Source organism: Corynebacterium sp. EPI-003-04-2554_SCH2473622, from assembly GCF_001665955.1.
GTDB classification, from domain to species: Bacteria; Actinomycetota; Actinomycetes; order Mycobacteriales; family Mycobacteriaceae; genus Corynebacterium; species Corynebacterium pseudodiphtheriticum.
The window spans coordinates 57,672-115,342 of the sequence record NZ_LZMN01000035.1 but is presented as its reverse complement, the minus strand read 5'-3'; the positions used below and the strand labels follow the sequence as shown (position 1 = coordinate 115,342).

Here is a 57,671-nt window from a genome sequence, read left to right as displayed (position 1 = left end):
CGGTAACAAAATGGCGATCGGCTCGGCTATTACGACCTATAGCCTCTCGAAATACCACGTTAAACCTGAGAAATTTCCTCGCGCACAGCCGCAAAGCCTTGGTTTATACCAGCTGCGAGGTTCCCTGAGCCTTGCGCTAAGTCTGGTTTGCCTCCACCTTTTCCACCAACATAGCCTCCAAACAGAGATACCAATTTGCCAGCTGCGATTCCCTTGTCGACTGCAGCCGAGCTTACGGCAGCAACGAACGGCACTTTACCGTCATTATCTGCAGCCAGAACGACCACAGCTGGGCGGTCTTTAATGCGATTACGGATATCCGCAGCGACCGAACGCAACTGCCCCCCATTAACATCAGATGGCAATTGCGCACAGACAACAGCAATTCCGTTCACATCCACTGCATCGTTTGCGTATTCCGTGGCCTGTGCTGCCATTTGTTGTTGTCGGAGAGCCGCTACCTGTTTTTCGGCATCTTTCAACTTGCGGGTTAGTGCTTCGATTCGTTCCGGGACTTCATTGGGTTTAGCTTTCAACGACTGCGCTACACCATGGGCCAATGCAGCTTCCTTCGAGAAATATCGGAAAGCATCCAATCCAGAGTAGGCCTCAATTCGGCGTGCGCCGGATCCCACGGATGATTCGCCAAGAACTGAAACCGGACCAATCTGCGAAGAATGGCTAACGTGTGTACCGCCACATAGCTCTGTCGAAAACGGGCCAGCAATCTCGACTACCCGAACTCGTTCGCCATAGTTCTCACCGAATAGCGCGAGTGCTCCCATTTCCTTAGCCTGATCAAGCGTAGTTTCCATGGTGTTAACCTGATAATCTGCGTCGACGACTTGGTTGGTGATCGTCGCAATCTGATCCATCTGCTCAGCGCTCAGCTGCTCGGTGTAGTTGAAGTCGAATCGCAAATACCCCGGCCGATTCATCGACCCCGCCTGCACTGCAGTTGGGCCAAGAACGTCTCGCAAAGCACCGTGGATAAGGTGAGTTGCTGTGTGCGCCTGCCGTGCGCCGTGACGCCATTGCTGGTCGTATTCTGCCGTCGCTGCCTGACCGATTTCAATAGAACCGCCTAGCAGCTGACCACGGTGCACCCACAGTTTTTTGGCAATCTTTTGCACATCGGTGACTTCGACGGTGGCGTCCCCCGCGGTAATCGTACCTCGATCTGCCAGTTGGCCTCCGGATTCCGCGTACATCGGGGTTACATCCAGAATAACTTCCACATTCTCGCCGCTGTGGGCAGTTGTGACCGATTGACCGTCGCGAACCAAACCGATGATCGTGGAATTCGTCGCTTGCTCTGAATAGCCCGCAAATTCAGTGGGTTGGTTATCCACCCATTCGCGGTAGACGGATTCGTCAGCATGGGTATTTTTCTTCGCCTTATTATCAGCTTTCGCCCGCGCTTTTTGCTCGGCCATGGCGGTGTGAAAACCGTCCATGTCCACGTCTAAGCCAGCCTCTGCCGCCATTTCCATCGTCAAGTCAATGGGAAAGCCGTAAGTATCGTGCAGCAAAAAGGCGTCTGAGCCAGTGAGTACCTTTTCGCCACGTTGATTAAGCTGTTGTGCGGTCTCATCAAAGCGGCTTGTTCCCGATTCCAGCGTTTTCAAAAAAGCTCGTTCTTCTGCTGAAGATACAGCCAGAATTCGTTCGCGGCTTTCTTGAATTTCTGGGTAGGACGGTTCCATCGTATCCATCACGGTCGACATAAAAGTCTTGATGGTTTCAGCACGGGCACCAAGCAGACGAGCAGAACGAATAATCCGGCGTAGAAGGCGTCGCAAAATATAGCCACGGCCTTCATTCGACGGTGTTACGCCGTCGAGAATTAGCATCATCGCGGTGCGCGAGTGATCAGCAATAACCCGGAACCGTACGTCATCGCCTTGCTTAGCACCATAATCGGCACCAGTGAGCTTCTCCGCTGCAGAAATCACTGGGCGTAACAGATCAGTTTCGTACACATTATCTACGCCCTGAAGCAGACAAGCCAGTCGTTCGATGCCTAAGCCAGTATCGATGTTTTTCGCTGGCAACTCCCCCAGAATTTCGAAATCGCCCTTACCGGAGCCAGTCGATTCACCACGTTCATATTGCATGAATACGAGGTTCCAAATCTCCATATACCGGTGTTCATCGGCTGCGGGGCCGCCTTCAATACCGTACTCTGGTCCGCGGTCATAATAGATCTCGGAGCATGGTCCGCACGGACCTGGTACGCCCATGTGCCAATAGTTGTCTTCAACACCCATTCGCTGGATGCGTTCAGCTGGAATTCCGACAACATTTTGCCAGATTTCGGCGGCCTCATCATCGGTCTCATAGACAGTAACCCAAAGGCGATCCGGGGCAAGCCCTAAACCACCATCAGCCAGCGAGTTGGTCAGCAGAGACCAGGCATTGGTAATGGCGCCTTCTTTGAAATACTGACCAAACGAGAAGTTACCAGCCATTTGGAAGAAAGTATTGTGCCTCGTCGTAATACCTACTTCATCAATATCAAGAGTACGGACGCACTTCTGAATCGAGGTCGCAGTCCCATTCGGGTACGGAGGGTTCTGTTGCCCCAAGAAAAACGGCTTGAATGGAACCATACCCGCGTTCACGAATAGCAAATTCGGATCGTCTAAAACCAATGAAGCGCTCGGCACAACCTCATGTCCACGACGCGCGAAATGCTGAATAAATCGGTCTCTAATCTCATGAGTTTTCACTGCGAAGTCCTTTTCTCTTTGTCAAAATCGTTTTCAGAAGCGAGTCTACTAACTCGCTTCTCGTTCTTATTTCTTACCTCGTACCAACCTACGCAGTCTGCCCAGGTATTCCGAAATACGGCTCTCATTACCGTGGTCAGTAGGCTGGTAATAAACTGCGTCGCCTAACCCATCCGGGATATATTGTTGCTTGACAACACCGCGCGGATCATCATGCGGATAGACATAGTCTTGCGCGTTCCCGAGGCGTTTTGCCCCTTGATAGTGTCCATCACGCAAATGAGCTGGCACCATTCCAGTTTTCCCCGCGCGAACATCCCCCAGTGCTGCAGTAATCGCTTGATATACACTCGCTGACTTCGGTGCAGTTGCAAGGTGAATAACTGCCTGTGCGAGAGTTAATTTTCCTTCAGGCATCCCGATAAGTTGCACCGCTTGGGCTGCTGCAACTGCAACCTGCAGCGACTGCGGATCGGCCATACCAATATCTTCGCTTGCCAAAATCACTAACCTGCGTGCGATGAACCGGGGATCCTCCCCTGCCTCAATCATGCGTGCAAGGTAATGCAGCCCGGCGTCGACATCGGAACCACGGATTGATTTGATCAAGGCACTGGATACGTCATAATGCTGATCACCATCACGGTCATACCGGACCAAAGCCTTGTCGACGCTTTGTGCCACCATGTCTGCGGTAATTTCGGGAGTATCCTGTTCATCGTTCCGATAAACAGCAGTTTGAGTCGCATCTCCATCTACAGCTGATTCTTCAGCCAAAGCAGATTCTGCAGCGGCTTCTAGGTATGTCAAGGCGCGACGAGCGTCCCCTCCTGCCATGCGCACGATGTCCTTGACGGCCGCATCTGAAATCTCCACGCGACGCGCGAGTCCACGATTATCAGAAACTGCCCGACGGACGAGTTCAGCAACAGCAGAATTATCCAGTGGTTGCAGAGTCAGTAACAAAGAACGAGATAACAGAGGAGACACAACCGAAAACGAGGGATTCTCCGTTGTCGCAGCTACCAAAAGCACGGTTTGGTTTTCTACCGCAGCTAAAAGAGCATCCTGCTGTGTTTTCGAGAATCGGTGGACCTCGTCTAGAAATAGCACGGTCTTCTTGCCAAGCTGCGCATCACGACGTGCCACGGTAATGACTTCGCGGACTTGCTTAACCCCCGAATCTAATGCGGACAAACCCACAAAATTATGATTCATTTGCGCAGCTATAAGTGAAGCTATTGTAGTTTTTCCCGTTCCAGGTGGACCATAGAGTATGACTGAACTACGGCCGAAACCTTCCACTAACCTGCGCAGCGGTTTGCCTTCATCTAGGAGGTGCCCCTGCCCCAAAACCTCGTCCAATGCCCTTGGACGCATGCGAGCTGCCAACGGTGCATCGTCCCCAGTTTGGAAGAGCTGTGTTCCGCGAAGGTTTTGCACATCCTCGCTTGGATCGTTTGTATCGGATCCAAGACGGGCAGAACCAAACAATGAATCCTGACTCATTACTTCCAACCAGGCTTTTCGACGCGCTGAGCAATGCTGCGGGCGAACTCTGCAATCTGAATACTAAAAGCTGCACCTCCATACGTGCCATACCTCGACATAGCTTCGAAAGTTTCAAAGATATCGCGGCGCGCGAGTATTTCGTCTTCAGTGAAACTGTCGGCTGCACCAACCCGTAATAGTCTCGCCGCATGTTCGAGATCTGCAGTAATATCGTCGCCTTTTTCTAACATCCCGACGACCCCACTCAAGTTCCCGGCAGCCATCGTCGCGAGTGTCGACAAGCCCCAACCAACAAGCGCAGCTAACACTCTGCCGTGGAGATACTCTGGCTCAGCGAGTTTAGGAAATACACCTTTGATCTCGCGTTTCCAAGCTGAGATGAAGGTCTCAACTTCATCGTCAGTAATAGGATGGGTGAAAACGAACTGTGGAAAGCCCGCAATGACGCAAGCGATGTCAAAAGACACGTCCCGAAATCCAGCCCATTCATAATCCAAAAAATGAGTTCTGTCTGAGACAATAATATTGTCCGGTGACAAATCAAATGGCGTAAATGCTCGGGCCGATCCCCCTAGTACCCGCTTGCGCGCAATCTGCGCGGCGTCGCGAAAAGCTTGTGGTAAAACAAATCCAGAGTGCTCTAAGATCTGCTCACCTAATAGAATCGACTTTTCTAAGGCCGCATCCCGAACGCCTTGGTTTTCACTAAATTGCGGGTGGTGTTTAAGCATGCGCGAAGTCAGAATATCGAATTCCTTTTCGCGCTCTGCAGTACCAGCATGCATGCGCCCAAGCGAACTACCAAGGTTACGTAAAATATGACCCCGTGTGTCCTGCTTAGCGGTTTCTAACAGCTCAGCAAAGGTATCGCCGTCCCCGGAATCTGTCATCACCACTAACCGCTCATCCATATCATAAGCCAAGAGGACCGGGCCAGGACGGACATTCTCTGGAAGAGCCGTTGTGAATTGGTAGGCCACCACTTCGCGCATCAAAGCAGCGTCGTAAAGTACCTCGCCGGTCATTGGAACAAATTTCAATACCACCGTGCGGTGCTGCAAAAATGGTTGGCTGGCAACCTGTGCACGCAACACCGTGGATTCTCCAGATCCTGCAAGCACTTCAACATTTTCAAGGCGTTGGGAACCGCCAAATCGGTGCGATAGCAAATCTTGGGCGATACGTACTAATTGTTCCTTGCTAGGCACTCTACTTACTCCATAATGTGGTAATACCGCGCTGCTCATAGTTTTTTGCAGGCTCTCCGCAACTGGAGAGTGAAATAGCTATCAGCCGCGCGGTGGGAAGAAACCGAAAACAGGCACCGAAAAAGACTAAGCCTTCGGATTTTCTGCCTGCGGTTTTCCGGCCTTCGGCTTATAATCCACTCCGGTTTCCTTACGTTGTGCAGCAGAAATTGGTGCTGGTGCATCAGTCAATGGGTCTACACCGCCACCGGACTTCGGGAACGCAATGACATCACGAATGGAGTCAAATCCGCCGAGCAACGAAACAATACGGTCCCATCCAAAGGCGATTCCACCGTGTGGAGGTGCACCGTAGCTCATAGCTTCCAATAGGAAGCCAAACTTCTCTTGGGCATCTTCCTCGCTGATGCCCATAATCTTGAATACCCGTTCCTGCAGATCTTTGTTGTGGATACGGATCGAACCGCCACCGATCTCATTGCCATTGCAGACCAGATCATAAGCGTAGGCAGTAGCCTCACCTGGATTCTCATCAAAAGAGTCGATCCATTCTGGCTTTGGGGAGGTGAAAGCATGATGCACCGCGGTCCATTTCGAGTCGCCCAATGCGACATCGCCGTCAGCTACAGCGGCTTCCGCTGGTTCAAACAATGGGGCATCAACAACCCAAACGAACGACCAGTCGCCATCTTTAATAAGGCCTAGTTTCTGTGCAATCTCATTGCGAGCAGCGCCCAGCAGTGCACGAGAAGACCTGGTATCGCCAGCAGCAAAGAAGATGCAGTCTCCAGGATTCGCTCCAACGTGTGCTGCGATTCCCTCACGTTCTGTCTCGGTGATGTTTTTAGCGACAGGCCCGGATAGCGTGCCGTCTTCACCAACCAAGATATAAGCAAGCCCCTTAGCGCCTCGCTGTTTAGCCCACTCCTGCCAAGCATCTAGCTGTCGCCGTGGCTGGTTGGCTCCTCCGCGCATTACTACTGCGCCGACATATTCGTTCTGAAAGACGCGGAAAGTTGTGTCCTTAAAAAAGTCGGCGCATTCGGTGATCTCAATATCGAAGCGTAGATCTGGCTTATCTGAGCCGTATTTACGCATGGCATCAGCGTAGGTGATGCGTGGAATTGGGCGCGTAATCTCATGTCCGATTAGGTTCCAAAGCTCAGCAGCAATCTCTTCACCCAGGGAAATAACGTCTTCCTGGTCTACGAATGACATTTCGACATCAAGCTGAGTGAACTCTGGCTGCCGATCCGCACGGAAATCTTCATCTCGATAGCAACGCGCGATCTGGTAGTACCGTTCCATGCCTGCAACCATCAACAACTGCTTGAAAAGCTGCGGGGACTGCGGTAGTGCATACCAGGACCCTGGTTTCAGACGTGCTGGCACAACGAAATCCCGTGCGCCTTCAGGCGTGGAACGAGTCAAAGTTGGGGTTTCAATCTCCAAAAAATCATGCTTGTCCAACACGCGGCGGGCAGCCTGATTAGCACGTGAACGCAGTTTCAACGCTTCTGCTTGCTTCTGACGGCGGAGGTCCAGATAGCGGTGACGCAAGCGTGCTTCTTCGCCTACGTCGTTAGACGAAGCATCTTCGACCTGGAATGGCAACGCTTCAGAGGCTGACAAGACCTTGAGCTCAGTGACGTTAACTTCAATCTCACCGGATGACAGGTTTGGGTTTTCCGATCCAGCTGGACGTGGCTCTACTTCTCCGGTGATCGCGATGCAGTATTCCGAACGCAGCGCATGGGCTTGTTCGGCGACCTGTGAATCACGAAATACAGCTTGCACGTATCCAGAATGATCTCGCAGGTCGATAAAGATGACGCCGCCGTGGTCACGGCGACGAGCAACCCATCCGGCAAGGGTTACTGAGTTTCCTGCAAGGTCTTTGCCAAGCTGTCCTGCTGAATGTGTGCGCAGCACGATTATCGAAAATCCTTCCATAGGGTCGAATGGTTCTCACGCATTGCTTGTCTCACCGCACCGCAAACGCGTAAGCGGTAACATTAGCGCAACAAGGGGCGCTGAACCATATTTAGACTGTCCCAATCCTACATTGTTTGATTATTACTCTTCACATGCCGGGGTTAATCTGTCGACGAACGAATTTTTCCATGGAGACAGCCTTGTACGCATATTCACGATTTATATTTCGATCACACAAAATTACGGGAATCTGGCACCTAGATAGTTCGGCTCAAAGGCACGTAGACTAGACCCCTCAAGCTTCGAAAATTGTTAAACAATTTTTCTTACTCGGTTAGTCCAGCGAAAAGCAAGAGTGCACACCCATAAAAGAATCGAGGGCATCTCTATGACCATAAGTGTGACTGATATTTTCTCCATCGGCATCGGACCATCCTCGTCTCATACGGTTGGCCCCATGCGTGCAGCAAAATCATTCATCAATTCTTTAACGGCCATTCCTCACCGAGTCCAAGCCGAACTCCGTGGTTCCTTAGCCGCTACTGGACGTGGCCATGCCACTGACCGTGCAGTTATTCTTGGCCTCGTCGGCTGGGATCCGCTTGATGTACCACTCGACGCCGAACCCCGAGCAGACCAACCCATTCCAACTAAAGGGTCAGCCACCGGCCCTGATAGGGAAATCCACTACGAACTACGGTTCATTAATGAGCCCCTTCCACAACACCCCAACGCCGTGGTATTTAGCGCATGGGACGCCGAAGGAGAATGTCTTGCCAACGGAATCGAATACTTTTCTGTCGGCGGAGGGTTTATCCTCACGCGAGAAGAGCTAGATAAAGAACTCGAAACAGACAACGAAGTACCTGCCGGTATGGCTGCAGCTGATGGGCAGTCAGAAGTACCATACCCATTTAGGACAGGCGCGGAACTACTGCGCATGTGCGAAGAATCGGGCCGGGAAATTTGGGAACTTGTCGAAGCCAATGAAAAGGCTTTACATAAAGACAACGGTGGCCTGGATTCCGTCAATAACCACTTGACCACTGTGTGGGATGTTATGCGTTCATGCGTAACCGAAGGCATCGCTACCCAAGGACATTTACCTGGCGGATTGCATGTACCGCGCCGTGCACACCGAGTCTATGAGCAGCTTCTCGACGCTGTCGATGACACGTCGCACGGTTTTTCCGCTATGGAATGGGTCAATCTCTACGCGTTAGCAGTAAACGAACAAAATGCTGCAGGCGGTCGTGTGATAACTGCACCCACCAACGGTGCCTGCGGAATCATTCCTGCAGTTTTGCACTACGCCCGCGATTTCCAAGCCAATTTCACCAGGGAATCCGCCCGACGCTATCTGCTAACCGCTGGCGCTATCGGCATGATCATCAAGCAAAATGCCTCAATATCGGGTGCAGAAGTTGGTTGTCAAGGCGAAGTGGGCTCTGCTTCAGCCATGGCCGCTGCAGGAATGGCACAACTACTGGGTTGCACGCCGGCACAAATTGAAAATGCCGCGGAAATAGCACTCGAACACAACCTCGGGTTAACGTGCGACCCAGTCGGTGGATTAGTGCAGATTCCGTGCATTGAGCGCAACGCGATTGGCGGAGTGAAAGCAATCAACGCTGCACGTCTAGCCAAGATCGGCGAAGGCACCCACCATGTCACACTGGACAATGCGATCAATACAATGGCTGAAACTGGCCGCGATATGCTCTCTAAATACAAAGAAACATCCATTGGCGGCCTAGCAAAAACCTTAGGCTTTACAGTCAGTCAGGTCGAGTGCTAACGCAGTTTCTCGAGTAGCCACTTCCCTAGTTGTTCGGCTGGGACTTCGGTTTGTTGGTGCGCAGCAAGGTCTTTAACCGCCACCACGCCCTCGGCTAACTCTGCCTCGCCAAGCACCAAGGCATAGGCCGCGCCGGAACGGTTAGCAGCTTTCATGGCCCCTTTCATTCCCTTGCCCCCGTAGGCCATATCCGCAGAAATACCCTCTTGCCTTAAAGAGTTAAGCAACAGTGGCATGCGAGCACCGGCAACTTCGCCCAACGGAACACCAAAAACCTCAACTCTCTGTTCAGTTCCTTTCAGCGTGATACCTTCGGCCTCCAATGCCAGGATCGCGCGGTCAACTCCCAGACCGAAGCCTATACCTGACAGTTCCTGTCCGCCGAGTTGAGCCATCAGCCCGTCGTAACGGCCGCCACCACCAATGCCCGATTGTGCACCCAAACCATCGTGGACGAATTCGAAGCAAGTCTTCGTGTAATAATCCAAACCACGAACCATACGAGGGTTAATCGTGTATTCGATTCCCATCTCATCCAGATAGTTCGTTACCGCATCGAAGTGAGCACGGCACTCGTCGTTAAGGTGATCCAGCATTAGGGGCGCGTCGGCAAGCTGACTTTGCACCGTTTCACGCTTATCATCCAGTACCCGTAAAGGATTGATTTCAGCACGCTTACGAGTCTCCTCATCTAAATCTAGCTGAAACAAGAAATCCTGCAGCTTCTGACGGTATTGCGGACGACAATTGTGGTCACCCAAACTAGTGATTTCCAAACGGTAACCACGGAGACCAAGCGCTTTATATGCCCGATCTGCAATCGCTATTACTTCAGCGTCCAGTGCAGGATCATCTGCACCAATCGCCTCAACGCCAACTTGTTGGAGCTGCCGATAGCGACCTGCTTGTGGCCGTTCATAGCGAAAGAACGGCCCATTGTATACCAATTTCGCTGGCAGAGGACCACGATCGAGACCATGCTGGATGACAGCACGCACCACCCCCGCAGTACCTTCCGGACGTAAAGTCACAGAACGATCACCACGGTCTGCGAAAGTATACATCTCTTTCGATACCACGTCGGTTGATTCACCTACGCCTCGGGCGAAAAGCTGTGTATCTTCAAAAATCGGGAGCTCAATATGCTCGAATCCTGCTAAACGAGCATGATGCACTAACGTGTCACGCACTTTCACAAACGTCGCTGACTGTGGCGGAACATAATCTGGCACACCCTTCGGGGCTGCTGCTTTGAATTTCGAAGTACTCACAGGCAACCAGTTTAGCCCCTATACTCCGCTAAGAATGGATTGGTAGCCTTCTCGTATTTCATTACGGTTGTAGGACCGTGACCAGGCAAGACGGCTAGCTCATCAGGCAAAACTGCGACAACCTCACGCAAAGAAGAAATCATTGCCTGCTGATCTGAAAAAGGCAGATCAGTCCGACCGATAGCTCCCCGAAACAGCACGTCACCAGAGAAAATAACATCTTCGTTTTGCAACATCACACAGCCAGGTGAATGTCCTGGTGCGTGGACCACACGAAAATGATGTCCCAGCAATTCGAGCGATATTGGTTCGTTGCGCGAACCTGGGGTTCCGATAATACGCAAGTCTTTAATCGGGACCATGTTAGCTACGTCGAATAGCGCCTGCATCTGGGAAGGCAGATCGGTCATATCATTCAACCAGAATTCATCAGCAGCATGAATATAAACCGGAATATCGAATTTCGCGGCTAAATCACCGGCGGATCGCGTGTGGTCAAAATGCCCATGGGTCAGAAAAACCGCCTCGAGCTGCAACGATTCAGTTGCTTGCACGACGCGGTCTACAGCATGCATTCCGGGATCAACCACGATCGCACGCCCATTATCTGAAACAATATAACAGTTGGTTTTATACGGCCCTGCAGCAAATCCAGAAATCTCCATGGGCAGATTTTAACGGATTATTGCCGGGCCACCGCACTGTCGTATACAGAGCTATTTCTGTAACGCTTCCAAAGCGGCGTCGTAATTAGGTTCAGAGGTAATTTCCTCTACAAGCTCCACGTGGGTGATGGTGTGCTCCGCATCAGCGACGATCACGGTGCGAGCGAGCAATCCCTTCAGCGGGGATCCCTCGAGTGTGACGCCATAATCCTTGCCAAAGCTGGAGCGGAAGACCGAGCCCGTTTTAACGTTATCGATGCCTTCTGCATCGGTAAACCGACCGTGTGCCATTGGCAAATCCGCGGAAATTCCCAAAACGGCAGCGTCCTCGAGACTGGCAGCTTCTTCATTGAAACGACGCACAGAAGTTGCACAAACACCCGTGTCCAAGGACGGGAAAATATTGAGAACTAGCTTCTTGCCAGAGAAATCCGCCAAAGAAAATTCCTGCAGGTCGGAGCCAACAACGGTAAAGTCAGGCAGCTTGTCACCGACCTTTGGCAGCTCTCCGACGGTAGCAGTTTCTTCATCGTGAAATTTAGTAGTAGCCATGCCCACAATAGTAATCATGGCTAGGAAATCCCGCCACCATTTGGGTGGCCACTGTATTCATTTCTGACTTATCGGCAGCAAGTCGCAGGTGGTCTGTCATGAAATCCTCAGTGCTATTGAAGATATTGCAAAGACTTATGCTCCCCAACTGTCAGCCATATTCGTTAAACTCTTCGCAGATGCCTAGGCTCAGGACAGTAACCGCTAGTAGAAAGTCCAACAGTGGAAAAGAAACAACAAAACAACCAACAACGAGGCGCAGAATCGCTTGACGAACTCGACAAAGCGCTCAAGTCTCGCGAACGTAAAGAAAAATCCCGCCCTTTGGGAATAGCAGCGATCGCAGCACTCGCAATCGTCGTTTTAGTGGGAGGCATTTGGTTATTGGCAACCCGGGACGGTGACGAGGCGGATCTTACTGCAGAAGAAGAAAGCACAACCCCAGACGCTCCAGATGTAGAGCCCCTCGCATTGGAGCGCTCCGAAAAACTTCCCCAAACCGTGACTTGCACCTATGAGAAGCGCGACGCCGAAAATGGGGCTTCCGACGCAGGCATTCCGGATACGGATGAAGTTTCTGCACGGGGGCACGTAAATGTCACGTTGGAAACCTCGCAGGGCGAAATCGGCATGGAGCTTGACCGCGAAGTAGCGCCATGCACGGTGAATGCAATCGAACATTTGACAAACGCGGGGTACTACGATGACACCGTCTGCCACCGCCTGACTACTTCTGGAATCCACGTCTTGCAATGCGGCGATCCAACAGGCCAAGGTTCCGGCGGTCCGGGATTCCAGTTCGCCAACGAATACCCAACTGATGAATTTGGAGATGAAGCCGCGTCAACTCAAGTTGTATACCCCCGTGGATCCATTGCCATGGCTAACGCAGGCGCCGGCACCAATGGTTCACAGTTCTTCCTGAACTATAAAGATTCCCCGCTACAAGCCAATTACACCTACTTCGGACAAATCAACGACGAGGGACTGAAGACATTGGACGCAATTGCGCAAGCCGGCACCGAGGACGGCTCCGGTGACGGTACACCATCTGAAGAAGTCCGAATCAAGAAAGCTGTTGTACAGGAGTCTTAAACAATCTGACATCTCCTAGTGAAAACACTTGCAAGCAGAGAGGAACCTGCGTTATGCTGAGCAAAGTCCAGACACATCTAGTTCTAAGGAATTCAGGCAATATGAAGTTTTCCCCTCGCAAGGCAGTTTTGGCCGGCGCAACTGCCCTCGCACTGTCCACTACTGCCCTGACTGCCGCTCCAGCTATCGCTGTTGAGGGACAGCCTGCTCAGAACAAAACTGCAACATTTAGCTCTAACATCTCTGAGACCTTCGCCGGCTCTTCAAATGATGCAGACACCAAAGAATCCGGAACTGGCGCCAAGGAGACCGGCAACGGCTCTTCAACCGGCGAAGGTGGATTCAACTTTGATAGCTTCAACAAAATCTTGAAGGCCATCTCCGGTGTCGTTGGCGTTGCCAGCACGATCTTCGCTTTCTTGAAGAGCTTGAAGGTAATCTAACCAGAGGCTAACGAGGCATAAGCCCGTTAACAATTCTCGACTTAACGCGTTATTCCGGGCGTTCCCGGATAAAATAAGTCGCAGATCATGGTTGATCTATAACAAAGGGGACTCGTTGAGCAGTTGCACTGCTTAACGAGTCCCCTTTGTCTTGCGATGGTGAATCGATTACGGCCGACGAGAGAAAATCATCGGCCTAATTACTAGGCTGTCACCCGGTAAACGTCGAATACGCCCTCAGTGTTTCGCAGAGTATTCATCAAGGCTCCCAGCTGTTTGCTGCCCGAAACAGTAAAGGTAAACCGGACCGTCGCCACATGGTCTTCCGAACTTTGCGAATTCATCGAAAGCACTGACAACGAAGATTTCTGAAAAATCCCGGTCAGGTCATACAAAAGCCCCTGCCGATCTAGCGCCTCCAACTGCAAGGTGGCACTAAAGGCCCCCTCAGTATCAACGTTATTCGCCCAACTGACTTCAAGCACACGTTCTGGCTCATCGCGCAATTTAGTCGCGTTAGTACAATCAGCACGGTGCACCGATACGCCCCCACCGCGCGTGATAAAACCAAAAATTTCATCGCCGGGAACAGGCTGACAACACTTAGCAATTTTTGCCAGCACATCCGGATTGCCCTCGACCAAAATCCCGCTACGATTGTGATCTTGATGGGCTGCCTGCTGTTTGGATTGCAATAGTTCGCTCAATGGCGTGCGGTCTGCCAGTGCATCCACGGCATCTTCTTGGTCGCCGAACATTGCCATAAGTTGGTTCGCGACGTGCTGTGCCGACACATGACCAGCGCCAATTGCAGTATAAAGGGCATCGATGTCTGGGTAATGCAGCTGAGTAGCTACCTGCTTCATGGAGCTAGTCGTAAAAAGACGATGCATTGGAAGCCCGCCACGTTGGATCTCTGCCGCCAACGCATCCCTACCGGCCTCTAGATGCACCTCACGCATCTCTTTCGCAAACCACTGCCGGATATTTGCTCGAGCCCTCGGCGAAACTACAAAGTTCTGCCAGTCACGAGATGGCCCCGCATTGGGATCTTTTGAGGTAAAAATTTCCACGCGGTCGCCCGATTTTAACGCAGATTCCAAAGCCACCAGTTTTCCGTTAACTTTGGCACCGATGCAACGATGACCGACCTCAGTATGCACCGTATATGCAAAATCAACTGGAGTTGACCCAGCGGGAAGAGTTATAACGTCGCCCTTCGGCGTAAAGGCAAAAATCTGGCTGGAGGTAAGGTCATAACGTAAAGAATCCAAAAATTCGTTTGGATCAGCCGCTTCTTTCTGCCAGTCCAACAGTTGACGCATCCACGCCATTTGATCTACTTCGGCATCTTTGCCGCTGTTTTTTCCTTTAAGCTCTTTGTAACGCCAGTGTGCAGCTACCCCATACTCGGCGTTATGATGCATTTCATGCGTCCGTATTTGCACTTCTAATGGCTTACCTGCACCAGAAATTACCGTAGTGTGCAAAGACTGATAAACCCCGAACCTCGGCTGGGCAATATAATCTTTGAATCTGCCCGGCAAAGCAGAATACAAACCATGAACCACGCCAATCGCCGCGTAGCAACTATTGACGTCGTTGACCAAAATACGAATACCAACCAGATCAAAGATCTCGGCAAATTCGCGACCTCGAACGATCATTTTTTGGTAGACCGACCAGTAATGCTTCGGGCGGCCACGTACTTCGGCTTCGATACCATTGGCCTTCAGCGTCGAAGAAACTTCGTTAGTAATTTCTTTCAATACACGATCGCGCTGGGGAGCTCGATCTGCAATCATTCGGACGATTTCGTCATATTTCTTCGGGTAAAGAATGGCAAAAGCCAGATCTTCTAGTTCCCATTTTACCGAGGCCATACCCAGTCGGTGCGCCAGTGGAGCGATGATTTCTAGGGTTTCACGCGCTTTCTTTGCCTGTTTCTCAGGGGGCAAAAAGCGCATGGTGCGCATATTATGCAGGCGGTCGGAGACTTTAATTACCAGCACACGCGGATCTTTAGACATTGCGACAATCATCTTCCTGATCGTCTCCGCTTCTGCACCACTTCCGAAAGCTAGTTTATCCAGTTTTGTGACGCCATCGACCAGCCGCGTAACCTCAGTTCCAAAATCACGTGTCAGGTCCTCCAACGAATAATCGGTGTCCTCAACCGTATCGTGCAGCAATGCAGCCACCACGGTTGTGGTATCCATGCCAATCTCGGCGGCGATGGTCGCCACAGCTAGCGGATGCGTGATATAAGGATCACCTGAATTACGGGTTACCCCCTCATGCAATCGTTCAGCCGTCTCGTAGGCTCGATTGATAACATCAGCGTCAGCTTTTGGATGAAATTCGCGGTGAATCGACATCAATGGTTCCAGTACAGGTTTGATCTTCACCTTGCCTGAAGTCAATGATCTCGCGAGGCGCGCGGACATGCTGCGCACACTCGGTGACGGCCGTTTCGCTGCTTTGTTGTCAGTCATAGATGGCCTTTCCGGAAATTAGCGTCCTCTGTTGGGATAGATAACTACTAGGTTATCGCCGCCAAGCTGTTCCCGCCCACCCAAACCGGGTATTTCTAAAATCACAACGTTAGCCACTACGTTCGCTCCGCACGTAGCAAGCAGTTTGGCTGCAGCGCCAAGGGTACCCCCTGTCGCTAAGATATCGTCGACAAGTGCAACGTTTTTGTCAGAAAGCTCAATTCCGTTCGCAGGAACTTCCAAAGCAGCCTCGCCATATTCCAGGCTGTATTCTTGGCTGTGCACTGGTGGAGGAAGCTTCCCTTGCTTGCGTATCGCAAGAATTCCTAGTCCCAATTTATATGCAACTGCAGACCCCAACAAGAAACCACGTGCATCCAGACCACCAATGATTTCCGCACCTGCAGCTTGGCACTGTTCTGCGACCGCGTCGACTAGTTGTGCAAAAGATTCGGGGTCCGCGAGCACGGGAGTCAAGTCTTCAAACACGATTCCGGGCTGCGGAAAATCGTGGACCCGACGAATCTTTTTCTCCAGAACGTTCTGGGCTCCGACGAGAGTGTTGGTTCTAGTAAATTCAGTCACAGTCTGTATTCCAATGTTGGCGGTTTAGTAGTCCTCGTTACCAAGCCTGTGTTCAGGGCTAAGCAACAACACGTTTGACGTTAGCGAAGAATGAAACTGGAAGGTGGTTATTCCCAATCTCGCCAGTTGCTTTGCGAGTAATCTAACGCGATATCCACCAGCGATCCATATTCCAGCCTATCGCCGATTCACCAGTATAAGGCACAGCATTAACGACATCTCGGTTGATAACAAATACTCGAGGTTGCGCTGCCAGTGGAATCGTATGCATCTGCTCCCACATTCTTTTCTCCGCATCACGTAGAGCATTAACATCGTCGGTATGTACCGTCGCTCCCACATCGAGATTTGGCGGATAAATCGCACCTAGGTAGGCATCAATCTTCTGTCCGGAGATATTTTCTGCTGCATCTGCAGTATCTTCAGCGTTTTCGGCACTCGAAGCCCCCTCATCGATCACCGAGTTTCCTAGTACTTCCACACCTTCGGGGTTGTCCCCCCGGGCGGAAGTCGCGTCGGTAAAAGGTCCGTCGCTACGATGCAAATCCTCTGCGGTCGTCTCGGGAACTGATACGTCCACAACCTCGATACCGGCTGGCCTACATAATTCGGCTATTTTTTCCACCATTTTCGCGAGCCGTTGATCTTGTCCACGATAGCCTATGCGAATTGTCTCGCCGGCTAATTCTCGAGCCACCTCCATATTTACCGCACGATGCGGATCAGAAATATCCCGCAAATGTTGGCGGGCAGGATCCTCATGTTCAACGCTCTGCCATAAAACAGCACCGACATCCACTCCAGATGCCGCAGAAGATGCGGCTGCAACTGCTTCCTGGTCAATACACGCAGCAAATGCACGACGCTTCGGTGCTTCGGCAAAGATGCCATTATCCGAAAGCAACAACGCGTCGGTGAGCTCGCCGACTTCCGGGAAGACATCGAACTTATTGCCTGCAGCATTACGGTCCAACCAATCCGGTTCAACCTCGCTGACATCGACGATATCCAAGGAATCGCGTTCTAGTAATGCGGCCGTATCAGCTCTTGCGGGCCAGACCGCAAGACTTCCTAGCTGAGCATTATCCCCGTAATAAGTCTCATTCCGAGTCAAGATTGCTGCGCCGTCATCAGTGACGTGATCAATAAGAAACGGCCCAAAAGAAACTTGCAATAACGGGTCGAAATTCGCGAGGTCAAAACCTTCTGACCAAATTTTGGCAGGCTCCAATAATGCTTGCGCATCACGATTCTGCAACGCATTATGTAACGCAGCCAAAGGCATCCCCGCCCGCGACGCAATCGCGTGCGCGGGCAGCACCGTGCCCGGAGAGAATAGTTCACGCCACCGCAGTCCGGTCCCTTCAGCTAACTTGACGACGAAGCGTGAAGAATTCGGCTGGCATTCAAACTCCTCGATGTGCTGCATCAATGGTAGTTGCGAATCGAATAATTCCGTCATCACGCCAGCAGTATAAGTGAGCAAGAAATCGGAGCACGTCACAGGCGCACCATCCGAGAATTGAGCGTTCTCAGCAATGGTGTAAATGACCTGTGGCTTTAGACCCGGCAAAAAACGCGTGCTAATCAGATCACTATTTTGAATAAACTGCCCATGTGGTCCCGGAACATGGACTCCTGGGTACAGGCGAGCAGACAACTGTTGCGCAGCTGTTGAACTACCGGTGATCGAACCTGCGTTCGTGGTCGTCAACGGTGATGACGATTGGTAATTAAGATCCTGTGTTCCGTCGTCAACAGTTGTGATCCACCCTGGGCGGTCCACGGCCTCCGGTGCTGGCTCATCTGCACACGCTGTTAACGTTGCCCCCAGCGCCAACGAAACCGCTAATGCCCCGAAGCGACTTACTCCACGGCGGGGACATAACGTTTCCGAATTTCGAGAATACGTCATAGGGTGGTCGTTCCTCATCATTATCAAGTCTCGCGTTTGCTTACGAGACCTACTCCGGGCGCCAGGTGCTACCACCGCTATTACGAAGGCGACCATCGTCATCTGGCTTTGGGGCAGCGACCGGGGCTACCTCAGGCGGAGCAAAGGTACGATGCTCAATGTTATCCCCGTCGGTATCAGGGTCCATACTGTGATCCTGATGTTTTTCTGCAGCACGATAGTCGGCAACTTCTTGGTTGTGTTTCTTAATTTTCTTGCTCCGATTCACCAGCGATACCAACAACGGTGTTGCTAGGAAAATCGACGAGAAAATTCCCTCGATCACACCAATAAGCTGTACCAAGGCCAAATCGCGCAGCGTTCCAATTCCCATCAACCATACGGCGACCACGAATAGCGCAATAATCGGCAATGCAGAGATCACCGAGGTGGAAATCGAACGCATCACTGTCTGATTAATTGCTCTATTAGCTTCTTCGCTGTACGTTGCTCGCCGAGAAGCAGTAACACCCTCAGTATTTTCGTTCACTTTATCGAAAACGATGACCGTGTCATAGATGGAGAATGTCAACACGGTGAGCAAGCCAATGATGACTGCAGGTGATACTTCGAAACCGAACAACGAATAAATACCGGCAATCACGATGCCGTCCACGACCAATGCCCCCATAGCAGCAACGGCCATATACTTTTGCAGGCGGAACGCGACATAAATCGTGGCAAACACTAGGAAAACCACCATCGACAGCAGCATGCGATGGGTGATCGTATCGCCCCAAGATTCAGAAACCGTAGAATCACCAATCGCATCCGGAGACGGAGCGCCAGTGTGGTCAAGCGGCTCGTGTTTTTCATAGATAGCCAGGCGCGCTTCGTCGATTTGGGCTTGTGAGAGGTGTTCGGAAGTAATCTCGAGAGTTTCGGAATCACCGGATCCAACGATTTGTGTAACCTCTGGTTCGATCCCTGTTGCTTCAACAAAAGTTGCCTCAACCTCTTCCGCAACAAGATCACCGGCCGGCATGGTCATCCTAGTGCCGCCCTGGAAATCAATCGACATTGAAAAACCGCGGAACAGCATTGACCCCAAACTAATGAGGATCAAAGCGACGGTAATAATGTAGAAAATCTTGGTACGCCCGATGAAATCGACGCCGCCGTCACCAGTAGTCAAGCGGTTAACAAGAGATTGTTTAGCCATGGGTTTTCTCCTCGCCCGCTTCTTCAGATTCCGTACGCCGCTCTTCGACGAGGTCATAGACCTTTCCTAGTCCATTAACTTGTGGTTTAGCCCAGAACGGCTTCCGTGCCGCCATGATCATCAATGGTGCCGTCACCAAGAACGACACGACGATATCAAATACAGTTGTGATGCCCAGCGTAAATGCAAAGCCTTTGACGTCGCCTACTGCGAGGAAATAAACCACGACGGAACCAATGAGCGTTACAACGTTTCCTGTGACAATTGTGCGCTTTGCACGATCCCATGCTCGTGGAGCTGCAGATCGGAACGTTCTCCCTTGCAGTAGTTCATCTTTAATGCGCTCATAAAGCACCACGAAAGAATCGGCTGCTGTCGCGATACCGATAATCAGACCCGCGATTCCCGAAAGATCTAGCGAATAACCAATCCAGCGCCCCAAAAGTACAATTGCGGCATACGTAATCAAGCCAGCTGCTGCGAGGGACACCAGAGAAATTAGCGCAAGCAGTCGGTAATAATAGAAAACAAAAACTGCGATTAGAGCAAGACCGACTAGCCCGGCAATCAATCCTGCCTTCAGTGCAGCTTGTCCCAGCGACGGTGGCACTGTTTCCGCAGTACCACCTGGCGTACCGTCTTCACCAACGAAGGAAAGTGGCAGCGCACCATAACGCAAGTTGTTGGCTAATTCTTGAGCTTCCTCCTGGCTGAACTGGCCAGTAATTGACGTGGTAGAGCCATAGGGAGTTACGCCCTGGATCACTGGCGCCGAGATCACGTTCGAGTCCAAAGTGATCGCGATCTGTTGTTGTAGGTATTCTTGCGTCAAATCAGCCCAGGTTTGTGCGCCTGATGGCCCCGAGCCTGTTTTGAACGCAAAAGAAATTTCCATCTGACCGCTGTGCTGATTGAAACCACCATTGATTGGACTATTAGTGTCAATCTCGTTACCCGTTAGCCGGGGTCCGTCTGAGTCAGTTATGCCATTCAGCAAAGGAGCAGGTTGCAGCAAGTATGGATGGCCTTGATCATAGTCACAGGTAACTAGTGGACGTGCGGGATCATCAGCACCAGACAACGGGTCAACATCTGCATCACAGGTCATCAGTGCGCTAGCGGCTGCTTGCGTCGTAGGATCTTCTGATTGCCGATCTTCAATCAGCATCTCGGTAGTCTTTTCCCTACGTTCTGCTTGTTCTAAGGAGTTCGCAGGCTCCGGTTTGGGTTTCGTAGTAATTTTAGGTTTTTCCGCTAGGTTCACACCCGCAGTTGCTTCACTTTGGCCTTCTTGTTCTTCGAAAGCCGCATAGATACGGTCGATGGTTCCTTCTGCATGCGTCTTGTCTATTAAATCGTATTCCACCCACCGATTTGCCATATCTCCAAGAATTTCAGCCAATTTTGCTGGGTTTGGAGATGGCTGTTGGGCAACCGGACGGAACAACAACTGAGAAGTCTGACCAACAGCCCGGGCCTGTGCCGTGTCTTCGCCCGGCACAGTGATAACGAGCGTGTTCCCGTCAGCGACCACCTGGGCTCCAGAGACTCCCATGCCGTTGACGCGTTGTTCCAAAATCGCGCGCGCTTGGTCTAGCTGATCCTGAGTTGGTTCATCACCTTGTGGCACCAGCGTCACGCGGGTGCCACCCTGTAAGTCAATGCCTAAGCGAGGCGCCGCTTGGCGATCCCCAGTAAATAAAATGAGGGAAAACAACGCCACGGTGACGAGGATAAACCAGGCTAAAGCCTTAACAGGCCAGCTACGGGAATTTCCCACGTGTTTGGCCTTATTTGTTAATTCCGGCAAGGGTGTCTCTCCTGAAGAACGATTTGAACCAATGAGGTATTTCTTTAGTTAACGGTCGCGCTCATCATTTTCTGGGTGATGTGCACCATTAGCTGTCGAGGTGTTATCTGCCGGGCTTACCTGATCTGCCGGGCGAAGAATCGCGATCTTCTCCATAGTGACTTCAACGCCGTGAGCCAGTTCTCCAGTCACAGTGGTTTCACCGATGTCGGTCAGCACCAAGTGAATTCCTCCAGCCGAAATCACGCGGTCACCAGGGTTTAAAGCTTGTTGAAAACTACGTAGCTCTTCTTGCTGTTTCCGCTGTTTGCGCATCATGAAAAAGGAAGGGAGTAGGAACAGGGCTAAAAGAGCAATGATCAGAATAATATCCATGCTCCATAGTGTGCCAGACACGGTTAAGGCAATGCTACTTAGCCATGATCGCTGATCATTGTCAGCCTCTACGGAGGTTAGCGAACACAAGAGCCTGCCGTTACCGCACCGAATTTCTGCGCTCGATGGTGAAACGACTTAGTCGTACTGGCCGAGTGCGGTTTCTGGTGGTTCCAATCCAAGATGACGCCACGCACGGGCGGTAGCTACCCTTCCACGGCCAGTTCGTGCTAATAGCCCTGCACGGACTAAGTAGGGCTCACATACTTCTTCGACAGTTGCGGATTCTTCGCCGACAGCAACTGCCAGTGTGTTAACACCGACCGGGCCACCGCCGTGCCCTTTGACCAAGGCGTCTAAAACTGCTCTGTCGAGTCTGTCTAAACCAAGTTCATCAACATCAAAAACGTCTAAAGCTCCTCGTGCCGATGCTAAATCAATGCGACCCGAGCCATGCACATCAGCGTAGTCACGGACGCGGCGCAACAGACGGTTAGCAATACGTGGGGTTCCCCGCGAACGTGATCCGATTTCGATTGCAGCGTCATGGTCAATGTCGACCTGCAATATTGTTGCGGTGCGTTCGATCACCTCTGTGAGATCTTCGGTGTCATAGAACTCCATTTGGGCATTAAACCCGAATCGATCTCGCAATGGGCCGGTGAGCATTCCGGCGCGAGTTGTGGCGCCGACAAGCGTGAACGGAGGAATTTCTAGTGGAATAGACGTCGCACCCGGTCCCTTGCCGACGATGACATCAATGCGGAAGTCTTCCATGGCCATGTACAACATCTCTTCTGCTGAGCGTGCCATGCGATGTATCTCATCGATGAACAACACATCGCCCTCGATAAGATTCGATAGCATCGCTGCCAAGTCACCCGCTCGTTCTAACGCAGGACCAGAGGTCATGCGTAAGCTGGATCCTAGCTCGCCAGCGATGATCATTGCCATGGTAGTTTTTCCCAAACCCGGCGGTCCAGAAAGTAAGACATGGTCAGGAGTAACGTTCCGTCCACGTGCACCATCGAGCACAAGCGAGAGCTGTTCACAGACCTTCGGTTGGCCAATAAATTCGTGCAAGCTCTTCGGGCGTAGTGAACGCTCAATGTCTTGCTCACCGCTATGCCGATGTGGGTCCACTGCAGCATCTTTTGACCGGATGCCCTTTGCAGAAGTCGCAGCGCCACCGCCATGAATCTCGCTATGTGAAGCTAAACCTTGGGGCAATTCAAATTCTGTGCGTTCTATATCTGACATTATTCACCAGCTCATTTCCGGATTATTTTTTCGGCCCCAGCTCGGCAAGTGCGCCGCGTAACGCAGCCGACGAATCCGCGTCTGGTTGTTGTCTCAGAACCCGATCCACAACACCGGCTGCTTGCTTTTCACTGAAGCCCAATCCAACCAGCGCTTCCACAACGTGGTCAGCTATCCCCGCCTGGGCATTCTCTGCAAAATCTGTAGTGGAATCGCTCTTAGCGCTCAATGTTCCTTCGACCTCTGCTGGTTGCCATTGCGCTACTTTATCTTTCAGCTCGACAATTAATCTCTCAGCTACCCGCTTGCCAATTCCCGGGATACGCTGCAGGGTTTTTGCTTCGCCGGTGGAAATTGCAATCGCAAGTTCTTCGGCGTTCAGCACAGCCAATGCTGTCATGGCCAGTTTCGGCCCAAAACCAGACACCGTTTGCAATACGGTGAACATTTCTTGGTCACCGATATCGCTAAAGCCATACAACGTCATTGAATCTTCTCTGACCGCAAGCGTAGTCAAAATTGACGTCTGTTCACCCAGGTTAAGACTGGCGAGAGTCTTCGGTGTAGCTATCACCCGGTAACCGACACCCGCGCACTCTATAACGGCGGCATTCAAGCCAATAGCGATTACTGTTCCACGTAAAGAGGCGATCATAGTCAGGTTAGGAATCTTTCTCTAGTGATTTGTGTAACAGCTGGCGTCTCTGGGCTAAGGCTGGCGCACGCCAACAGTGACAAATAGCCAAGGCGAGGGCGTCTGCCGCATCTGCAGGTTTTGGGGCTTCAGACAAGCCCAGAATTCGTTTAACCATGGCCGTCATTTGCTTTTTATCCGCCCGGCCATTTCCTGTAATAGCTTTTTTCACTTCGGAAGGCGTGTACATATCTACCGGCAGTCCACGTTCCGCAGCTGCTAATATCAAGACCCCCACGGCATGTGCTGTGTGCATGACTGTCGAGACGTTGCCGCGCTCAAATAAACGCTCAATGGCGACAACGTCCGGCTGATAATCATCGATCCATTCTCCTACGGCGTTCGAGATGCGGAGGAGACGATCAGTCAACGGAGCGTCGCTGGGGGTACGAATTACACCTACGGACAGCGGATAAATAGCTCGGCCTTTACCCGATTGCACAACGGATAGTCCACAGCGCGTTAGCCCTGGGTCAATCCCCATGACGCGTAGCCCTGCCAAATTCATCCGAATTAAGAGTTAAGCTCTTCCATGACTTCATCAGACACAGTCAGATTTGTGTAGACGTCTTGCACATCATCTACATCTTCGAGAGCATCAATCAATTTGAAAACCTTCTTAGCACCTTCGGCATCCAGCGGCACATCGACCGATGCTCGAAAATCCTGATCTGAATCCTCAACTTCGATCCCCGCTTCTTCTAGTGCGCTACGCACGGCGGGTACATCCGTTGGTTGACAGATAACCTCGAATTTCTCGCCTTGGTCCTTAACTTCCTCTGCGCCAGCTTCCAAAACAGCAAGCAAAAGCTCATCTTCGGTCAGGCTAGCCTTTTTATCTACCAGAACATAGCCCGTCCGGCTAAACATATAAGCCACAGATCCAGACTCACCCAGGTTTCCACCGTTCTTAGTCATTGCAGTACGCACCTCGGTGGCAGCGCGGTTTTTGTTGTCGGTCAGGCATTCAATCAACATTGCCACACCGTTTGGCGCGTAACCTTCATACATCAAGGACTGCCAATCAGCGCCTCCAGCTTCTTCCCCGGATCCACGTTTCCGTGCACGTTCGATATTGTCAGCAGGAACTGAGGCCTTCTTCGCTTTTTTGATCATGTCGTCAAGCGTTGGGTTAGCCGCAGGGTCACCGCCACCGTTGCGGGCGGCTACTTCAATATTCTTAACGAGTTTCGCGAATTCTTTCCCTCGTTTGGCATCATTGGCAGCCTTTTTGTGTTTGTTGTTTGCCCATTTTGAGTGGCCTGCCATGTCATTCCTTTCAACAGCTTCAACAGCTAGATGTAATAGTTTCTAAGCGTCTTTAACTCCGTTTAGTATACGTGCCACTGCAAGCTCATATATACCGGCCGTTTAGGTTTGCTAATTGGTTCTATCAAAGCAATGAGTCTGCCGATGGTCACGCACCATTCCTTCCTGCGCCACCATTGCGACAAGTCTGACATAAGTACGTTCCAACCTTGACGGGCGCCAAAGTGCGTGGAACCAACAACTTTCCGGAGTTTTCGAGTCACTTTCTAGTCGTTGGCATAATGGAATCTCATCCACACGCAGAACACGACTTACCTCGCTTAATTTCACTTCCATAGCGCTCCACTCATTCACCGTTAGATTAGTGATAAAGATTACAAGACTATCGTGAAATTTTACTCTGCCCCTAAACTAAGCTCCGTGTGTCATATACTCACAAATTGTTGAAGAACTAGAGTTACGATCATGACTCCACAAAAACTCCACCGAACCGCGGCGATCTTGGAAACGATCACCTGGGCGCTATTGCTCTTGGGTATGACCCTAAAATACTCTGGCACCACTGATTCTGTCGTTCCCATCACCGGTAGCATCCACGGCTTTGGATTCTTATGCTTCGTGGTAATGACGACACTGATCTGGGTCAATAATCGATGGACTCCCAACCTGGGCCTCACTGGTTTGTTGGTATCAGTCATACCGTTCGCCGCATGGCCGTTTGCTCGTTGGGCAGAAAAGCAAGGCCACCTCGAAGGCGGTTGGCGGTTCCGAAATACTGAAACAGAGACTCATCCAGAAGGGATTTTTGACTGGGTTTTATACCAAACCGTTCGCTACCCAGCCCGCAGTATCGTTGTGGTGTTAGTAGTGGTAACGACCATATTCAGTCTTCTACTGCTTTTAGGACCACCAGTATCGGTAGAAGACATCATCAACGAATAACCGTACGAAAACCAATACAGTGCAATGCCCCAGAACGGAAAGAAAATTGCGACGCTTAAGAGCTCAAATACGAAGTATATTGAAAGAAATCTGGTAGCGGTGCTCTACCACCCAAGCGGAAATTTCTTACCAGCGGGCGCAACCTTAAGCCACGTGTGCTCGCAACTGCTTCGTTGTAAAACCTATGTGCAAGCTCAACGCGTACATCCGCATCAACCAGCTCCGCATAATGGGAACTGAGTTCGTGGGCAACAAGGCTGCCGGTTGCAGAATCATCGACAGATTTGTCCGCCACAAACTCTTTGTTGACCCTGGCGGATAGCTCCCGTTCTGCACCTTCTCTCGGAGCCAAATTGCCGTGCGCGAGACGAATCGATTCCACTTCCCTAGCTTGGGGAGCCAAATGGGTACTCACAACAGCAACCACAGCCACTCTACGATCGAGTGCTGCTTGCAATGATTGCAGTGCCGCATCGAGTCGGATGTGCAAGCGATGTAGGCGCTGCGCAGTAAAATAAATCCATAATAATGCACTAACGACACAAATCAATAGCAATGCGAGAGCAAGATCAAACATCATTTGCCGTATCGCACCTTCGTACCGTTGACTACGGTTTCATACACCGTTTCTACCTGCGTTGCGACGGATTCCCAATCAAAGTTGTGTGCACGCTTGATCCCTGCTTCCACTAAACGCCTTCTATGCTCGAAATTATCAACAAGCATTCGCAATACCCGCATGAGGTCAGCGCTATCACCGGTCCGGAACAATACCCCTGCGGGTGATTCGTTCGCTGCATCGCATACAACTTCAAAAGCCTCAAGGTCACTAGCAACGACGGCACATCCTGCCGCCATCGCTTCGACTAACACGATTCCGAAGCTTTCGCCCCCTAAATTGGGTGCGACATAAATATCAGCACGACCCAAAATCGCGGCCTTTTCAGCATCACTCACCCGCCCGACGAAATCTATCCCCGGTACTTTGCGCTTGCGTCCTCCGCCCATGATCGTCACCCGCACGTCTCGGTCGAGCTGGTGCAGGGCTTCTAATAGCACGTCCAGACCTTTACGCGATTCGTCTAAGCGTCCGAGAAACACGATCTCAACCGGTGCGGTTTTCTCTTCTAACGGAACACGGTGCTGGGCATAGACTGAAGTATCGACGCCATTCGGAATCAGCACCGGGTCACCACCGAGTTGTTCAACTTGCCAGCGACGCGCCATTTCCGATACTGCAATACCCGCTCGAACCTTGTCCAAAACTGGCCGCAAAATCGGCTTAAAAATATTCAAGAGCAAAGAAGACTCCGCTGAGGCATGATAAGTAGCGACTATCGGCCCCTGCGCCATTCGCAGAACCGCCATCGAATAACTCGGTGAATTCGGTTCATGGATGTGTAGAACATCAAACTGTCCTTCACGAAGAAATCTTTTTACAGTTCGACGAACGTGTAGACCAAAGGACAAACGCGCAACTGAGCCGTTATATCGGATGGGAAACGATCCACCGCCCTTAACAACAAAATCGGGAACGTCGGTTTCTTCAGCAGCTGGACCAAGGACACGAACGGTGTGTCCACGAGTAATCAGTATTGTCGCAAGGTCATAGATATGAGCCTGCACCCCGCCCGGTTCATCAAAAGAGTATGGACAGACTATTCCAATGCGCATCGTGAATCGACCTATTTTTCTTCCTGGGTGTGCGCACGCAAAGCATCGAGTTGTTGTTGGCTCATCCGCTCCGGATCGAGGTCTCGCAGCCACACGGGCTGCAGCATATGCCAATCTTGCGGAGTTTTCGCGATATTCTCAGCGAATGCATCGGCTAGACGCTGAGTTGTCGATTGCACATCACTGACCTCAATTTCGTGAGTGGCCGCTAGGCCCCAATTCGGCGATGCACCATCGTCAATTCCTTGGTACCACGAGTGCACAGCAAACAAGGTAGCTCCGGTCTCTCTGGCAAGAGCAGCTGGTCCCGCCGCCATGGAAGCAGGTTCGCCGAAGAAATCAACAATCACTCCGGTATTCTTCAGGTCACGCTCGCATAATAGCGCAACTACCCCACCGTCATTAAGCACTTGTTTAAGGTACGGAAACGGGGGTTTATCCCCACCAGTGAGAGGGATGACATCAAACCCAATCGAGTTGCGATATTCTACGAAAGCGTCGAACAAAGATTCAGGTTTAACTCGCTCGGCAACTGTAGCAAATTGTCCGTAATGGGCGACAACAAACGCACCAGCCATATCCCAATTGCCGGTGTGCGGCAGCGCGAGCACTACTCCACGCCCACGACTTAGCGCGGCGTCAAAAGCAGAACGCCCAGATACACCTGCAGCGAGCCGTTGCGGCAGGTTGTGTTCGTACTGCATAGTAGGAAGCCGGAAGGCTTCTAACCAATAACGGAAGTAGCTTCGCATTGAGTCGCGTACCAATTGTTTGGTCACGTTTTCAGGTCCGACGACACGGGTCAGATTCTTCCGTAGCTGTTCAGGACCTTTACCATTTCTGCTAACCGCGTCGGCAATTTTTTCAAAGACCCTGCGTGTTAACCATAAAGGCAAACGCCGCACTAGGGACCATCCTGCAAAATAGCCGTAAGCCACGATATTCTCTTGCCATGGAGGGCGTTTGTGTAATCCGAAATCTTTTTTCATGCAGTGGCCTTCCTCGCAATAGAGTCGAGACGCCGGGCCATAGAAATCCGCTGGTAAACCGTAAACACCGAACCGACCGCTAAAATCCACAATGCGAAATCAATCGCGTACGGCACCCCGAGGCCTTGCAGACCAATTCCGGCTAAAGCAACGATCAAACGTTCCGGTCGTTCTACAAGCCCTCCAACCAGATTCAACCCGGACGCTTCACCGCGAGCCTTGACATAACTGATGACTTGTGAAGACACAAGGACCAATAGTGAAGCTACTATCAAAGGTTTTGGGGCGTCGTAAGAATAAATCAGCCACCAAGTAATTGCCGCAAACAGCGCGCCGTCAGTGATTCGGTCGCATGTAGCATCCAATGTCGCTCCGAAACCAGATGCCCCGCCTTTCAGGCGTGCCATCGTGCCATCTATCATGTCGAACGCGGCAAACAGTCCTGACAAAATCGCCGCCCACAATAGAAAGCCTGCAGGAATCAATACGACGGCAATCGCAGTAGTCACAACTGCCCCAATCACCGTCACCATATTCGGGGTTAAGCCAGCAGCAATTGCCAATTTGGCGAGGGGTTCTACAACCACTGCCGCGGGTTTTCGACCATGAACGCTAAGCATCGGTGGCGTTATTCACTCCCTCATTATCAGTATTTTCTGCGGCAATTTCTGCCCAGCCTTCCGCCAGAATACTGCGTGTATCCGCTAATAACTCCGGCAACACCTTAATTCCATCAATTATTGTCAAGAAATTGGCGTCACCTTGCCAACGCGGCACCACATGCATGTGTAAGTGGTCGCGAACGCTACCGCCACTAGCCCCGCCGAGATTCATGCCGACATTGACCGCATGTGGACTGGAAACATGCTTTAAAACCCGAATGGCCATCTGGGTGTACTGGAACAATTCCACCGACTCTTCGAAATCCAAGTCTTCCAGATTCGAAACTTTTCTATACGGAACTACCAGCATATGACCTGCATTATAAGGGTACAGATTCAGCAAAGCATAGACCTTTTCACCTCGTGCAACGATGAGTCCGTCCTCGTCGCTTTTCTTTGGTGCCTCAAGGAAGGGATCTTCGCTTTTTGCTGCAATATAAGCCTTACGATACGGAGCCCACAGGCGCTGCAAACGATCCGCTTCCCCAGCGCCCTGGTCAACCCGCTGCTGCTCGTTAATCTCGTTTGCCAAAGGTCTCCTTCGACGGTGCATCGTTACGACGCTGAACGATCCACTCACTAATCAACGTAACCGCCTCAGCGACGGGAACCCCGTTTAACTGTGTGCCGTCGAGGAAACGGAATGATACTGCCCCGGCCTCCACATCACGTCCACCGGCGAGTAACATAAATGGGATTTTCCCGGTGGTGTGGTTACGAATTTTTTTCTGCATCCGGTCGTCGGAAGTATCCACGTCCGCGCGAATGCCCCGTGCTCGCAACTGTGCCGTGATCTCTTCCAAGTGAGGAACAAACTCATCAGCTACCGGGATGCCCATCACTTGCTGCGGCGCAAGCCAGGCCGGAAATACGCCGGCGTAGTGTTCGAGCAAAACCCCAAAGAAACGTTCAATTGATCCGAACAGGGCGCGGTGCACCATGATCGGGCGTTTTTTGCTGCCATCTGGCGCCGTATATTCGAGCTCGAAACGCTCCGGTAAGTTGAAGTCCAGCTGAACGGTCGACATCTGCCAAGTACGACCGATGGCATCGCGCGCCTGGACCGAAATCTTCGGCCCGTAAAATGCAGCACCTTCGGGGTCCGGCACCAAGCTCAGCCCCGAAGAATCAGCGACGCGTTGCAAAATGGCAGTCGAGCGCTCCCAGATCTCATCAGAACCAACGAACTTCTTCGGATCTTTGGTGGAAAGTTCTAGATAGAAATCATCCAACCCATAGTCACGCAGTAGAGAAATGATGAAATCGATGACTTTCCGAAGCTCATCTTCCAGCTGGTCTTCCGTGCAATAAATGTGGGCATCGTCCTGAGTGAAGCCACGTGCACGGGTCAGGCCGTGAACGACTCCTGATTTTTCGTAACGATAAACCGTACCAAATTCAAACAGACGCAAAGGCAATTCGCGATAGGAACGTCCCCGTGACGCGAAAATCAGATTATGCATCGGACAATTCATTGGCTTAGCGTAATAGTCTTGCGGCGGCTTGGTAACGCTGCCTTCCGCATCATATTCACCGTCAAGCTGCATTGGCGGAAACATGCCCTCGGAATAGAAATCCAGATGGCCAGATTTGCGGAACAAATCCCCCTTAGTCAAGTGTGGGGTGTTGACAAAAGAGTATCCAGCTTCAATGTGGCGACGGCGCGAAAATTCTTCCATTTCCATGCGCACGGTGGCACCATTGGGATGGAAGACTGGGAACCCGGAACCAATTTCTTCTGGAAAGGAGAAAAGGTCCAATTCAGCGCCAAGCCGCCGATGGTCACGCTTTTCGGCTTCCTCCATCATCGTCTGATACGCCTCTAAAGCTTCAGACGATTCCCATGCAGTCCCATAAACTCGCTGCAAATCAGCTTGCGACTGGTCACCACGCCAATATGCTGCCGAAGCCCGAGTCAGGCTAAAGGCTGGGATGTACTTCGTCGTCGGAAGATGTGGGCCACGACAGAGGTCCGACCATTCCACGTCACCGGTGCGGGGGTTGAGGTTGTCGTAGTATGTCAGCTCTCCGGCGCCGACTTCCGTCGCCTCATCCGAATCCGGATCCACGTTTCCCTTATCGGCTACCAGCTCAAGCTTAAACGGTTCGTCAGCAAGTGCTAACTCAGCTGCAGCGGAATCAGCGAAAACACCACGGACAAAACGTTGTCCTGTCTTGATGATCTTTTTCATCCGCTTTTCGATCTTTTTCAGATCATCGGGAGTGAATGGTTCTGCGACCTGGAAATCGTAATAGAAGCCGTTGTCGATGGCCGGGCCAATTCCCAACTTCGTGCCAGGAAATTCTTTTTGCACAGCCTGCGCTAGTACGTGTGCACAGGAGTGGCGGATGACTCCACGGCCTTCTACAGAGCCTGCGATAATTGGCCAGAAATCGCCATTCGTTTCGGGAACATGGCTAAGGTCTTTTAGCGCGCCGTCGGCGTCTTTGACGCACACGACCGCTTCCGGACCTTTATTAGGAAACCCAAGCTCCTTCATTGCAGCACCAACTGGTGTGCCAGCATTAACGCTAAAAGGCTGTGCGGGGTTCGCCAAAGGCTCGAGTGTGTGGACCATGAAAGTTTGCGCTCCTTTGCGCTCATTGGCTGCGGCATACCTGGCCGCAGCCTGAAGAAAACTAGTTACCGAGCTATTTTAGCGCCTCAGGTTTTACACGTTGCATCCAGGCTAGCCAACACCAGCTCAGAGACATACAACACTCATGCTTACCCTTTACCATGAGTCTCTAATAAGGATTGCCCCCAATACTCATCTCGTCCCTTACCTTCTACATCGGTTCCGGGAGGGATAGCCCAGACCGAAGATCCAATGTGCGTAATCCACTCGTTAAGTCTGTCGACTTCGTCTAAACGGCTTTGAATCGGAATAAATTGCTCACGCGGGTCCTGCTGGAAACAGATAAATATCAACCCTGAATTCGAAAGCTGACCGTCTCCCGGCTCTGGGGGCAAATCGTAGCTAAACGGACGACGCAAGAGTTTCTGTTGCGGTTTGTCTAGCGGATTGCGCGCACGTGCCATGTGACTGGTGGGATCAATAACAGGTAGTCCAAATTTATCGCGGGCGGCAAAATCTGGATCATCGTGTTCTTCTGTTCCGGTCAATGGAGCCCCGGAATCGAGTTTCCGTCCCATAGCATTTTCGCGGGATGCCCGGTCTAGTTTCTCCCATGTATCCAAGTTCATCCGAATGCGTCGAATAACCATCGCGCTACCACCATGTATCCATGATGGTGCAGGAGAGTCATCTGCGATAAAAACTTGGTTGGCAAATTCTTGCTCTGACCTAGGATTTACAGTTCCATCGAATTGTCCGAAAAGATTACGGGGTGTAGTGGACTTAGCACGGGCGCCATCAGCATGGTTGAATCCTTGTTGCAACCACGCCACATCGACGTAATCTACGCCAGAACGAATCATATGACGCAATGCATAGGCCGCTGTAATTGGCTCATCAGAGCCGATCTGAAGCATTAAATCGGCTTCACCCCACTGGGGATCTAATTGATCACGGTCAAATTTTGGCAACGGCGCCAACCAGTCTGGACGCTGGTCTTCAGCACCGATGACGGTAAACAGCCCTGGACCAAAGCCAACAGTGATGGTCAGGTTTCCAGGAATATTCAACAATTCAGGCTCCAACGTGCCACGGGGTGCGATACCGGCGGTCAATCGCCGTGCGTCCTCGGTCCATAGCTTCAGAAGCCTGGCTACTCCAACGCGGTCCACACCTTCCTTCAGGTTGAAAGCAACTATATTGGCGCGTGCCTGCTGTGCTTCTTTAATTCCTGCCTGATGTTCACCATCGAATTCCACGACGGCGTTTTGCAACCTTACGTCAGCCATGCCATCGCTACCGGGAGCACCGTTTCGGCTTTCCCGGCCTACCGTAGACTGCTGAGCTTGGGAGCATCCCTGCAAAGCCATCGCGGAAGCGCCAGTGCTTAAACCAGCGAGAAAGTGCCTGCGTGAAAAACCAGCCACGAAACTAGCTCCTTTTTAATGCTATTGCCCGTTGTCGTTTAGGTTCTTTCCTCAGCGTTGCGGTCGCTGCCGCGATAGTGTCGCAAGGAATTAACGATTCTTACTTGTGGTCGCCGTGGTCGTGACCTTCATGATCATGGTCGCTATGGCCGTGACTGTCATGGTCATGGCCATCGTGACCTTCTAGATCACCATATTTTTCATCTCCCGCACCGATAGTACGGACCGGAACGGGTTCTAGGTCCACTTCCGTGCCGTCACTAAGCTTGAGTGTGATGACGATTTCGTCGCCAGCAGAGATTTCTTCGTCATACTCCATGATCATCAAGTGACCGCCACCAGGCTGCAGTTTGTGTGACTCCCCGGCAGAAATTTTCAATTCCTCTTCCCGCTCTCGCATGGAACCATTGACAACCTCATGGATTTCGTACCGCGCCTCACCTAAGCTCGTGGTGAAGCTTTCGATGACGATGTCTTCACCGGAGGTGTTTTTCAGTTCACCGAAAATAGCTGTCATCGGTTCACCAGCAGCTTTCGCCTTGACCACGCCATCCTCCAGAATAAGCTCACTGTCGGCTGATTCCGTTGCTTTTGTGGTCGATTCGGCGGTAGAGCTTTCAGAAGTCGCCGGATTAGCACTACTGTCAGCTTCATCATTCGCGCATGCAGCCAAGGTCAAACCTGCTGTCAGAAAAAGAGCGATCAATGGTAGGGCTTTGTGCTTCATGATTTTCATCCTTTTCGCTTTAGACGACTTACACTAACTAGATTGCATTGTTTTACAGTGTGCCAGATTCCCATTGCACAGGACGGATACCGTGCTCGAGATTTGCACACAATTCCAGTTATTAGTTATCGAACCGCTTACGTTTTTGGATCAACAACACAATAACCGCAAGAGCAGCAGCGACAGCACCGATCGCAATAATGATGCTGGCAGCACCGATGCCATCCGACTCGTCAGCATTGTCAGCAGATTCATCTGTCTCGGTGGATTTGCTATCTGCATTGGACCCCGAGTTGGTAGATCCCTCGGCATCAGATTCATCACCAACGATAAACTCCAGGCCACCGCGGGTCGCATGACCGTCAGATGAGGTGATCTGATAGCCCAGGGAATATGTCCCATCAGGAGTATCGAGACCATCTGGCACCTCGACTGTCAGCATCCTCCCGTCCAGCACTGGTTCAGCATCAAAGACAGTTCGACCATTCGAATCCGTTACCGCAACTGTGTTAAAGCCTTCGCGTGGTTCTCCAGAAAATTCAAGAACAATGGTCTCTGGGAATTCCTCAACGACAGCACCATCAGCAAGGTTACTATCAACGACAACATCATGAGCTGACGCATGTGGCATAGACAACCACAAAGCAGCTGCACTCAAGGCGGTCGCCGCCAAGCCTGTGTTCATACGGCGTAGATGTGTTTTCTGAGCACCATTGCCCATCAAGTTCGGCCTCCGTTTTGTTCACTAGGTGTTGAGCTTCGGACGAGTCTCACATGAGTAGTCGTTACACCTAAACGATTAGTTCCGACAAACACTAGCTTACTAAAGTAATCTCGCTCACAATACCAAAGTGCAAGCCATTCTATGCAAGCATGCGAAAGCGCCGCTTCTCCATATAAAGAAGCGGCGCTAGTCCCTTTCGGGAACCAGAGCGGATGACGAGACTCGAACTCGCGACCCTCACCTTGGCAAGGTGATGCGCTACCAACTGCGCTACATCCGCAAAAGAAAACCACAGGCCCGGTTTCCTTGGAGAAATTCGACGTCGCCGAGATTTCTCGTGTGCGCGATACTGGACTTGAACCAGTGACCCCTACCGTGTCGAGGTAGTGCTCTACCAACTGAGCTAATCGCGCCAACAATGACGAGCTTGCCGCCATTGTGACTAGAGGTGGAAACGGGAATCGAACCCGTGTGCACGGTTTTGCAGACCGTTGCCTCACCACTCGGCCATTCCACCGTGGCAATACCGCCTCCGACAGGATACCCATAAATCGGGAACCAGAGCGGATGACGAGACTCGAACTCGCGACCCTCACCTTGGCAAGGTGATGCGCTACCAACTGCGCTACATCCGCGGGCGAGGACACCGTGAGATGTGTCCTCTGTGCGCGATACTGGACTTGAACCAGTGACCCCTACCGTGTCGAGGTAGTGCTCTACCAACTGAGCTAATCGCGCTAGCCTATGGAGTTTTCACTCGACGCCCAACACCAGGGCCAACCCATCAGAAATGGAGCCGGAACCGGCGCTTTGCGCTGAGCGGATGACGAGACTCGAACTCGCGACCCTCACCTTGGCAAGGTGATGCGCTACCAACTGCGCTACATCCGCAAGCAGTGCTTCGTGCACTGCTTAAGTGACTCTAGTGGCACCACTGTAGAAATACCAAATCACGAGGTGAGACCCACGTCCGAGCCCCTCAACTATACGAGCCTATACCTCAATGAGTCTTTAAAAACACCCCACTTGTTCGTCTCCCGAATCTAGGACTGTAATGTGAGCGACATGTACAAGTGGCCCAGCATCGATCAACTTATCGGCCCAGAACGGCGAAACCAAGACGACTACTGGGTTCGCGCAGTCTTTGCAAGCACCATCACCGGCTCCACATCTGTCAACGGCCGTTCACAGGATCTGGGCAACCAGCTCGATACGGAATTATTACTAGGGCTTCGCGAATGGGCAGAGGTAATAGTCGTCGGTTCAGGAACTGTTCGTGCAGAAGACTATGCCGGCGTCCAACCAACCGATAAAAAACCCAACCCAGCGCCGCTTGCAGTCATGACTTCATCACTAGATTTCGACTACGATTCACGATTTTTTCACGACTACCATGTCCCGCATTTGTTCATGGTGCCCGAATCCTCGTTGCAGGATCCAACCAACTACACCAAGGTTCAAAAGTTGCAAGCCTTCGGAGAAGTTATTTCCACCGGCAGCGGTACAGTACGGGAATGTATAACGACATTGGTCAATCGTGGCTTTGTACGCATTAGCTGCGAAGGTGGCCCTTCGATCTTGGGCGGCCTAATTTCGGCAAACGCTGTAGATCAGTTTTATCTCACTATCGATCCTACATTGACCAACGCTGTGGAATCACCGATTACTCGCTGCACCAGTGACACAACCGTCAAACACAAAATGCGTTTAGAATCTTCCATGCACTGCCCAGATAGCACACTCTTTCTGCGCTATGGCCACCCGCGGGTAAACTCAATGTGATGAAGGAACTCAAGCTACCGCAGGTGTCTAATCAGCACTTACAGGCTTTTTTATGGCCACTCGCTATCCTGCTTGGGTTGCAGCTGGTGTTGGTCGACAGCTTCAACGGAGCAGTAACCGACGACTTCACAACCGTCTATTCTGCTCTACAACGCTTCCTTGACGGAGAGAATGTTTATCAACAGATCTACCACCACACTGATCCGTTGTACCTTTACAATCCAGGCGCTACGCTTTTGCTGTCCCCACTCGGATTTGTTACCCATGCTGGAATTGCACGAGCATTATTCATCTTCGCTAATTTCGGCGCCATCATAGTCTCGTTGGGCATCTTAATCCGAATGTTCGGTTTTTCCCTGCGGAATCCTATTTTTCCACTGACGATCACAGTAGCCACCCTGACCGAATCTGTCCGCAATACCCTTATTTTTTCCAACGTCAACGGTCTACTCCTACTTGCACTCGTAAGCTACCTATGGTGCTTGACTGACGATCGTCGTTGGGCCCGTTGGACTGGCGGGATCATCATCGGACTCGCGATTCTCATCAAGCCGCAGTTTGCCCCACTGCTATTTTTACCTTTGGTTATGCGCTGGTGGTTCACGATATTCGTAGGCATCGCGGTGCCCTTAGTTCTCAACTTCGTCGCTTGGCCAATAACCCCTGGTGCTGACAACTACCGCACAGAACTCATCCCGCATCTACGTCAGACTCGAGATTTCGCTAATTCCTCATTACCGGGGCTCGCCGAATATTTCGCCATGCCCAGCTGGCTTTACTACTTATTGTGGATCTTTTTTGCGGGGCTAGCCGTCATTTCAGTACTCACACTGTTATCTCTGCGTAAAAAAGACCATCTGCTCTGGCTTGTCACTACATCTGGAGTATTGTTCTGCGGTGTCTTCTTCTTGTCTTCTTTAGGGCAAATGTATTATTCCATGCTGCTGTTTCCAATGATTTTCAGCGTAGCCAGGCAACGCAGCGTGTTCCATATCTGGCCATCGTGGTTAGCAGCAATTTTGTTCTTACTTCCAGTAAGTTGGGCTACCACATGGACACCGCGTGACTTTCCCCCACTGGGGATATGGCTAAACTATTTCGCTGCAACCGCTGGCTGGGGCCTATTGCTCTTGACCACGGTGTGCTGTTCCGTAGCATGGCATTTACACGACCGACAGCATACGGACTCGCAACTCGGTAGTTAACTGCGGGCCATGCACCGGAAGCCCAGATAAGAGCGTCCGGAAAATGAAACACCTGCGATACTTACTCCCGCTTACGCAGGCGTAGAATATCCCCCATGACAGATTTTTCCTTGATTGCCGATGACCAATGGCGCAAACGCCTCAGCGCGGAAGAATACCGTGTGCTCAGAGAAGGCGGCACGGAAGCTCCACACACTGGTGAATACACAAACACGACCACTGAGGGCATTTATTCCTGTCGAGCGTGCGGTGCAGAATTATTCCGCTCTAACCAAAAATTTTCGTCACATTGCGGCTGGCCATCGTTCTTTTCGCCACTGGCTGGTGATTCCGTCATTGAGCGGGAAGATCGCTCACACGGAATGGTACGTACGGAAGTCCTCTGCGCCAGCTGTCACTCACATTTGGGACACGTATTCGCTGGGGAAGGCTATGACACCCCCACCGATTTACGCTACTGCATTAATTCGGTGGCGATGACGCTCAAAGAATCCTAAGTCTGGCAGGCTTGAGGTGCGAGTAGCACTAGCACCTCAAACGACGAAATACCGGCGGTATTGAATTCGCTAGTCCTTTTCTAGGGCTTAGGGAAGGATCTGCACTAACTCGTCCAAGTTTTCCACCATTCGACCGGTGTAAAACGGCAATTCTTCACGTACGTGCAACCGGGCCTCCGTGTAGCGCATAGTGTGCATCAAATCAACAATGCGCCCCAAGTCTTGGGCTTCAAACGACAACATCCATTCGTAATCACTCAGCACGAAGGCAGCGATGGTATTAGCACGCACATCTGCAAAATCACGCGCTTTCAAGCCATGTTCGCGAAGAATACGGGCACGTTTTTCCTCGTCTATGATGTACCAGTCATATGAGCGAATGAACGGGTAAACGCAGCACCACTTTTCAGGCGATTCTCCCATAATGAAAGCTGGGAGGTGCCGTTTGTTGAATTCTGACGGGCGGTGCACACCATTTCCTGCCCATACCAACGAACTCGCCTTACCCAGAGAAGTCTCACGACGGAATGCGGCAAAAGCCGCTTGCAACTCCTCAAAGTTTTCTGCATGCCACCAGATCATGAAATCAGCATCGGCTTTCATACCCGCAAGATCATAAATACCACGAACGGTCACGAGACCTTCGTCGGCAAGCTTGTCGAAAAACTCTTGCGCCTCAGCTGCCATTCGCTCGCGCGATGTTTTATCGCCAGCAGTAAATCCCTTGTCAAGCTTAAACACCGCGTGCTGGCTGTAACGCTGCAGCTTATTCAGCTCATCGTAATTCAGTTCTTGTTGGGCTTCGTGTTCAGACGCCGACATGAAAACCTCCTGGTTTTGCAAGTTTGGTTCGCAAAATTATCGTGACAAGCAAAGTTTCTGGAGTGGTTTGTGCACAAGGCACAAAGCGAAACCCAAAAGCAGTGCTCACCGAAAAGCGACCACGCAATAGGTGGTACTGCCACCAATCCTACCCCACGGCGCGCCTTCACCACTATGAAGAGTCTCAACATTAGGTTGAACCTTGTGAATGAGACAGATGCGTCGATGAACTTGCAGGGCACCACTGCTTCTAAGTTAGAGCGTGGCCTGACACCCCCGGCTTTTAGCGAAGCCGTGGAATCAATGCACCAGGCTAACCTGCGTCAAGGTATTTCACTCGGGACAATCCGCCCTCCCCAGCGATTAGCACCTTTTAGCCATGCAATAGGCCTGGAAGTAGACCATCTCGATAAAGAAAACACCCCGACCGATTCTGAAGGCGATGCTTTCGGTCGACTGATTCTCTTGCATGACCCCGGAGCACAGGAATCGTGGGAAGGGGAAATGCGGTTAGTCGCCTACATCCAGGCCGACATGGAGTCAGCAGTTGCTACCGATCCTTTGTTACCCGACGTTGCATGGCAATGGCTCGAAGAAGGTTTAGAAACGCACTCTGCTGGCTACACAAACCTTGGAGGTACCGTCACTTCTACAACCTCAGTCCGCTTTGGCGAAGTCGGTGGCCCTCCTCGCGCTTACCAACTCGAATTGCGGGCATCGTGGACAGCGAAAAACAATCAACTTGCCGATCATGTGGACGCCTTTGCAGAAGTGCTCGCCCATATCGCTGGTCTACCACCAGAAGGGGTAAGTCAGCTACGTCGCTAAAGCTATGCCGCGACAGCCTTCCCGTTTATAATCTTGCTGACTCATCTATCAGCGTATCGCCTCAAACTGAAAGATCATGACCGAATTCCTTCGTCGCCCAGCCGCGGGTATCCCGCCCGTACTGACAACCCCTCAGGACTTTCACGAAGCGGCGGAGGCAATCGCCGGTGGGCACGGACCAATCGCGATTGATACGGAACGTGCTTCCGCATTTCGCTACAACGATCGCGCTTTTTTAGTCCAGATTAAACGTGCGGGTGCCGGTACCTTTCTTTTCGCACCAGAAGGCGTCCGCCAGCACCTCACCGAAGCCTTATCACCCGTCATCAACAGCCTAACTTGGGTGGTACACGCTGCAGTATCAGATCTTCCCTGTCTTGCCTGGCTTGGGCTGTACCCAGCACAGCTACTTGACACAGAACTCGGCGGTCGTTTAGCTGGCTTATCCCGTGTCAGTCTCGCTGCAATGTATGAGGATTTACTTGGCATACGCGTAGCCAAAGAACACAGCGCGCAAAACTGGTCCTCGACGCCGTTACCCAAACCATGGGTCGCTTATGCTGCTCTCGATGTCGAAAAATTACTCGAGCTGGCTGCCGAGGTAGAGTATCTTTTACGCAGCCAAGGCAAGTGGGAATGGGCACTGGAAGAGTTCGAGTATGTGCGCAACCAACACGCCACAATCACCGGACCAGAACCCCGCGCGTGGCATTTGATGAAAGGGATGCGCGGACTCAAAATACCTCGACAATTGGCAGTTGCCCGCGAGCTGTGGCTAATTCGGGAGACCACTGCAGCAAACGATGATGTTGCACCAGGCAGTCTACTACCGAATAAGGTCCTACTCGCCTTCGCTAATATCCGCCCCAACACGCTTTCTCAGTTAACACGCGTTCGTGGCTCACAAAATTCACGGTTAGCACCAGAAGTGTGGTTGACCGCAATTCAACAGGCTGAAGCATTAGCAGAGGCGGAGCTTCCAATTCCTGGAAAAGGAGAATTAGCGTATTGGTATTCGTCGGGTGGCATTAATACCCGGAATTGGAAGAAAAACGACCCCGACTCTTGGAATACCTGGCAACTCATTCGGGACGATCTCAATGTCTTCGCCGACGAATTTGCTGTGCCAACAGAGAACTTAATCAGCGTTGCCAAGGCAAAAAATCTCACCTGGGATATTACCGTCGCGAAAACCATTCTTTCCGAAGGCGATCTAGAAGCGTCTTTTACAAAACACGGTTTGCGCGAATGGCAAAAAGATATTATCTGGCCTATTTTTGCTGATTTTCTTCCAAGCTAAGCTCTGCAAGCACATTAGCGATGCCGGTCTCGTCAAGCCCGACCTCATGCAGCAATTCGTTACGTGAAGCATGCAATGGAAACACCGATGGGAATCCCAAATGCCGCACAGGCACATCTATCCCTGCTGCAGCGAATTCTTCAGCAATCAGCGATCCAATACCACCGCGGACAATACCATCTTCTACGGTGACAACGACATCGTGATCAGCCGCCAAGCTGAACAAGGATTCCGCTACTGGGACAACCCAACCGGGATCAACGACGGTCACGTTGGAATAGGTTTTTGCCGCAGATACCGCTGCCTCGACCATGGCTCCCATAGCGATCACCAAAACTGAACGAGTTGCCGGAGTAGATTCTTCAGTAACTTTATCGGCGTAATAAACAATATCGACACCATCACGAAGATTCGCCCAAGCTGGAATTTCGGCAGGCAAGTTTCCTTTGGGAAAACGCACAAGCGTAGGCCCGTCGTCGACAAGCAGCGCCTCACGGAACAAACGGCCCAATTGCGCCCCATCTCGCGGTGCAGCGATACGGACTCCTGGTACGACGCTCGCCACAGACATATCCCAAACCCCATTGTGACTTGCGCCATCTGAACCAGTAACGCCTGCGCGGTCCAGGACCAAGGTGACGGGTTGCTTGAGCAACGCTACGTCCATCAAAAGCTGATCAAAGGCGCGGTTTAAAAAGGTGGAATACACTGCAACAACGGGATGCATTCCTGCTAGCGCCAGACCGGAGGCTGAAGCGACCGCGTGTTGTTCCGCGATCCCTACATCGAAAAAACGATCTGGAAAGCGCTGTGCAAATGGCGTCAAACCAGTAGGGCCCGCCATCGCGGCAGTGATCGCAACAATATCTGAGCGTTTCTCAGCAGCCGCAAGCAGTTCTTCAGTAAATACTTGAGTCCAGCCAGGCTGAGATTTCGAGATCGGCAGCCCCGTAGCCGGATCGATCGCACCGGTAGAGTGCATCTGGTCGGCTTCATCGTTAACCGCATGTGCGTAGCCGTGCCCCTTTTCGGTCACAACATGCACGATAAGCGGGCCATGGTGCGTTTTTGCATAGCTAAAAGCTTGTTCCAGAGCATCAAAGTCATGACCATCGACAGGGCCAACATATTTCATGCCCAAATCCGGGAACATCTCTGTCGGCAAGACCGTATGCTTCACACCTTCCTTGAAAGCGTGAAGCGCATCAAACGCACGATTGCCAACCCACCCCATAGACTTCAGAGTTTTCTTTCCATGTTCCATCAGGCCGTCGTATGGTCCAGAAATGCGCAGGTTAGCCAGATTTTCAGCGAAGCCACCAATCGTCGGCGAATAACTACGTCCGTTATCATTAACGACGATGACTACGTTTCGGTCTTTTCCTGCGGCGATGTTATTCAGCGCTTCCCAGCACATGCCACCAGTCAACGCGCCATCACCGACAACCGCCACTACGTTATGTTGTCCTCGCCCGTCCAGAGCGAATCCCTTTGACAAACCATCCGCATAAGCGAGTGATGCTGAAGCATGTGACGATTCTGTCCAGTCATGCTCGGATTCAGCGCGAGCGGTGTAACCAGACAAACCATCTTTTTGACGCAAAGTAGAAAAAAGATGTGCACGACCAGTCACTATTTTATGCACGTAAGATTGGTGGGAGGTGTCGAAGATAAAGGGCTCATCCGGGGAATCGAATACTCGGTGCAAAGCCAACGTTAATTCCACCACACCAAGGTTCGGCCCCAAGTGGCCGCCTGTCACCGACACGTTCTCGATGAGAAAGTCACGAACTTCCTCGGCTAATTGCGGGAGTTGTTCTTGGGACAAAGCCTTGAGGTCGGCGGGAGTCTGTATTCCGCGAAGAAGGCTCATTGTCTCTACCTCAACTCCTCGTCTCATCTGTATTCGTCGGTAACTAACGTATCCATCTTACTCGCTACCTCCCTAGAAATCGGAACCGGCGATTTATTAGGAAAAATCTTACTGTTCACGTGCGTGTTAAGCAGATTTTCTTAATAACACCATAAGTTCGAAGTGATGTGTTCCCGGGAATGCATTTATTAACGTGAGCTTGTCGACCCGATACCCATTATCAGACCAGCTCCTTAAATCACGCGCGCAAGTTGCCGGATCACAACCAATGTGAACCACTGTTTTCGGGTCGGCCGCAGCTATTTCGTCGATTACAGCTGCCCCTGCCCCTTTGCGTGGCGGATCGAGAACTACGCAGTCAGGAGCGGCTAACTGAGCAACTGCTTTTTCTACGTGTTGTTTATGCATCGAAACGTTAAGCCCTTGCAGTGCTGGTTGTGTATTCTCCAGAGCTGCTGAAGAAGTATCGACGCTGTGCAGCACTGAATCCGCAGGGTTTTCCGGGCTCAATGCTCGCGCAATTGCAGGTATAAACAGACCAACGCCCCCGTACAGATCCCAACCGATTTTTCCTGCGGGTTGTCCAGGATCAGCTAGCCATTCCTCAATAATCGCACTATACGCCTGAGGTGCTGCGCGGTGCGCTTGCCAAAATGCGGTGACTGGAAAACGGAATGTTTTGCCATCAACGATCTCGGTGACCTCGCCGCTGCCTTCTAAAACTCTTTCGACTTTCTCCAAGCGCTTCCCACGCCCCGTTTTGCGCGACTCCACGACATGCCGTTGACCAGTTGAATCAATTGCCACAATCAATTCTGCACCCGGCCGGAAACGGCGAGCTCCGGTTCCAACGATGCCTTCGCTAAGACCATCGACGAGCTGACTACAGGGATACTGTGTAACCAGTTCATGACTATGCTTTTTCCGGAGACCAGCTTTCCCATTCTCATCCACACCGAACCGCACCCGGGTGCGCCAACCGCGTACAGGGGCAAGCTCAACGGCGTTGAGTTCTGGCAGCTCTATTTCCGAAAATTTCCCTATTCGCGCGAGCTGATCAAGAAAAACCGAACGCTTCAGTTCCGTTTCCTGGGTGGTATCAAGCGTCGCAAAGTCACAACACCCAGCTCCGGCGGCAGCCGCCTGACAGGTTGGCTTGCCACGATATTTACTGGGGCTGATAACTTCTAGGATCTCACCAGTAACGAAAGATTTCTTTTCTTTCGTAATATCAATTTTTACTCTGTCACCAGGATAAGCAGAAGCAACAAATACCACGCGTCCATCGTCCGCAGTACCAATGCCGACACCACCATGTCCCATCCGGTCAATGGAAAGTTCGAGGTTAGGCACGCTTATCGCTGCTCCTTTTCATTCGTAGGCTGAGCAACGCCTTCATCATCACCGTGCTCACGAGATTTGGTCCCACCAGCAGCCTCCCTAACTGCTTGTTGCGCATCAGCTATGCGGGGCGATTGTTGTTGGCTTTGCGCTTGCCGCTGCTGCATTGCCTGTTGTACCTGCTGCATTAGGCTAGCGGGCATTGTGACCGGTAACGAATTACCTGCCAAAATAGGCTTATCTCCCCGGTAGACGAAAGTCCGCGCAATAACTTCACGTGCCAATTCCGCGAGTTTATCTGCCCGTTGGGCCGGACCTGCCAACGTTACCCGCAACATCCACCGTGGCCGTTCCGCACCAATCACGCGTGTTACAGCCTGTTTGTTTTCACCAACGACCTCTCTACCCCAAGGACCTTGTTCAAAAGTGACCTCGGCACCGCTTTGTTTCATGCTTTGCGCAATCTCATCAGCAGCTTCCTCCCACTGGCCAGCCGATGATGGTGCAGCGAAAGCAATCGGAGTGAGCCGACCATAGTGGGTGACCAAGTGGAGCATCTTCGGACCTTTTTCACCCATTTCAACCTGTACCTGCGAATCTTTCGGTACGGCAAGCTTCAGTGAACCAAGGTCTAACAACCCGGAGGAAAACTCACCAAAGTCGAATTCATTAATGTCAACGGTGTCTCCGTCGAATGGGCCGGTTTCCCCTATCGCTCCAGCTTCCACGGGAATAATCGGTGCATCGTGAGCAGATACTGCAGAATCTGCATTTTCCTGCGCCTCGGCACTAGTTCCCGCCGCCTTCTCGTTGGCAACAGCTGAAGTTTGAGCTCCAGCTCGGTCGCTCTCCAGGTTCAATTGTACATCCCGCTGAGCTTCCCCACTGGATTTCTCATTCGCGTTCGCGCCAGCTTGTTGCGCTGGTTTTTTCTTTTTCGAAAATCCAAACTTCGAAACTCCAAACAACGCCATAACTAGTGTTGTCCTTTCCCGCAGTAATATGCATACTACGTCTTTAGGCTAAAAACCGATTTTGGGTTCAAATGTTTTGCGTGACAGAAACCGAAGCGTGCCCAGCTAATGGGTACCGGTGGAGCCGTAGCCACTAGAACCACGAGCAGTCTCATCCAATTGTGCAACTTCCACAAAGTCCACAAGCTCAACGCGCTGAATCACCAATTGCGCTATCCGCATACCACGAGTGATCTCAATAGGTGAGACTCGATCAAGATTAATCAGACACACTTTGATCTCACCACGATATTGCGCATCAATAGTTCCCGGAGAATTAACGATACTTAAGCCTTGACGTGCAGCTAGTCCAGAGCGTGGATGCACCAAACCTACGGTCCCCTCCGGTAATGCAATAGCAATTCCGGTTCCGACCACAGCCCTTTGGCCTGGTTCCAAGGTAATATCTTCAGTTGCGCACAAATCAGCGCCTGCGTCACCCGCGTGGGCTCGAGTCGGTAAAGCTATTTCCGGATCCAGTCGCTGGATTTTTATCGGACTCAAATCAGACAAGCTCATGTATGCAGACTACCCTGTATGCAAAGTAGTCGTCGGACAAAGGCTGCACTGAACAAGACAATCGCTCCCCATTGCTTTTACTCAAGCGCCCAGGGTTGGGGTTCTGTAGTTTTCGCGGGCTAAAATATCGCTCATGAGCGAAGTAAAATCTGCCCCGGAAATTCTTTACCACGAGCGCCAATGGGTGCCTTGGCATTGGTGGTTGATTGCATTGGCAGCAGTGACGGTTGGCACCGGGCAATTAGCCCTGAACCGCAATTTGTGGTGGTTTGCCGTGCCCTTTTTGATTTTCGCTGCGCTCGCCATATGGGTTCTTTTCCACCTGTCCTCAACCGTCATCCAGGTAGAAAAAGATTTTGACGGCACACGCTGGCTAATTACCGGAGATGCACAATTACCCGCGGATATTGTAAGTCGGAGCTTGGCTGTTCCTAAAAGTGCACGGCGGAACGCAATGGGGCCACAGCTGGACCCTGCAGCTTTTCTTGCCACCCACAGCTGGGTACCGCACTTGGCCATGCTCGTATTGGATGATAAAGACGATCCGACTCCGTACTGGCTAGTCAGCTCGAAAGACCCCCAAGCCTTGCTCGAAGCCTTTTTACCCGATCAAGCACTGGACGCTGCGCGCCAAATGCAGGGCTAGCTCGCTTTAGACGGAAATAATGCCAACTCCAGGGTGGCGCTCAGAGACAATGATTCCGGCTGACTTATAGCCCCGGGGCACGAAAGAATCAGGCACAGTCCAGGCAAATCTTTTGCCCATCTTCTTCATGTGAAAGGCGTTTGTTTCGCTGCACTAAAAAGCAGCTATCGCAGGTAAACTCGTCGGCCTGGCGTGGCACGACTTTCACGTTCAGTTCTTCGCCAGATACGTCGACTGTTGGTGGCTCAAATGGCTCGACAATTTCGCCGTCTTCATCCATCGGGTCAGAATCGTTCTCCGCAGCCTTCAGCCCTTCCAGCGAATCTGCTTCCAGTTCGTCTTCCGGTCGAGTACGAGCCGCATCGTAATCAGTAGCCATTTATCCACGTCCTATTGGGTAGTTGATCAGCAAACAGTTGATCTTTGTCTATGTGGGACGGATACTAAGGCAAAATAACTATATTGTCATATTTGCAGCTCAAACGTGGTTTTGAAACCATTATTGGTTTACTGGCAATGATGCTAGCGCACCCGCGCCCCGTAGAATTTCATCCATGGTTTCAGCTATGCCAGGCGCGTACGCCACCAAGACTTCTCCTGCGCTGCCTTCAGTCGAGAGCTTCGGTGCGCGGACCACTGCACCGGCTTCTTGTGCAATCAACATCCCTGCAGCATAGTCCCACTTATTCAACGCTGCCTCATAGAAGGCATCAACTTGGCCACTAGCTACTCGACAGAGATCTAACGCTGCAGACCCCATCCGACGAATATCTCTCACGTCACCCAACAATCGCGCCAGAATGCTCGCTTGTTGAAGCCGCCGGTCGCTCAGATAGGAAAATCCAGTAGCGACCAATGCGGCAGATGAATCAGTTATAGAATTCGTGCGCAATCTTCTCGGCTTTTTGACGAGAGTGAAACCGTCGGACGATTTCACTGTATGAGGGGTTATAGCGTACGCCCCACCGCCTATATGCGCGGAATACATCACGTCACCAGCGACGTTATAAACCGCTCCGGCAACAGGGGCAGATCCCCATACCGCAGCGACTGACACTGCGTATTCTGGAATACCGTACAAGAAATTCACTGTTCCGTCGATCGGATCAATAATCCAATCGATACCGGTTGACCCCTGCTGTCCAGTGCCTTCCTCCCCGACCACGCCATCGTTTGGACGTAATGTCAGCAGCTTTTCAACCAGTGCGCTCTCGGTTGCTTTATCAACGGCCGTGACCGGATCGACCGAACTGCTCTTTGTTTCTACTGTGTCAGCGATGTCAGATATCGTGCCTATTTCATTGGAACTGTGAGAAATAACTTCCCCGCCCAATTCTGCTAGCCCGCACGCAATCTCCTTAAGCCCGGCGGGAGACAAGTCCTGATGCATGCTTTGATGCTCAACAAAAGCGTTTATTACTTGTTCTCGGGACATAGTCATGCTTTTATCTTAGCCATTCCAGTATTTTGTGGACTCTGATCACGAATCATTGCTTGCTCGTGCGCTAGTCTGTCATCCATGCAAGAACAGCAACTCGGTTTTGGCATTGACATCGGCGGCTCCGGCACGAAGGGCGCGCTGGTCGATTTGCAAACAGGCGATTTTATTGGTGAACGCATCAAGTTCGAGACACCCAGGCCCTCTACTCCAGAGGCGGTCGCGGCCACCGCTGCACGCATTGTTGAATTAGCAGAATGGGACGGACCTATCGGGATCACTCTGCCCGGTGTCGTCCGCGGTTCATCAATGCTGACTGCAGCGAATATCGACGCCTCGTGGCTGCATACCAACATCCATGACGCATTTCAGTCAGTTCTTGGCGCACGTGACATCACTTTCTTGAACGACGCCGACGCCGCCGGTTTGGCAGAAGTCGCCTATGGTAATCCTCAATCGAGAAGTGGCGCTGTCATATTTTTGACTCTTGGCACTGGTATCGGGTCGGCTTTTCTAGTGGATGGCAAGCTGTTTCCAAATACTGAGCTAGGACATCTTTTCGTTGGTGAAGAAGAGGCAGAAAAGATTGCTTCATCGGGCGTCAAGAAATCGCTCGGGCTAAGCTTCACAGAATGGGCACCACGGCTAGAAAAAGTTCTTGTCGAATACGAACGGCTCTTCAATCCCTCAGCTTTTGTCATTGGTGGCGGTATTTCACGCAAATCTGCACGTTGGCTACCGCTCTTAGAAATTTCAACACCAATTATTCCTGCGACCCTCCTGAATCGGGCGGGGATAGTCGGCGCAGCCTTAGCCGCACATTCCCCTGATTACCTGGCAGGTTAGTGGAAACATCCGTGAACCACAGATTGATGGACCGCGTTGTCACCCCCTGACAACGCAAAACCATACGGTGTCCGTTATACTGGGCGCTCATTCCCTAGCATCTACTATGGTGTTGGTGTGACATGGTCCTCACACCGGCGTCCACAACACGCTGTATACATAGGTAGGCTAGATCATTGATGTCAGCACAATCCGGCGAAAGGGCGTACGTGTCAGCCACTGAATCTTCCGATCAGTCTCTTGCTGAGGGCGCACCCAGTTCTGCTCGCGCGCAAAGCGCGAAAAAAGCAACTAGGAAGTCAACCAGCAAGCCGAAGACCGCAAAGGCAACAACCGACAAGGTCCCGCAAAGCGGTGTGTCCATCGATCCCGAAGAAATCTCGCCTGCAACCGCACCGGTAGCGGATCCACTACTCGATGAACCTGGAGACGACGAAGACACCGACGTTGAGCCGGATCTTGCCGACGCCGATGCATTTGTAGACGAACCCCTAGACGATGATCCAGAACCCGCTGAACCGGAGCTCGGCGAAGAGGATGACGACGAAGATGTCGGCAGTTCCGTCTGGGACGAAGATGAATCTGCAGCTCTCCGCCAAGCCCGCAAGGACGCCGAGCTAACAGCATCAGCGGATTCAGTGCGCGCGTACCTAAAGCAAATTGGTAAAGTCGCGCTGCTCAATGCAGAACAAGAGGTTTCTCTTGCAGAACGTATCGAAGCCGGCCTGTATGCACAGTTCCGTATAGAAGAAATGTCGAAGGCTTTGGAAGCCGGAGACAAACAGGCAAAACTATCGCCTGCGCTCAAGCGTGATCTCCGGTCCATCGCTCGCGATGGCCGAAAAGCTAAGAATCACCTACTTGAAGCCAACCTTCGTCTTGTGGTCTCACTCGCTAAGCGTTACACGGGACGCGGTATGGCGTTTTTGGATTTGATCCAAGAAGGTAACTTGGGATTGATCCGAGCAGTTGAAAAATTCGACTACACCAAGGGTTATAAGTTTTCTACTTACGCCACCTGGTGGATTCGTCAAGCAATTACCCGCGCGATGGCAGACCAAGCCCGGACCATCCGTATTCCAGTACACATGGTTGAGGTCATCAATAAACTGGGTCGTATTCAGCGCGAACTACTGCAGGATCTAGGCCGCGAACCGACCCCCCAGGAACTCGCGAAAGAAATGGACATCACCGAAGAAAAGGTGATGGAGATCCAACAATATGCCCGAGAACCAATTTCGTTGGATCAAACCATCGGCGACGAGGGAGATAGCCAGCTCGGTGACTTCATTGAAGATTCTGAGGCTGTAATCGCGGTCGACGCTGTTTCCTTCACCCTGTTGCAAGACCAGTTGCAAGATGTCTTAACGACGTTGTCTGAACGGGAGGCTGGAGTGGTCCGGTTACGCTTCGGTTTGACTGACGGCATGCCACGCACCCTGGATGAAATCGGACAGGTGTACGGAGTTACCCGGGAGCGTATTCGCCAGATTGAATCGAAGACAATGTCGAAGTTGCGCCACCCTTCTCGTTCACAAGTATTGCGGGATTACCTCGATTAAGCTTTTAAAGCTGACATCGCAAAATCCTCACCCGCTCATATGCGGGTGAGGATTTTGCGTATTTATTATGCGCTCATGTCCCGAGCGCTGGAAGAGCGGCCGAAACAATGCAAAAGCGAGGCCAAACTAGCTGTCGTAATTCTCCACATTCGTGTTGATGCATTGCTCAATGGCATCCTCATCATCACCGTGTTGGTCAATACAGTCAACAATCCCCACCTCATCGAAAATATTGTAGACAGCAACCATGATTATTACTCCTACGATCATCGACAGAATCGAAGTCACCAACCCCACCACCGACATCACGGTGCGCCGGTTTTCCGGGTGACGTTTTCGACCGACAACCAGGGCTACAATCGCAAGAATCGTGCCGATAATGCCAAGCAACGAGCCGAATACAACAATTGATCCGAGCAATGACAAAATGCCAACCCCTAGAGCCCACGGCGCAACTGGGTTTTTCGACTCTTGCTGTGTTTCGAATCCGCCGTATTGTGGAGCCGAATATCCTCCAGCGTAGTACGCATCATGTGCAGTGTGATTCTCCACGGACTGATCCTGGTTTACAGAAAAATCATAACCTCCGGATCCATATCCTTCATTGCCAGATTCGAAGCCGGAATTTTTGCCTTCCGCATACTCGCCGTATTGGCCGTCAGAATTGTTTGGATTATTGGGGGTAGTCATCTACTTTGCTATCCCTTCACGCATAGATGTAATTAACTATTTTTACCTTACCTTGCTTAGTCCCACTTATGTAGTGCTTCCGCCTTGAGCGGAGACCTCCACATCGGATTCACAAGGCTAACTAGTACAGGCTATTTTCTTCTACCACTTTCGCAAATAACGAATGCGCTCTTTCAACTGCTGTGCATTGCACAACGCCGTCGGCGGACCCCCACATGCTTTACGTGCTTCCGTATGTATCGCTCCGTGCGGACGCCCTGATTGTTCAGCTTGGACTGCAACCAGCGTGTTCAGTTCTTGGCGTAATTTGGGAATCTCCACCGCAGCAACATCATTGGCTTCCTTGGAATTTACGCCTTTCACATTGGAATTTATTTTTCGAGGCGCCCCAGATGCTGGTTCGACTAATCCGTTTTTGAGCTTGTGTTGGTATTCGAGTTCGGCTTGCCTCCGAGCTTTCTCCTCGGCTTCCCGAGCATCAAGCTGTTCTTCTTGCCTTTTTCGCAGTAATGCTCTGACCTGCTCTTGGTCAAGCAACCCAGGTAGTCCGAGGAAGTCCGCTTCCTCATCGGATCCGCTAAACGCACCGGTACCGAATGTCGAACCATCGTAGATCAAGGAATCAAGTTCTGCCGATGCACCCACAGATTCAAAAGACGATTCTTCGGTCCGCTCATTTTTTTCTTTGTTCGCTTCAGCGACAGCATCTTCGTCCCAAGCTTCTTCCCTGTGCGGTTTGCCGATCACGTGATCGCGAGAGGTTTCTAGTTTTTCCGCAAGATCTAACAGCGTAGGCACAGAGGGCAAAAACACACTGGCAGTTTCTCCAGGCATACGGGATCGGACGAATCGCCCAATGGCTTGGGCGAAGAATAATGGCGTCGACGCCGAAGTGGCATACACTCCTACCGCTAAACGGGGAACATCCACGCCTTCAGATACCATACGCACCGCAACCATCCACTCGTCCGTGGACTCAGAAAAAGCGTTAATGCGCTCAGAAGATCCAGGCTCATCAGACAAAATCACCGATACAGGAGTAGAAGAAATCTTCTCCAGGATCTTAGCGTAAGCACGCGCAGTGGTCGTGTCGGTAGCAATTACCAGCCCACCCGCATCAGGCATATTGGTACGGATTTGTTCCAACCGTGTGTGCGCCGCTTGCAATACAGCCGGAATCCACTCACCTTTCGGATCCAGAGCTGTTCTCCAAGCACGCGCAGTTTCTTCTGCGGTTAATGGAGTTCCTAAACGCGCAGAAATTTCTTCACCCGCACTTGTACGCCAGGTAGCTTCACCTGAATATGCCAGAAAGACGACGGGGCGAACGACACCATCGGCAAGCGCGTCGCCGTAACCATAAGTGTGGTCAGCCTGGGAAATTTCGTGGCCTTCCCCGTCTTCTTCATAACGTACGAAGGGAATATAAGAATTATCTGAACGAAACGGCGTGCCTGTAAGCGCCAACCGATATTCGGCCTCGTCATATGCTTCACGAACACCATCACCCCAACTTTTTGCGTCACCGGCATGGTGAATTTCGTCAAGAATCACCAAGGTACGTTTCGCCGAGGCCAATGCATGGTGCTTTAATGGGTGCATTCCCACCTGGGCATAGGTGACAACTATGCCGTCGTAAGCCTGGTTAATGACGCCAGCGTTGGTGAAACGATCATCCAGCGAAACTCCCACCCGACCAGCAGCTGCTGCCCACTGCCGTTTCAGATGCTCAGTAGGTACTACAACGATGACACGATCTACCGATCGATCCTCTAATAATTCAGTCGCGACCCTAATCGCAAAGGTGGTTTTACCTGCACCCGGAGTCGCGACTGCCATGAAATCTCGCGGACGCGACGTCAAAAACTTTTGCAACGCAGCCTGCTGCCACGCACGCAGCCTGGAGTTATTGTTGAATCTGCGCGGTCTCGCCACTAAATACCACCATTGCTAGAAATAGCTTTTGTTGCTTGCCCCAAAATATCGAGTGAATTCTATTTTTTACGCAGGCCAGAGTATATCTCCTGGCATTTCGGGCATACCGGCGAGCCAGGCTTGGCTTGTTTGCGAACCGGAAATTTTTCTCCACACAACGCGACAATCATTTTGCCACTGACCGCTGAATCTACAATCTGATTCTTTTTCACATAGTGGAAGAACTTTGGTGTGTCGTCGTCGGTTCCTGTCTGATCTCGAGTTTCTGGGCGTTCTAGAGTCTGCGTTGATGTAGTCGTCATGGGCATCCATTTTGCCGTATTCATAGGCATTTGGGTAGCCAGGCTCTAGGCTGGGAAGCATGACTACTGGAAGCTCGCGTGGTACTAACGGGCCTCATAGCCCGCGACGCTCACTCCGGCGTCACTTTCGTAACGGTTCTCGCCGGAATAAGCCCGTCCTGATTACCACTGCGCGTATGACCCGCGCGCAAGACCGAAAAAAGCGCGAATGGTGGTACGGATTACTCCAATTCTTAAGAGTTCCGCTAACTCTGGTGTGCGTCGGAATGTATGTGGCTTGGGATTGGGTGCTCATTCCCGTCCTGCTGGCCACGCTTACGTTTCCATTGCCGTGGATAGCTGTAATCATTGCGAACTTAGACGGCGCCCCCCAAGACAAACGCCAGCCGCGAGTATATAAACCCGCTATCGTTCGCCAAACCCAGCAGCGCACTAAACAGCAGCTACCTACGTCTGATGCCACGTACGACCCGCCGCGCGAGCTTCCGCCGGGAATCATCGACGCCGAACCTCGCGATTCGCGTGAGTAATAAAGACGATAGGAAACGAATAACCTTCTACAATGATTCATTGATGAGCACTCACCTAGATTCCAGTACCCCTGACCCAGCCGAACGTTTCGGCGAGGCTGCAAGCGATTTAACCGCATACTTCACCGAGGTCGGTTTTGACTCAGCCGGCTTAGCTGCCCACTTGGGGCCAGAATACCTCTCTGCACTACACCGTGGCGATCCCGGGGCCCTGCGTTTTCGCACACAGACAGGAAACGTCCTAGACAGGCTTCTTCAGGCTTTTATACTCCGCGACCCGGTGGAAAAAACCGATTTTGTGCAGCTCCTCGGCACTGAGCTGGCAAATAAAGTCATTGCTGCAAATATTGCGGTTACCCATGGCCCTGCGATTGTGCGCGTAGTCATCGATGTGCGTCCACACATCATTAACGGCATTAGTCGATGGGTGTTTTCTGACCCTGATGCCGCCATGGTGCGTCAAGATGCGGCCGAGGACCATGTACCGGGTGTCGGGGCCGCATCATTATCGCTAATGCAATTTTGCCCCACGACACCAGTCGGTTCGGTCTTAGATTTAGGAACAGGCTCGGGTGTACAGATTTTAGGGCAGGCACAAGCTGCAGATCAGATCACCGCAACGGATATTTCTACCCGTGCACTCGCCTTGGCAGATGCCACAGTTCGGGGCGCTGGACTTGCGCACAAAGTTACTTTCTCCACTGGGCCCTGGTTTGCACCGGTCGCCGGGCAAAAATTCGACCGAATTGTTGCCAATCCACCATTTGTGGTCGGGTCCACGGACATCACCCACACGTACCGTGATTCAGGTCTGGAATTAGATGGTGCCAGCGAACTAGTCGTGTCGGAAATTTCAGATTATTTAGCCCCGGGTGGCTCTGCTTATTTACTCGGATCATGGGTCCACCAGGGCGATATACCTTGGCAGCATCGGGTAGCCGGTTGGTTGCCGAGTCATGGTGTTGCAGCCTGGATCCTGCAGCGAGATTTCGCAGATCCGGCACATTACGTCAGTACGTGGCTACGTGATGAAGCAATCGATCTGCGTTCCCAAGAAGCCAGCGAACGCAGTGCCGAATGGCTACAACATTTCAATAATGCTGATGTCCATGCCATCGGTTTTGGTTATATCGCGATTCAAGACATCGGCGATCAGCCTTCAGAAATCATCGCTGAAGAAATCCCCCAAGCGTACGACGATCGGCTTGCCGACGAAGTGTCTGAGTATTTTCTACGTGCAGCTTGGCTGCGCGAGCAAACAAAAGACACCATTGCTGAAAGTCAGTTTCAACTGCGGCCACAAGTAGCCCGAGAGATAATCGAGGTTCCTGATACCGACTCCGGGATGGGCTTTCGCCCCTCGGTCTACCGACTCACCCGAATGGATGGCCCACGCTGGTCCCACGAAGTAGATCATCATGTGGCAGCAATCGTAGCCGGTTTACATCCGCAAGGCTTAGCACTAGCAGAAGTCGTCGAGATGTATACCGCCGCGCACGGACTCGAAGGCGAGCTTCTAGACCAAGCAACCCGAGTTATTGCAGACCTGGTCAGGCACGGGGTGGTGATTCCTGCAGAACTTCTCGACGTTTAACAGGCAGATTCAATACCGCAGTAGTTGAACAAGCACAATCCTGGCGGCCGATATCACCCCCGTGCAGGCCGCTGCCACCCCAGCATCAACAAGGGAGCTATCACGATGAAAGCTGTACTAACCCGTGTATCTTCAGCAAGTGTAACCGTCAACGATCAAGTCGTCGGCCAGATTTCTGCACCAACAACCGGGGGGGATTCTTGCCCTTGTTGGAGTGGGGATCGATGACGCCAACCAGGAAAAATCCTGGCAAAAAATGGCCGCGAAGATTGCAGAGTTGCGGATTCTAGACGGGGAAAAGTCGGCGTCGGAAAGCGATGCGCCGATTCTTGTCGTCAGTCAGTTCACTCTCTACGGGCAAACTGCTAAGGGACGGCGCCCGTCCTGGTCAGAAGCTGCCCGCGCCGAGGTTGCGGAACCACTAATAAACAACATTGTCTCAGATCTACGTGAACGAGGATTAGATGTTGCCACCGGGAGCTTCGGTGCGAAAATGGAAGTCTCTTCTGTCAATCAAGGACCGTTTACCGTATTGGTGGAAACCTAGTCACCATAAACCCTATTTTCGCCTTAAATTACCCCCGACAATTACCCCTGCAATGACACAGGGAACAACACATGTCAATGAATCGTTATTAGCTATGTAAACGGCAACTTGAGGAGGCCATCACTGTGACTACCGCTCCCGTGCAAGAATTCGACGAAGAAGAGCAGGATCGGGGCTCCCGTCGTGGCCACACGAACGACAATCCATCTGCGGATTTAGTTCGGGTTTATTTGAATGGCATCGGTAAAACCGATCTGTTGACCGCTGACGACGAGATTGAACTCGCACAGCAAATCGAGGTTGGCTTGTATGCGCAACATTTGCTTAACGATCCAGAGCAGCATCTAACTCGCGCCAAAAAACGTGATTTGAAGGTCCTTGCGAAACAAGGGAAAAAAGCACGCTCCCACCTCTTGGAGGCTAATCTACGTCTGGTGGTCTCCCTCGCCAAGCGTTATACCGGGCGTGGCATGCCCCTGCTGGACCTTATACAAGAAGGCAACCTCGGGCTGATTCGAGCCATGGAAAAGTTCGACTATGACAAAGGCTTTAAGTTCTCTACGTACGCAACGTGGTGGATACGTCAGGCAATTACACGTGGCATGGCAGATCAGTCACGAACCATCCGCCTTCCAGTTCATCTTGTCGAACAGGTCAACAAACTTTCCCGAATCAAACGGGAAATGTACCAGTCTCTAGGGCGCGAGGCCACCAACGAGGAGCTTTCGGAAGAATCCGGCATTCCCGAGGACAAGATAGAGATGCTGCTCCACCAATCGCGTGACCCGGTCTCTCTCGATATGCCTGTCGGCGCCGACGAAGAGGCACCATTGGGAGATTTCATCGAAGATGCTGAAGCGACCGACGCGGAATCTGCAGTCGTGGCTTCGCTTCGACACTCCGATATACGGGATGTCATCGGCACCTTGGAACAACGAGAACAAGATGTCATCCGCTTACGGTACGGTTTAGATGACGGGGTTCCACGCACCCTGGACCAGATCGGTCGGCGATTTGAACTGTCTCGCGAGCGCGTCCGCCAAATCGAGCGAGAAGTGATGGCAAAGCTACGTGACGGCCACCGCGCTGATCGCCTACGCGAATACGCGCAATAGTCAACAGTTATTAACGGTCACGAAGCACCGTGAAGGTCTGGTTAATCCGTACCAGGCCTTCTTTTTGCGATAGAATAGCCAGCAGGCATTAGACGAATTAACAGGAAGGTTTCCCAACGTGAGGGACTTGGTCGATACCACTGAGATGTACCTGCGTACGATCTATGAGCTGGAAGAAGAAGGAATCACTCCACTGCGAGCTCGTATCGCAGAACGCTTAGAGCAGTCAGGCCCGACGGTCTCACAGACTGTCGCACGCATGGAACGCGACGGCCTGCTGCACGTCCGTCCAGACCGCAGTTTGGATCTGACTGTTCACGGGCGTGAATTAGCCACTAAGGTCATGCGCAAACACCGTTTAGCGGAGCTGCTACTTACTGAAGTCCTCGGCGTCGATATCCACGACGTGCACGACGAAGCCTGCCGTTGGGAACACGTAATGAGTGACAACGTTGAGCGTCACGTGGCATCCATCGTGCAGGACTGTTCCCGCTCTCCATTTGGCAACCCGGTTCCGGCTCTAGAAGAGCTCGGCGTCGATGTCGAGTCTCTCCCTAAGGTTGCACGCGCAATTGATCTTCCAGAAGAGCAAGAAATCGACGGAACTGTTGCGCAGATTAACGAAATCTTGCAGTCCGAAAACGACCGGCTACGCGAATTGACCAATGCTGGCATCGTGGTTGGCGCCAAAGTCAATGTTGTTAATTATGGCCATTCCGTAATTTTGACTGCTGGTGATGGGCCGAA

52 protein-coding genes, 6 tRNA genes and 1 pseudogene (1 of these 59 only partly in view) are annotated in these 57,671 nt (G+C 51.7%); 17 read left to right on the top strand and 42 right to left on the bottom strand.

What is annotated here, in order from left to right; genetic code table 11:
• Positions 1-59: 59 nt before the first annotated feature.
• The 4 genes from alaS to aspS all read right to left on the bottom strand — a co-directional run bounded on the left by alaS (position 60) and on the right by aspS (position 7,384).
• Positions 60-2,732, bottom strand: coding sequence for an alanine--tRNA ligase (alaS, locus tag A5774_RS03160; protein ID WP_023019410.1), 2,673 nt, complete (start codon positions 2,730-2,732; stop codon positions 60-62).
• 66 nt (positions 2,733-2,798) lie between these two features.
• Complete coding sequence (locus A5774_RS03155) at positions 2,799-4,241, bottom strand: replication-associated recombination protein A (protein WP_023019409.1); 1,443 nt, start codon at positions 4,239-4,241, stop codon at positions 2,799-2,801.
• Positions 4,241-5,491: a phosphotransferase gene (locus A5774_RS03150; RefSeq protein WP_023019408.1), complete on the bottom strand. Its 1,251-nt coding sequence runs from the start codon at positions 5,489-5,491 to the stop codon at positions 4,241-4,243. The genes A5774_RS03155 and A5774_RS03150 overlap by 1 nt, the downstream gene beginning before the upstream one ends.
• An 87-nt stretch (positions 5,492-5,578) precedes the next feature.
• On the bottom strand, positions 5,579-7,384 hold the full coding sequence (gene aspS / locus A5774_RS03145) for an aspartate--tRNA ligase (protein WP_197490237.1): 1,806 nt from the start codon (positions 7,382-7,384) through the stop codon (positions 5,579-5,581).
• Between the two features lie 391 nt (positions 7,385-7,775).
• On the opposite strand from aspS, the gene A5774_RS03140 reads away from it, so the two are divergent.
• Entirely contained in the window at positions 7,776-9,185 is a 1,410-nt protein-coding gene (locus A5774_RS03140) for an L-serine ammonia-lyase (protein WP_023019406.1), read from the top strand.
• Here A5774_RS03140 and hisS read toward each other — a convergent pair.
• From hisS to tpx, 3 genes are read right to left on the bottom strand one after another with little or no spacing between them, the layout of a single operon-like run.
• Complete coding sequence (gene hisS / locus A5774_RS03135) at positions 9,182-10,456, bottom strand: histidine--tRNA ligase (RefSeq protein ID WP_023019830.1); 1,275 nt, start codon at positions 10,454-10,456, stop codon at positions 9,182-9,184. The two genes, A5774_RS03140 and hisS, sit on opposite strands and share 4 nt — an antisense overlap.
• 11 nt (positions 10,457-10,467) lie before the next feature.
• Positions 10,468-11,121, bottom strand: coding sequence for an MBL fold metallo-hydrolase (locus A5774_RS03130; protein ID WP_023019404.1), 654 nt, complete (start codon positions 11,119-11,121; stop codon positions 10,468-10,470).
• A 51-nt stretch (positions 11,122-11,172) separates the two neighbouring features.
• Positions 11,173-11,673 carry a thiol peroxidase gene (gene tpx / locus A5774_RS03125; protein ID WP_024272709.1) on the bottom strand — a complete coding sequence of 167 codons (501 nt, stop codon included), beginning with the start codon at positions 11,671-11,673 and terminating at the stop codon, positions 11,173-11,175.
• 222 nt (positions 11,674-11,895) lie between these two features.
• Between tpx and A5774_RS03120 the strand changes: the two genes are divergently transcribed.
• Complete coding sequence (locus A5774_RS03120) at positions 11,896-12,768, top strand: peptidylprolyl isomerase (RefSeq protein ID WP_023019402.1); 873 nt, start codon at positions 11,896-11,898, stop codon at positions 12,766-12,768.
• 101 nt (positions 12,769-12,869) lie between these two features.
• The gene (locus tag A5774_RS03115; protein WP_021352556.1) at positions 12,870-13,211 is read left to right on the top strand and encodes a hypothetical protein; all 342 of its coding nucleotides are present in this window, start codon (positions 12,870-12,872) and stop codon (positions 13,209-13,211) included.
• Between the two features lie 203 nt (positions 13,212-13,414).
• Here A5774_RS03115 and A5774_RS03110 read toward each other — a convergent pair whose 3' ends face one another.
• The 10 genes from A5774_RS03110 to A5774_RS03065 all read right to left on the bottom strand — a co-directional run bounded on the left by A5774_RS03110 (position 13,415) and on the right by A5774_RS03065 (position 24,815).
• Positions 13,415-15,706 (bottom strand): bifunctional (p)ppGpp synthetase/guanosine-3',5'-bis(diphosphate) 3'-pyrophosphohydrolase, encoded by a 2,292-nt coding sequence (locus A5774_RS03110; RefSeq protein WP_021352557.1) that lies wholly within the window; start codon positions 15,704-15,706, stop codon positions 13,415-13,417.
• Between the two features lie 18 nt (positions 15,707-15,724).
• Positions 15,725-16,291 carry an adenine phosphoribosyltransferase gene (locus A5774_RS03105; RefSeq protein WP_021352558.1) on the bottom strand — a complete coding sequence of 189 codons (567 nt, stop codon included), beginning with the start codon at positions 16,289-16,291 and terminating at the stop codon, positions 15,725-15,727.
• Between the two features lie 142 nt (positions 16,292-16,433).
• On the bottom strand, positions 16,434-18,206 hold the full coding sequence (locus A5774_RS03100; protein WP_197490235.1) for an ABC transporter substrate-binding protein: 1,773 nt from the start codon (positions 18,204-18,206) through the stop codon (positions 16,434-16,436).
• 49 nt (positions 18,207-18,255) lie between these two features.
• Positions 18,256-19,407 carry a protein translocase subunit SecF gene (secF, locus tag A5774_RS03095; protein WP_021352560.1) on the bottom strand — a complete coding sequence of 384 codons (1,152 nt, stop codon included), beginning with the start codon at positions 19,405-19,407 and terminating at the stop codon, positions 18,256-18,258.
• Positions 19,400-21,187: a protein translocase subunit SecD gene (gene secD / locus A5774_RS03090; protein ID WP_064833344.1), complete on the bottom strand. Its 1,788-nt coding sequence runs from the start codon at positions 21,185-21,187 to the stop codon at positions 19,400-19,402. The genes secF and secD overlap by 8 nt, the downstream gene beginning before the upstream one ends.
• Positions 21,188-21,265: 78 nt before the next feature.
• On the bottom strand, positions 21,266-21,592 hold the full coding sequence (gene yajC / locus A5774_RS03085) for a preprotein translocase subunit YajC (protein ID WP_021352563.1): 327 nt from the start codon (positions 21,590-21,592) through the stop codon (positions 21,266-21,268).
• 138 nt (positions 21,593-21,730) lie between these two features.
• Positions 21,731-22,852, bottom strand: a complete 1,122-nt coding sequence (ruvB, locus tag A5774_RS03080; protein ID WP_023019397.1) for a Holliday junction branch migration DNA helicase RuvB — start codon at positions 22,850-22,852, stop codon at positions 21,731-21,733.
• 22 nt (positions 22,853-22,874) lie between these two features.
• Positions 22,875-23,507: a Holliday junction branch migration protein RuvA gene (gene ruvA, locus A5774_RS03075; protein WP_064833291.1), complete on the bottom strand. Its 633-nt coding sequence runs from the start codon at positions 23,505-23,507 to the stop codon at positions 22,875-22,877.
• Positions 23,508-23,514: 7 nt separating this feature from the next.
• Positions 23,515-24,054, bottom strand: a complete 540-nt coding sequence (gene ruvC / locus A5774_RS03070; protein WP_064833288.1) for a crossover junction endodeoxyribonuclease RuvC — start codon at positions 24,052-24,054, stop codon at positions 23,515-23,517.
• A gap of 5 nt (positions 24,055-24,059) precedes the next feature.
• Positions 24,060-24,815, bottom strand: coding sequence for a YebC/PmpR family DNA-binding transcriptional regulator (locus A5774_RS03065; RefSeq protein ID WP_021352567.1), 756 nt, complete (start codon positions 24,813-24,815; stop codon positions 24,060-24,062).
• A gap of 465 nt (positions 24,816-25,280) precedes the next feature.
• Here A5774_RS03065 and A5774_RS03060 point away from each other — a divergent pair, with 465 nt between their 5' ends.
• Complete coding sequence (locus tag A5774_RS03060) at positions 25,281-25,757, top strand: DUF3817 domain-containing protein (protein WP_064833286.1); 477 nt, start codon at positions 25,281-25,283, stop codon at positions 25,755-25,757.
• Between the two features lie 55 nt (positions 25,758-25,812).
• Here A5774_RS03060 and A5774_RS03055 read toward each other — a convergent pair whose 3' ends face one another.
• The 15 genes from A5774_RS03055 to A5774_RS02985 all read right to left on the bottom strand — a co-directional run bounded on the left by A5774_RS03055 (position 25,813) and on the right by A5774_RS02985 (position 35,430).
• The gene (locus A5774_RS03055; protein ID WP_021352569.1) at positions 25,813-26,337 is read right to left on the bottom strand and encodes a hypothetical protein; all 525 of its coding nucleotides are present in this window, start codon (positions 26,335-26,337) and stop codon (positions 25,813-25,815) included.
• The gene (locus A5774_RS03050) at positions 26,334-27,431 is read right to left on the bottom strand and encodes a glycosyltransferase family 4 protein (protein WP_064833284.1); all 1,098 of its coding nucleotides are present in this window, start codon (positions 27,429-27,431) and stop codon (positions 26,334-26,336) included. The genes A5774_RS03055 and A5774_RS03050 overlap by 4 nt, the downstream gene beginning before the upstream one ends.
• Before the next feature lie 11 nt (positions 27,432-27,442).
• Complete coding sequence (locus A5774_RS03045; protein ID WP_064833282.1) at positions 27,443-28,420, bottom strand: phosphatidylinositol mannoside acyltransferase; 978 nt, start codon at positions 28,418-28,420, stop codon at positions 27,443-27,445.
• Complete coding sequence (gene pgsA, locus A5774_RS03040) at positions 28,417-29,040, bottom strand: phosphatidylinositol phosphate synthase (RefSeq protein ID WP_021352572.1); 624 nt, start codon at positions 29,038-29,040, stop codon at positions 28,417-28,419. Before pgsA ends, A5774_RS03045 begins: the two co-directional genes overlap by 4 nt.
• Positions 29,033-29,635 carry an HIT domain-containing protein gene (locus A5774_RS03035; RefSeq protein ID WP_064833281.1) on the bottom strand — a complete coding sequence of 201 codons (603 nt, stop codon included), beginning with the start codon at positions 29,633-29,635 and terminating at the stop codon, positions 29,033-29,035. Before A5774_RS03035 ends, pgsA begins: the two co-directional genes overlap by 8 nt.
• A complete protein-coding gene (gene thrS / locus A5774_RS03030) occupies positions 29,598-31,661 on the bottom strand; it encodes a threonine--tRNA ligase (RefSeq protein WP_023019391.1) in 2,064 nt (687 codons plus the stop codon). The genes A5774_RS03035 and thrS overlap by 38 nt, the downstream gene beginning before the upstream one ends.
• A 149-nt stretch (positions 31,662-31,810) precedes the next feature.
• Entirely contained in the window at positions 31,811-33,031 is a 1,221-nt protein-coding gene (locus A5774_RS03025; protein WP_081703772.1) for a Dyp-type peroxidase, read from the bottom strand.
• A gap of 157 nt (positions 33,032-33,188) precedes the next feature.
• Positions 33,189-33,815, bottom strand: a complete 627-nt coding sequence (locus tag A5774_RS03020; protein ID WP_064833343.1) for a copper chaperone PCu(A)C — start codon at positions 33,813-33,815, stop codon at positions 33,189-33,191.
• Between the two features lie 121 nt (positions 33,816-33,936).
• On the bottom strand, positions 33,937-34,536 hold the full coding sequence (locus A5774_RS03015) for a copper resistance protein CopC (protein ID WP_064833280.1): 600 nt from the start codon (positions 34,534-34,536) through the stop codon (positions 33,937-33,939).
• A 210-nt stretch (positions 34,537-34,746) separates the two neighbouring features.
• Positions 34,747-34,819: transfer RNA gene (locus A5774_RS03010), tRNA-Gly, on the bottom strand.
• Between the two features lie 60 nt (positions 34,820-34,879).
• Positions 34,880-34,952, bottom strand: a tRNA-Val gene (locus A5774_RS03005).
• A 33-nt stretch (positions 34,953-34,985) separates the two neighbouring features.
• A tRNA-Cys gene (locus tag A5774_RS03000) sits at positions 34,986-35,056 on the bottom strand.
• Positions 35,057-35,101: 45 nt separating this feature from the next.
• Positions 35,102-35,174, bottom strand: a tRNA-Gly gene (locus tag A5774_RS02995).
• Positions 35,175-35,204: 30 nt separating this feature from the next.
• Positions 35,205-35,277: transfer RNA gene (locus tag A5774_RS02990), tRNA-Val, on the bottom strand.
• Between the two features lie 80 nt (positions 35,278-35,357).
• A tRNA-Gly gene (locus tag A5774_RS02985) sits at positions 35,358-35,430 on the bottom strand.
• 174 nt (positions 35,431-35,604) lie between these two features.
• Between A5774_RS02985 and A5774_RS02980 the strand changes: the two genes are divergently transcribed.
• The 3 genes from A5774_RS02980 to msrB all read left to right on the top strand — a co-directional run bounded on the left by A5774_RS02980 (position 35,605) and on the right by msrB (position 38,023).
• Positions 35,605-36,321, top strand: a complete 717-nt coding sequence (locus tag A5774_RS02980) for a dihydrofolate reductase family protein (protein WP_064833279.1) — start codon at positions 35,605-35,607, stop codon at positions 36,319-36,321.
• Positions 36,321-37,526: a glycosyltransferase family 87 protein gene (locus A5774_RS02975; protein ID WP_064833270.1), complete on the top strand. Its 1,206-nt coding sequence runs from the start codon at positions 36,321-36,323 to the stop codon at positions 37,524-37,526. The genes A5774_RS02980 and A5774_RS02975 overlap by 1 nt, the downstream gene beginning before the upstream one ends.
• A 95-nt stretch (positions 37,527-37,621) precedes the next feature.
• Positions 37,622-38,023: a peptide-methionine (R)-S-oxide reductase MsrB gene (gene msrB, locus A5774_RS02970; protein ID WP_021352582.1), complete on the top strand. Its 402-nt coding sequence runs from the start codon at positions 37,622-37,624 to the stop codon at positions 38,021-38,023.
• Positions 38,024-38,110: 87 nt separating this feature from the next.
• Here the strand turns inward: msrB and hemQ are convergent, their stop codons facing one another.
• The gene (gene hemQ / locus A5774_RS02965) at positions 38,111-38,845 is read right to left on the bottom strand and encodes a hydrogen peroxide-dependent heme synthase (protein WP_023019386.1); all 735 of its coding nucleotides are present in this window, start codon (positions 38,843-38,845) and stop codon (positions 38,111-38,113) included.
• 225 nt (positions 38,846-39,070) lie between these two features.
• On the opposite strand from hemQ, the gene A5774_RS02960 reads away from it, so the two are divergent.
• Positions 39,071-39,673 carry a DUF3000 domain-containing protein gene (locus tag A5774_RS02960; protein ID WP_051137467.1) on the top strand — a complete coding sequence of 201 codons (603 nt, stop codon included), beginning with the start codon at positions 39,071-39,073 and terminating at the stop codon, positions 39,671-39,673.
• A gap of 76 nt (positions 39,674-39,749) precedes the next feature.
• Entirely contained in the window at positions 39,750-40,973 is a 1,224-nt protein-coding gene (locus A5774_RS02955) for an HRDC domain-containing protein (RefSeq protein WP_064833269.1), read from the top strand.
• On the opposite strand, the gene dxs is transcribed toward A5774_RS02955, so the two are convergent.
• The 4 genes from dxs to dut form a co-directional block, all read right to left on the bottom strand.
• Complete coding sequence (gene dxs / locus A5774_RS02950; RefSeq protein ID WP_023019383.1) at positions 40,945-42,846, bottom strand: 1-deoxy-D-xylulose-5-phosphate synthase; 1,902 nt, start codon at positions 42,844-42,846, stop codon at positions 40,945-40,947. The two genes, A5774_RS02955 and dxs, sit on opposite strands and share 29 nt — an antisense overlap.
• Positions 42,847-42,972: 126 nt before the next feature.
• Positions 42,973-44,199: a TRAM domain-containing protein gene (locus A5774_RS02945; protein WP_348650492.1), complete on the bottom strand. Its 1,227-nt coding sequence runs from the start codon at positions 44,197-44,199 to the stop codon at positions 42,973-42,975.
• A 2-nt stretch (positions 44,200-44,201) separates the two neighbouring features.
• Positions 44,202-45,161 carry a DUF3710 domain-containing protein gene (locus A5774_RS02940; protein WP_082936078.1) on the bottom strand — a complete coding sequence of 320 codons (960 nt, stop codon included), beginning with the start codon at positions 45,159-45,161 and terminating at the stop codon, positions 44,202-44,204.
• A 105-nt stretch (positions 45,162-45,266) separates the two neighbouring features.
• Complete coding sequence (gene dut / locus A5774_RS02935; protein WP_035000605.1) at positions 45,267-45,719, bottom strand: dUTP diphosphatase; 453 nt, start codon at positions 45,717-45,719, stop codon at positions 45,267-45,269.
• A gap of 133 nt (positions 45,720-45,852) precedes the next feature.
• Between dut and A5774_RS02930 the strand changes: the two genes are divergently transcribed.
• Complete coding sequence (locus A5774_RS02930) at positions 45,853-46,365, top strand: DUF3093 domain-containing protein (protein WP_021352591.1); 513 nt, start codon at positions 45,853-45,855, stop codon at positions 46,363-46,365.
• Positions 46,366-46,453: 88 nt separating this feature from the next.
• Here the strand turns inward: A5774_RS02930 and A5774_RS02925 are convergent, their stop codons facing one another.
• On the bottom strand, positions 46,454-46,744 hold the full coding sequence (locus A5774_RS02925) for a DUF4193 domain-containing protein (RefSeq protein ID WP_021352592.1): 291 nt from the start codon (positions 46,742-46,744) through the stop codon (positions 46,454-46,456).
• A 120-nt stretch (positions 46,745-46,864) separates the two neighbouring features.
• Positions 46,865-47,806, bottom strand: coding sequence for an inositol monophosphatase family protein (locus A5774_RS02920; RefSeq protein WP_231892325.1), 942 nt, complete (start codon positions 47,804-47,806; stop codon positions 46,865-46,867).
• Between the two features lie 78 nt (positions 47,807-47,884).
• Here A5774_RS02920 and ppgK point away from each other — a divergent pair, with 78 nt between their 5' ends.
• Together ppgK and A5774_RS02910 are read left to right on the top strand one after the other, a co-directional pair.
• A complete protein-coding gene (gene ppgK / locus A5774_RS02915) occupies positions 47,885-48,649 on the top strand; it encodes a polyphosphate--glucose phosphotransferase (protein ID WP_064833266.1) in 765 nt (254 codons plus the stop codon).
• Positions 48,650-48,828: 179 nt separating this feature from the next.
• Positions 48,829-50,211 (top strand): RNA polymerase sigma factor, encoded by a 1,383-nt coding sequence (locus A5774_RS02910; protein ID WP_023019376.1) that lies wholly within the window; start codon positions 48,829-48,831, stop codon positions 50,209-50,211.
• Between the two features lie 126 nt (positions 50,212-50,337).
• Here the strand turns inward: A5774_RS02910 and A5774_RS02905 are convergent, their stop codons facing one another.
• The 3 genes from A5774_RS02905 to A5774_RS10845 form a co-directional block, all read right to left on the bottom strand.
• On the bottom strand, positions 50,338-50,901 hold the full coding sequence (locus A5774_RS02905) for a tripartite tricarboxylate transporter TctB family protein (protein WP_051619281.1): 564 nt from the start codon (positions 50,899-50,901) through the stop codon (positions 50,338-50,340).
• Positions 50,902-51,042: 141 nt separating this feature from the next.
• A complete protein-coding gene (locus tag A5774_RS02900; protein ID WP_064833265.1) occupies positions 51,043-52,836 on the bottom strand; it encodes a DEAD/DEAH box helicase in 1,794 nt (597 codons plus the stop codon).
• 59 nt (positions 52,837-52,895) lie between these two features.
• Entirely contained in the window at positions 52,896-53,138 is a 243-nt protein-coding gene (locus A5774_RS10845; protein WP_081703770.1) for a DUF3039 domain-containing protein, read from the bottom strand.
• A 59-nt stretch (positions 53,139-53,197) separates the two neighbouring features.
• Between A5774_RS10845 and A5774_RS10840 the strand changes: the two genes are divergently transcribed.
• The 5 genes and pseudogenes from A5774_RS10840 to A5774_RS02875 form a co-directional block, all read left to right on the top strand.
• Positions 53,198-53,668 (top strand): DUF3099 domain-containing protein, encoded by a 471-nt coding sequence (locus A5774_RS10840; protein ID WP_082936077.1) that lies wholly within the window; start codon positions 53,198-53,200, stop codon positions 53,666-53,668.
• A gap of 43 nt (positions 53,669-53,711) precedes the next feature.
• The gene (locus A5774_RS02890) at positions 53,712-55,262 is read left to right on the top strand and encodes a methyltransferase (protein ID WP_064833260.1); all 1,551 of its coding nucleotides are present in this window, start codon (positions 53,712-53,714) and stop codon (positions 55,260-55,262) included.
• Between the two features lie 105 nt (positions 55,263-55,367).
• A pseudogene (gene dtd, locus A5774_RS02885) lies at positions 55,368-55,809 on the top strand (D-aminoacyl-tRNA deacylase).
• A 125-nt stretch (positions 55,810-55,934) separates the two neighbouring features.
• Complete coding sequence (locus tag A5774_RS02880) at positions 55,935-56,924, top strand: sigma-70 family RNA polymerase sigma factor (protein WP_018119693.1); 990 nt, start codon at positions 55,935-55,937, stop codon at positions 56,922-56,924.
• Positions 56,925-57,042: 118 nt separating this feature from the next.
• Positions 57,043-57,671, top strand: the 5' portion of a protein-coding gene (locus A5774_RS02875; protein WP_021352603.1) for a metal-dependent transcriptional regulator. Its footprint extends 52 nt past the window's final position; the window shows 629 of its 681 coding nt (coding positions 1-629); it begins with the start codon at positions 57,043-57,045; its stop codon lies off the right edge, out of view.

What these genes read in the sequence shown, in the direction of transcription:
- A5774_RS03155 (WP_023019409.1), bottom strand. Translation starts at nt 4,241, where the DNA reads ATGAGTCAGGATTCATTGTTTGGTTCTGCCCGTCTTGGATCCGATACA.
- A5774_RS03150 (WP_023019408.1), bottom strand. Translation starts at nt 5,491, where the DNA reads ATGAGCAGCGCGGTATTACCACATTATGGAGTAAGTAGAGTGCCTAGC.
- A5774_RS03140 (WP_023019406.1), top strand. Translation starts at nt 7,776, where the DNA reads ATGACCATAAGTGTGACTGATATTTTCTCCATCGGCATCGGACCATCC.
- A5774_RS03130 (WP_023019404.1), bottom strand. Translation starts at nt 11,121, where the DNA reads ATGGAGATTTCTGGATTTGCTGCAGGGCCGTATAAAACCAACTGTTAT.
- tpx (WP_024272709.1), bottom strand. Translation starts at nt 11,673, where the DNA reads ATGGCTACTACTAAATTTCACGATGAAGAAACTGCTACCGTCGGAGAG.
- A5774_RS03115 (WP_021352556.1), top strand. Translation starts at nt 12,870, where the DNA reads ATGAAGTTTTCCCCTCGCAAGGCAGTTTTGGCCGGCGCAACTGCCCTC.
- A5774_RS03110 (WP_021352557.1), bottom strand. Translation starts at nt 15,706, where the DNA reads ATGACTGACAACAAAGCAGCGAAACGGCCGTCACCGAGTGTGCGCAGC.
- A5774_RS03100 (WP_197490235.1), bottom strand. Translation starts at nt 18,206, where the DNA reads ATGACGTATTCTCGAAATTCGGAAACGTTATGTCCCCGCCGTGGAGTA.
- secF (WP_021352560.1), bottom strand. Translation starts at nt 19,407, where the DNA reads ATGGCTAAACAATCTCTTGTTAACCGCTTGACTACTGGTGACGGCGGC.
- yajC (WP_021352563.1), bottom strand. Translation starts at nt 21,592, where the DNA reads ATGGATATTATTCTGATCATTGCTCTTTTAGCCCTGTTCCTACTCCCT.
- ruvB (WP_023019397.1), bottom strand. Translation starts at nt 22,852, where the DNA reads ATGTCAGATATAGAACGCACAGAATTTGAATTGCCCCAAGGTTTAGCT.
- ruvA (WP_064833291.1), bottom strand. Translation starts at nt 23,507, where the DNA reads ATGATCGCCTCTTTACGTGGAACAGTAATCGCTATTGGCTTGAATGCC.
- ruvC (WP_064833288.1), bottom strand. Translation starts at nt 24,054, where the DNA reads ATGAATTTGGCAGGGCTACGCGTCATGGGGATTGACCCAGGGCTAACG.
- A5774_RS03065 (WP_021352567.1), bottom strand. Translation starts at nt 24,815, where the DNA reads ATGGCAGGCCACTCAAAATGGGCAAACAACAAACACAAAAAGGCTGCC.
- A5774_RS03060 (WP_064833286.1), top strand. Translation starts at nt 25,281, where the DNA reads ATGACTCCACAAAAACTCCACCGAACCGCGGCGATCTTGGAAACGATC.
- A5774_RS03055 (WP_021352569.1), bottom strand. Translation starts at nt 26,337, where the DNA reads ATGATGTTTGATCTTGCTCTCGCATTGCTATTGATTTGTGTCGTTAGT.
- A5774_RS03050 (WP_064833284.1), bottom strand. Translation starts at nt 27,431, where the DNA reads ATGCGCATTGGAATAGTCTGTCCATACTCTTTTGATGAACCGGGCGGG.
- A5774_RS03045 (WP_064833282.1), bottom strand. Translation starts at nt 28,420, where the DNA reads ATGAAAAAAGATTTCGGATTACACAAACGCCCTCCATGGCAAGAGAAT.
- pgsA (WP_021352572.1), bottom strand. Translation starts at nt 29,040, where the DNA reads ATGCTTAGCGTTCATGGTCGAAAACCCGCGGCAGTGGTTGTAGAACCC.
- A5774_RS03035 (WP_064833281.1), bottom strand. Translation starts at nt 29,635, where the DNA reads ATGCACCGTCGAAGGAGACCTTTGGCAAACGAGATTAACGAGCAGCAG.
- thrS (WP_023019391.1), bottom strand. Translation starts at nt 31,661, where the DNA reads ATGGTCCACACACTCGAGCCTTTGGCGAACCCCGCACAGCCTTTTAGC.
- A5774_RS03025 (WP_081703772.1), bottom strand. Translation starts at nt 33,031, where the DNA reads ATGGCTTTGCAGGGATGCTCCCAAGCTCAGCAGTCTACGGTAGGCCGG.
- A5774_RS03020 (WP_064833343.1), bottom strand. Translation starts at nt 33,815, where the DNA reads ATGAAGCACAAAGCCCTACCATTGATCGCTCTTTTTCTGACAGCAGGT.
- A5774_RS03015 (WP_064833280.1), bottom strand. Translation starts at nt 34,536, where the DNA reads ATGGGCAATGGTGCTCAGAAAACACATCTACGCCGTATGAACACAGGC.
- A5774_RS02980 (WP_064833279.1), top strand. Translation starts at nt 35,605, where the DNA reads ATGTACAAGTGGCCCAGCATCGATCAACTTATCGGCCCAGAACGGCGA.
- A5774_RS02975 (WP_064833270.1), top strand. Translation starts at nt 36,321, where the DNA reads ATGAAGGAACTCAAGCTACCGCAGGTGTCTAATCAGCACTTACAGGCT.
- msrB (WP_021352582.1), top strand. Translation starts at nt 37,622, where the DNA reads ATGACAGATTTTTCCTTGATTGCCGATGACCAATGGCGCAAACGCCTC.
- hemQ (WP_023019386.1), bottom strand. Translation starts at nt 38,845, where the DNA reads ATGTCGGCGTCTGAACACGAAGCCCAACAAGAACTGAATTACGATGAG.
- A5774_RS02960 (WP_051137467.1), top strand. Translation starts at nt 39,071, where the DNA reads ATGAACTTGCAGGGCACCACTGCTTCTAAGTTAGAGCGTGGCCTGACA.
- A5774_RS02955 (WP_064833269.1), top strand. Translation starts at nt 39,750, where the DNA reads ATGACCGAATTCCTTCGTCGCCCAGCCGCGGGTATCCCGCCCGTACTG.
- dxs (WP_023019383.1), bottom strand. Translation starts at nt 42,846, where the DNA reads ATGAGCCTTCTTCGCGGAATACAGACTCCCGCCGACCTCAAGGCTTTG.
- A5774_RS02940 (WP_082936078.1), bottom strand. Translation starts at nt 45,161, where the DNA reads ATGGCGTTGTTTGGAGTTTCGAAGTTTGGATTTTCGAAAAAGAAAAAA.
- dut (WP_035000605.1), bottom strand. Translation starts at nt 45,719, where the DNA reads ATGAGCTTGTCTGATTTGAGTCCGATAAAAATCCAGCGACTGGATCCG.
- A5774_RS02930 (WP_021352591.1), top strand. Translation starts at nt 45,853, where the DNA reads ATGAGCGAAGTAAAATCTGCCCCGGAAATTCTTTACCACGAGCGCCAA.
- A5774_RS02925 (WP_021352592.1), bottom strand. Translation starts at nt 46,744, where the DNA reads ATGGCTACTGATTACGATGCGGCTCGTACTCGACCGGAAGACGAACTG.
- A5774_RS02920 (WP_231892325.1), bottom strand. Translation starts at nt 47,806, where the DNA reads ATGACTATGTCCCGAGAACAAGTAATAAACGCTTTTGTTGAGCATCAA.
- ppgK (WP_064833266.1), top strand. Translation starts at nt 47,885, where the DNA reads ATGCAAGAACAGCAACTCGGTTTTGGCATTGACATCGGCGGCTCCGGC.
- A5774_RS02910 (WP_023019376.1), top strand. Translation starts at nt 48,829, where the DNA reads ATGTCAGCACAATCCGGCGAAAGGGCGTACGTGTCAGCCACTGAATCT.
- A5774_RS02905 (WP_051619281.1), bottom strand. Translation starts at nt 50,901, where the DNA reads ATGACTACCCCCAATAATCCAAACAATTCTGACGGCCAATACGGCGAG.
- A5774_RS10845 (WP_081703770.1), bottom strand. Translation starts at nt 53,138, where the DNA reads ATGACGACTACATCAACGCAGACTCTAGAACGCCCAGAAACTCGAGAT.
- A5774_RS10840 (WP_082936077.1), top strand. Translation starts at nt 53,198, where the DNA reads ATGACTACTGGAAGCTCGCGTGGTACTAACGGGCCTCATAGCCCGCGA.
- A5774_RS02890 (WP_064833260.1), top strand. Translation starts at nt 53,712, where the DNA reads ATGAGCACTCACCTAGATTCCAGTACCCCTGACCCAGCCGAACGTTTC.